Consider the following 56994-nt stretch of genomic DNA (forward strand, 5'->3'; position numbering starts at 1 on the left):
ATGCGATAGCAGGAAAATCGCGGATAGATGTCGACGCTCAGCCGCGAAATATCATTCAGCAGCTGTTGCTCGCCAGCAAAAAGCGCGCGGCGGGCAAAATCCAGCCGGTATTCTGCCGGTAACGCCAGTGTATGCAGCACTGAGCCCAGCAACAAGACCGGCAACAGCCAAAGGCCATACACCAGCACTGTGCCAGCAAATTTAGTGTCTTCATCCACCCATTCGACCGTCTGGTTATAAAAAAAATACCAGAGACAGCAACCGGTAAATACAGCGTAGCTCAGGTGGCTCAGGTAAAACTTTTTTATATCAAAACGATAATGCATCCGCTTCTCCTGTGCTTAACCGCTTATTGCAGCTTGGCCTGCACTAGCACACTATAAGCCTGACCGGCAGAGACAAGCCGCTCTGTACCCTCGGCAGTACGGTATTGCATCCGGTAAGAGAATTTGTACTGCAGCACATTGCCCTGCATTGTTTGTCCTGATGGCCGGCTAGCGGCAAAATTCAGTACCAGATTGCGCTCAGCTAAACTGACCACTTCATCGGTGGTACAAATGCCATCACTATTGCGGTCTTCCCATAAAAACAATGAAGGGTAGATCCGGTCCTCGGCATCCATATCACCATCTTCGTCATAGTCAAACAATTGCAACCCTTCTAAATCGGAGGCATTTTTATTGGTAGAAAACAAACCAAACATAAACTCGGAGCGGCTATCGAGGATGCCGGATTTATTCCAGTCGGCAAATAACACGGCATTGCCTTTGGTCGGCCAACTAACGGTATCCGCTAAGCCATCATTATTCACATCCAGTTGCACCTGACTGTCGTTGACCGGCACAAAAGCAATCCCATCACCATCCAGGTCAAGCACGATAGGCGGGATCATGCAATTGCCAGCTTGTCGCGCTGGAGTAAAAGCCTGTGGAGCGGATTTGAAATCAGAACCAGCTAAAGCAGCCTGCCAGGGATTGGCGAGCTCCGGTTGCTGAGTGACCAGTTGCGCATAATAAATGTGCTCAAAGCGCAGCGGACCTACAGACTTGTCAGTATTGCTGGCAAGATAAAGACTGTTGCAATCAGTTGGCAATGACTGCGGCGCGGCAACAGCAGCACTATGCCAAATCCAGCAGACCAGCAACCACCGGAACCGCTGGTGCCAATGCCATTTTTGTGTTTGACGCCTTCCCTGCATAACAACTGATGTCCATTGCATTTTTAGAGGCTGTTAATACAACATAAATGAGCATATAAAGCAAAAAAAAATGAATAAATTGTAACCAGCATAACCAATCCACGACTAACTCAACAGCTACAATTCCCGATACACCTGATAACTATTGCGACTTTGTTGCTTGACTCTGTACATCGCCTGATCGGCTTTTTCCAGCAGTTCCGCCAGTTGCTGGCCATGTTTTGGATGCAGGCTGATGCCAATGCTGGCACCGAGCTGATACTGTCGCTGCGCAATACTGACCGGCAACTGTAATTGTTTTAACAGTTTTTCCGCGATATCCACCACATACTGCTCGTTTTCCAATTGGGTGACGATCACCACAAATTCATCGCCGCCAACCCTGGCGCAAATATCAGTGCTGCGTAAGCTGACTTTTAATCGCCTGGCAATTTCTTTTAACACCAAATCACCGATTTGATGGCCAGCACTGTCATTGATCGGTTTAAATTTATCCAGATCGATATACAGCAACGCCAGACACTGATGGGGCCGATTCGCCAGTAATAACGCCTGCTCAAACAGGACATCGACATATCTTTTATTGCCAAGCCCGGTCAGTGGGTCCTGATAAGCCATTGCCAGCGCCTTGGCTTCCGAGTCCAGCAAACGTTTTTGAAACAACATAAATACAGCGCTCAGTAAGGCCAGATATTGCATCAGCACCAAGACAGTCCCAAGCACCATAGCCTGATCCTGCCAGACCGGATATACCAAAACGGCTATCGGTACAAACAAGCTCCAGTGCAGCGCCAGCAGCGCACAGCCGCTGATACAAATCAGCCGGATGCTGGTTGGCACTAGCAGTTGGCTCTGCCAGATAGTGCTGATCACAAACAGCAGTGCCAGGATGTTAAACACCGCCAAACCGCTGAGAAACAGCCAATAAGCAGGTTCTGCCAAAAATCTGAATAACACCCAACCCTGCGCCAGCCCTGCCAATACCCAGATCCAGTGCGGTGATAGCCGGCTACCAAAAAAACTGGCAGCGCCTAACATCAGGCCGAGTTTTTCCAGCACCAGAAAAAATGCATACACTGTCATGGCATGTTCAGCCACATCCTGGGTGGTAAAGGTCCAGAGTGCCAGCCGCGATAAACAAGCCGCCGCCATCGCCAGTGCCCACCAGCCTGCGCCCGGATTGGTACGCGGCACCCGACTGGCGCACAGAAACAGCAGGAAAAAAACAAAATACACTGAACAACCAATGGCCTGTACTATCTGAAACAGCATCATGACATCCGCCTGTGGTAGACCACTGCTGATGCCAGCACAGCTCGTGGTTGCTAACGGTAAGATTTGGCAGGCTTGCTTGCTAAGTCCACAATCCGAGCCATCGGCCAAACACTGTGATAGCAATAGCGGGGATCTGGCACTTTTTCAAGGCGACAGCGCAAAGTCCGTCACTTGATACTGCTGCTGTAACTGTTGTAACTCGCCAGATGCCACCAGTTGTTGCCAGGCCTGATGCAGTTGTTGCAACTGAGCTGCCGGGGTGATTTTTTTACTGAAGGCAAAATAAACACCATTGCGGTACAGGGTAAATAACGGCTGAAATTGAGCGGCGTCCATCTGCCCTGACTGGCGCAGTAATTGATAATTCAGCAGATCTTCAAACACCAACTGCACCCGTCCTGAATAAAGCAGTTGCAGTTTTTGCTGATTGGTACTGACATACACCAGCTTCGCTGCCAACACCGGCTCCTGACTGGCCAGCGCAAACTCAGGTCCATAATAAATGCCCTGCATCAGGCCGATACTGAGCGCGTGCTGACGCAAGCTGGCCAATGACGTCACCTGCTGCTGCAGTGCCTGCGGCCCGATTGCCACAATCTGTTCCAGTAAAAACGGCCCGATAAACTCAGCGTACTGCTGCCGCTCGGCGTTTAACGACATGTTGCTCATGGCCGCCAGCTCACCTTGTTGCAGTAACAATAACGAGCGGCCCCACGGCAGTTCCTGAAACACCGGCTGGCAACCAACTTTACTCACTAGTAAGCGAAATAAATCAACATTAAAACCGCGCCAGTGAGTCTGGCCGGCCAGCTCGGTTTTAATCATCCGGGGTGGAAAATGTTGCACCTGCATACTGAGCTGACAAGCGGCTGCAGCCGCTGGCTGAGCAGTGGCTGCCACAAGCGTTGTGCAGTAACTGACACAGAACAACAGCACCAAATAAAGCCAGCAGTTGGAGAGAAAATGACGCAACAACACCGCAATACCTAACTTGTAGCCATAGAGAAACCATAGTCTGGCAGATCGTCGCTAAATCCGTCCAATCTGTTGTGTCTGGACAAAGCCGGAATTCAATCAATAGAAGGTTGGCGTCCAACGCTTGGCGTCCAACCACTAAGATGTGCGACGGAGCGGATTGACTATTGCTCCATCGCTCCTATCGCACAAGCCACAACGGGCAGGTCTTGGTTAGAGTTGCGACTGCAGATAGTTCTGCAGACCAAATAACTGAATTTGTTTCAATTGTTGCTCCAGCCAATGGGCATGATCGTTTTCGGTATCATCCAGCAGCTGTTGCAGCATGGCACGAGTGACGTAATCCTGCTGCTGCTCACAAAGTGCCATGGTGCTTTTTAACAAAGCGCCCACCGCATACTCGACCGCCAGGTCGTTTTTCAGCATCGAAGGCACATCAGTGCCAATTTTCAAACCATCGCGGGTCACCATATCCGGTGTGCCTTCGAGGAAGAGTATCCGCTCGATAATCAGTGAGGCATGACCACGCTCGTCTTCAACTTCATGATCAATACGTGCAAATAACTTCTGCAGGCCCCAGTCTTTGTACATGCGGGAATGAATAAAATACTGATCCATCGCACTGAGTTCATTCGCCAATAAGGTGTTTAACGCGGCGATAATCTGTTGTTGACCTTGCATTAGTTATCTCCTACTTTCGATTGCAGATAATTGGCCAGCCCCATCACGCCAATCTGGTATTGCTGCGCATTAATCCAATCAATATGTTCTTCTTCGTGTTCCAGAATTTCCTGCAGAATTTCGCGGCTGACATAATCCTGCACCTGTTCACACAAGGCGATGGCCTGGCGTAGCAATGGCAGTTGCTCCAGCTCAAACTCCAGATCACATTGCAGCATTTCTTCGGTATTTTCGCCGATACGCAACCGGCCCAGCGCCTGCAGATTCGGTAAACCTTCTAAAAACAATACTCGCTCAATCAGTTCATCTGCCTGTTTCATATCGCGAATGGATTTTTTGTAGCAAATGTTGTTCAGCTCCGCCAGACCCCAGTTTTTGTAAATGCGGGCATGCAGGAAGTATTGATTAATTGAGGTCAGCTCTGAGGTCAGAACCTCGTTCAGGATACGGATCACATCTGGATGGCCTTGCATGGAAATCTCCTTTAAACCGGCGGCGTGCTAATGTTGAGCATTTTAGTCGGTCTTTGTGAAAAGTCGAGCATTAACGACAAAAAACATGAATAAAATCATACACATGCAATTGAGAACGCTTCGCTTTAATACCAGAGTTCCTGTTAGGTTTTGTATCTCGCTTAGCAACAGAAAAAAAGCGCTGCCAGATCAATCCGCTACAGTCATGCCACCGCGGATCGGGCTGGCAGCGCAGACTCTAGTCCGCTGCTGCCAGTTGCCACCAGCGGCGCAGATCCCGCACCATTTCATACAGCAGATACAAGGACGCCATCAGACAACCAATCCGCACCACCCGATCCAGCTCCGCCAGCGTCAGTAGCGCTGGCAATGGCTGCGTTGTGGCTGCCAGTAAAGCATCCTGCTGACTGAGTGCGGCAAAACTGAGCGCCAGCAGCAGGTTCAGCAGCACATTGAATCCCAGCGTAAAACGCGTCCAATAAGGCCGCCAGGCCCAGCCGACTGCCGCCAGCAGCGACAGCAACAACAGGCCACTGAGCCAGGGTCGCCACAGTTGCAGCTCGGTCGATAAGGTGATGCGCAAGCTTGCCAGGGCGTCAAACGACATCCAGAGCGGATGCCACAACAGCAACAGCAGAAAAGCAGCGCTGGCGATATCTGTGATGATGTCGCTGCCTGCTATCCTCTGCCAGGAACGACTGACCGGCGGCAAATCTTTGATTTGCCAGTGGCCGCCACTGCACCAGCGCAGCCATTGCGGCGAAAAGCTGGCGGCATAAAAAAACAGCGTCACCCCGACAAAAGCCAGCATGGCGTCGTCGGCAAAGCCGAACAATAACTGCAACAGAAACTGCACCAACTTAAAATAATCAGCTTCCAGCAAGGTCAGGCTGCTTTTCAGCACATGCAGTACAAATAAAGCGCCCAGCAGATATTTCAGACTTTGCCAGTACAGCGGCATCAATTCAGCGCTGACCAGAGGTTTTGGCGGCGCATATTGCATCGCCACCAAACGCGGATGCCCCCACTGCTGCAACAGTTGTTCAATCTCAATGCTGCTCAAAGGTCGGCCTTGCAGTTGCGCCTGATTGTCCAGGGCATCAAACAAATGGGCGCTAATTTCGCGACCCAGCTCTTGCTGCTGGGCAGCAGGCAAATAACTTTGCACTGCCTGTACATATCGGTTCACCAGTTCCATTATCCAAGCTCCAGTAAATTGCCCAAGGCAGTATTGAGTTGCTGCCATTCTTCAGACAGCTGACTCAGCAACTGCTGGCCCTGCGCCGACAGCTGATAATACCGCCGCTCGCGCCCTTCCGCCTGTTGCCACTCACTGTCCAGTAATCCTTGTTCCGCCAGCCGCCTGACCAGTGGATACAAGGTGCCTTCATCAATCTCAACGCCGGCATCCTGCAACTGCTTACGCAATGAATAACCGTACAAAGGTTGTTTCAGCGATGCCAGTACGGCCAGTACCAGCACACCGCGGCGCAACTCCAGCCGCATTTTGTCAAATCGGGGATCAGTCATAGCCCTGTGGTGGCTCCTTATCAGGCTTGTGCACGAGATGATTTATGCTGTGTGATACATACTATGCACGACACAGTAAAATACTATGCCACACACAGTATAAAAACAAGGGGGTTGCTGCATTTTTCTACATCTGCCGACCTGTAGACCAACTGACCACTGTTCTTTACAAAATTACACTAGAGCCTGATTTGTGCTTTGTGGTACAACAGCCATCTCAAAGAAGCGCCGGTCCTGGCGCGCGGCGGAATGATTGAGGCTTCTATGTCTGCAGCTACACCTACTGAACAAAAAAAATCCGGCGGTTTGCTCGGAAATTTGATTTTTAACATCGCCTTACCGGTGTTGATCCTGTCTAAATTCAGCACCAATGATTATCTGGGGCCGGTCTGGGGCTTGGTGATTGCCTTAGGTTTTCCGGTAGGTTTTGGTTTGTATGAACTGTATAAATCCGGCAAAGTAAATTTCTTTTCAGTGGTCGGTATTATCAGTGTGTTGTTGACCGGTGGTATGAGTCTGTTGCAGTTGGATCCAAAATACATTGCGATTAAAGAAGCTGCGGTGCCAGGGGTAATTGGCGTGCTGGTGTTGTTTAGTCAGCAAACCAAGTTTCATTTGATCAAAAGTATGTTACTGAACGCCCAATTGCTGAATTTTGACAAGCTCAATGCCGCCCTGGAGAAAAAACAAACCACTGCCCAATTCGAAGAAAAACTCAATACCACCAACCAGTTACTGGCTGGATCCTTTTTTCTGTCATCGGTACTTAATTATGTACTGGCCAAATGGGTATTGGTGAGCGCGCCAGGCACGGCCGCTTATAACGAAGAACTGGGCAGAATGACAGCACTCAGTTATCCGGTGATTGTGTTACCGATGATGGTGCTGATGATGGCAGCCATGTGGTATTTATTCAGTCAGATTGGCCGGCTGACTGGCGAAGATGTAGAACAGTTTTTGCAATAGTCAGAATGACGTGAACACAAATAGTCAGAATGACGTGAACGCAAATAGTCAGAATGAGGTGATAGCGGCAACCAGACTCAATAGCTGCCATAGCAGTTGCCGCTGATTTAAAACTCTTTTTCCGAATGAGCTATCTTTTTGTCAGGATTTTCTGCTTCACTGATGTTGTGCAATATTTGCACGACATTTGTTAAACAGAAGGAACTCAATGACGAATAAGTATGGCGCTGAATTTTTTGGTACTTTTTGGCTGGTGCTTGGTGGCTGTGGCAGTGCAGTATTGGCTGCGGCATTTCCGGAACTTGGCATTGGCTTGCTCGGGGTGTCGCTGGCCTTTGGTTTAACCGTGTTGACGATGGCTTATGCCATCGGTCATATTTCCGGTTGCCACCTCAATCCGGCGGTTTCAATCGGGTTATGGGCTGGCGGCCGTTTTCCGGCAACACAACTATTACCTTATATTCTGGCTCAGGTAACAGGGGCTATTGTTGCTGCCGTCGTGTTGTATCTGATTGCCAGTGGTAAAGCAGGCTTTGATGCCAGCGCCGGTTTTGCCGCCAATGGTTATGCCGAGCACTCACCCGGCGGATACAGCATGTTGTCGGCCTTGCTCACTGAAGTGGTTCTTAGCATGATGTTTCTATTGGTGATCCTCGGCGCAACAGCTCCAAAAGCACCACAGGGTATGGCACCACTGGCGATAGGCATGTGTTTAACCCTGATCCATCTCATCAGCATTCCAGTCACCAATACCTCAGTCAACCCAGCGCGCAGTACCGGCGTTGCGCTGTTTGCCGGCGACTGGGCGCTTCAGCAGTTGTGGTTATTCTGGCTGGCTCCTGTCGTTGGGGCTGTGCTGGGCGCACTGATCTGGCGACTGTTGAATAAATCTGACGAAATGCAAGCAACCGTTTAATGCTGCCGCTGTGTTGCCAACTGCAGCTGGATCGCCTGATCCAGCTTCGCCAGACAAGCCTGACTGACGGTGGCTTTACTCAGCATCAAATGGACATCGGCCTGATGCAGCACAAAAGGTAATTCCACTAACCACTGATAAGCCGGATGTTGCGCGATGAAAGTGCGATGCGCTGTCTGATCGACCACAGTAAAATCAGCGCGCTGGCTTAACACCAGATCCAGCCGCTGGGTTGGGTCAAAAATAGCTAAGGTGCGCTGCTGAACCTGCGGCTGTTGTTTCAGTTGTTCAAACAATTCGCCGTAATAGCCTTTTGGATTAAAAGCCCCAACCAACTTGCGGCTGGCCAGCGCAACAAACCCCTCAGCTGTAGCCAATTGCGGATATTTGCGCAGTAGGTCCGGATGCACCACTAACACGGTTTTTTCTTGTCGGTAACCCACAGTAAACCAGGCATATTGCGCCCGCTCCGGCGTATAAGAGGCGGCAAACAGCAAATCAACCTGACCGGCCGCCAGATATTGTAAAGCGCGCGATTCTGGCAGCGATTCCAGCTTCAGCTGGCTGCCAGCAGCGGTCACGACAGCGCGGATAAATTCAATGTCAGTGCCACTGACCTGAGCCGCCGCCACTTTGACATAAGGCAGCCAACTGCTGTTGTAAGGCATTCTGAACTCAGTCGGACAAGTGGCCAACACCGACTGAGGCAGCAACCACAGACAACTGCAAACCAGAAGCTGCTGGCCAAATTTTTTCATCCGCTTTTGTTCCACTGCTGTACGACAAATAACAACTATAGCAAGCAGCGTCTGGCCATGCTGAACCCAGCACTCAGCTTTTTTGCATCACCTGATCAAAACGGGCTAAGGCTAAAGCTAAATCCTCGATCAGATCGGCCGGATCTTCCAGCCCAATATGTAAACGGATCAAAGGCCCGCTGTAAGGCCAGTGCGTGGCCGTGCGCAATGCCTGCACCTGCAGATTGGCGGTGATCAGACTCTCATAGCCGCCCCAGGAAAAACCCATTTTAAAAAACTGCATACCTTCAATCAAAGCCGCAACGGCCTGTGCAGTGCCTTGTTTTAATACAAAAGAAAACAAACCATTGCTACCGGAAAAATCACGGCTAAAAGCGGCATGCCCCGGATGCTCAGGGAGCGCCGGATGGCGGATATGATGCACTTGCGGCTGTTGTTGTAACCACTCGACCACCGCCAGCGCATTGCGCTGATGTTGTTTCAGCCGCACATCCAGGGTGCGCAGACCACGGGCCGCCAGATAAACATCATCTGCCGATGCGCAATAACCGAGCAGATAACTGTGCTCACGCAATCTGGGCCAGTGTTTTTCATTGGCACTGGCGGTGCCGAGCATCACATCAGAATGACCGACAATATATTTAGTCGCGGCCTGAATCGATACATCTACGCCATGGCTAAAAGGCTGAAATAGCACAGGTGAAGCCCAGGTGTTATCCAGGATCACCACAATGTCATGCGCTTTTGCCACCTGACAAATGGCCGGCACATCCTGCACTTCCATCGTCAGGGAGCCTGGAGATTCTAAAAAAATCACTCTGGTATTGGGCCTAACCAAAGCCTGGATGCCAGCGCCAAGCATCGGATCATAATAAGTGGTTTCAATACCTAAATTTTTCAGCAGCTTGTCACACAGTGCCCGGGTTGGTTCATAAGCGGTATCGACCATCAGCAGATGATCGCCGGCCTGTAAAAACGCCAGTAAAGCACCACTGATGGCTGCAGCACCACAAGGGTACAAAGCACAACCAGCGCCGCCTTCCAGTTCACAAATGGCGTCACTAAAAGCAAAATGCGTGCTGGTGCCGCGCCGGCCATAATAAGGCACCTGATTGCCACGATTGAGGGTAGCATGTTTGAGCTCAGCCATGGTGTCAAACACCACAGTGGAGGCTCTGACCACAGGCACATTGACGCTATAACCTGTCCATTTTTTGTCACGTCCGGCGTGAATGATTTTACTGGCAATTTTCATCTTGACTCCCAGGGACTTCTAGATGTCCTTGATTGTACACCTTGTGTCGCGAATATGCTGCTGTCAATCGACCACTGCAACGCGCTTATTGTCGCAGCCGTTGCTGCAGTTGTCACAATACCTGCTGACAAGTCTGCCAAAGCCGACTAGATTAACAAAACTGCCGCTACCGGAGCTGGTTATGCTCAGACTCTTGCTGTTTTGCCTGACACTGTGCAACTGTTGCTCAACAGTTGCAAGCACCCGCACAAGCCCGCTCCAAGTGCTGATGATCAGCCCTTCTTATCAAGCCGATCCTTTTTTCAGTCAGGTTGATACTGTAGCCAGCTATGCCGCCGACAGCCTGGGTTTTGAACTGACTTTATTACATGGTGATGGGAATCGGCTGTTTCAAAAACAAATTCTGCAAAACTACCTGAAAGAGCGCAAACCGGATTATCTGATCCTGCAAGTTTACCCCGGCACAGGCCAGGACTTGTTTGAGTATTTACATCAACAGCAAATCCCCACCATCACGCTGGAACATATTTTGCTCGACAAAGAACAGCAACTGGTCGGCCGGCCCGGTGAAAAATACCCCTATTGGATTGGCGAGATTTATCATGACAATCAACAAGCTGGCCAATTACTGATGCAGCAGTTGTTGCGGCAGTGTCAGCCGGCCAGTGGCAGTGGCCTGAATGAAGTGGTAGGTATCAATGGCGCTTATGGTTTTGAATCGGACCAACGCGCCGCTGGCGCCAGCACCGCAGTCAAAGCCAGTCCGCAGTTTAAAATGCAGCAAATCGTCAATGCTAACTGGGTGCAGGATGTGGCTTATACCCAAACTTTACAGCTGCTCAGGCGATATCCACAGAGCCGGGTGATTTGGTCGGCTTCCGACTGGATGGCGCTTGGGGTCATTGATGCGCTACGCAGTCAACAGCTGCAGCCTGCTGATTTTTGTGTGGGTGGCTTTGACTGGATCCCGGCAGCGATTGAAAAAATTCGTGATGGTGAATTAACGGCCTCGGTTGGCGGCCATTTTCTGATGGCGGCCTGGGCCATGGTGGCGATTTACGATCATCAACAAGGTAAACTACCGGCAGGTTTGCTCAGTAACAAACCGGCTTTTGCACTGGAACTGCTGACCCGGGACAATCTGCGCCAGTATCAGCCGCTGCTGCAGCTCGATAGCTGGCAGCAACTGGATTTTCGTCAGTTCAGTTTCAGCGCCAATCCGACGCAACAGCAGTATCCGTTTTCACTCCAACGGGCATTGCAGATTAAAGCTGGCCGCAAAGTGGCCAGCTCAGCGCAGTGACAACAGTTCATCGGCGCCGACCAGATATTCCAGTTGCGGTTTGGCAAAATAATAGCCCTGGAAAAAACGGATACCTATACCTGCCAGATAATCCAATTCAGCTTTGCTTTCAATGCCTTCAGCCAGCACCTGGGTATTCAGTTCCAGGCAAAGCCCAAGCACTTCCGCCACCACTTGTTGTTTGGCCACTGACTGCTCAATATCCCGGATCAGCGCCATATCCAGCTTCAGTACCTGCGGTTTTAACGCTTCCAGCCAGGATAAATCAGCATAACCAGCACCAAAATCGTCAATGGCGGTAATAAAACCACGTTTGGCATAACTGTCAAAAATGCGGCTTAACTTAGCACGATCAACAATTTGCTCTGACTCAGTCACTTCAAACATAATTTTACTGATATCAAAACCAAACATATCCGCCGCTTCAATAGTGGCGCGAATACAAGTTTCCGGGTTATACACGGCATTGGGCAAAAAGTTGATGCTTAACATGCTTTTTAAACCGAGTCGGGCGGCAGTTTCAATGGCTTTAACCCGACAGGCCTGATCAAAATAATATTTATTCTGCTCATTAATACGTTCAAATACCCAACCAGCACCCTGGCCTTCAGGTCCGCGCACTAAAGCTTCATAACCAACAATTTGCCGGCTTTGCCAGTTCACAATCGGCTGAAATGCCATTCTGATCTCAAAGCCAAGTGACTGACCACTAAGACAATCCAGGCATGTTTGTTGTTTGATCCGGTCTGGGAAATCCATCATGCACCTCTGAAGCTGAGTCCCGATAGTGTGCGCAAAAATTGCTGACTTTGCCAGTTGCTTGCCAGCAAAGTGACGGGATTTGGTCGCAACAGGGCACAATTCAGGCGGTCATACGCTAAAGATCGGGCAACGGACGGCAGAAAAAACCCCGGTCCATCGCTGGTACCGGGGTGGCATGTCTCAAACAGGCAGGAAGCGAGACATTAAACTCAGTTTAAAACGCCAGCGCCAGGCCCAGCCAGTAACGCCGGCCGTCTTCGATATAACCGTATTCGTCCAGTGTCACCTTTTTATCCAGCAGGTTATACACCCCGGCATTCAGCGTCAGCGCAGCTGACCATTGATAAGCGCCACCGACATCGACAAAGGTATAAGCTGGCGCCCGGAAGGCACTGCTGGACGGTCCGGTCACCGGCTGGCTTTCTTTGCCACGGTAATTCAGCCGGCTCCAGCCGCTCAGCGCGTCGGTCGGTTGCCATTTCAGCGAGGTTTGCAATAAATGTTGCGGTAACTGGTTCAGCGGACTGCCTTGATTAATACCACTTTTTTGCTCGGAATCGGTATAGGTGTAATTACCGGTCAGTGCCAGACTCTGACTCAGTTGCTGTTTAAATAACAACTCCACGCCTTGGGTCACAGCTTCATCGACGTTGACATAAGTGGTGGGGGCCGCACCAAACTGGTTCGGACCATCTTTACACTGGGTAGCCGGACAGGCAACTCTGGTAATTTTGTCATTAAACTCATTGTAAAACAGTGTGATACCAGCTTCAGTTCCTTTAGCAGGGCTATAAATCAGCGCGGTTTCATAGTTGACCGAAGTTTCTGCAGCTAAATCCGGGTTGCCATACATATTACCGCCACGGCTGATTTGACCCCAGCCTGGCACCGTCTGGCGCAGACTTGGCGCCCTAAAACCAGTCGACACCCCACCCTTGAGGGTCAACACATCTGTCACTTGCAGGACGCCATATAACCTTGGGCTGAAATGATTGCCAAAGTTTTCGTCTTTATCCAGCCGCAATCCGGTGGTCAGTGCAAAGCCTTCTGTCAGTTGCCAGCTGTCTTCTGAAAACAGCGCCCATTGGTAACGTTCAACCTCAGTGATACCAGTTTTCAGCTGATTACCGGTCAGGTCGGTTAAATCCTGCAGATAATAAGCGGCACCAAGTGACAGGTTGTGGCTATCTCCCACCGGTAGCCACCAGGTGCTTTGCAGATCGGTATTGCGAATGGTCATTTTGCGACTCAGGTTGTCAAATTCTTCGCGCTTGATAAAACTATCCGACACGCCAAAATCCCAACGGCCGGTATGTGACAACGAGACTTTACTGGTTTCATATTCAGTGACGCTGCTTTGCGGGCAGCCACCGCGTGGACAGGGTTTACCCGGTTCGGCTGGCTGCACGGTTTTGCCCACGGTGCTGTCGAAAGTCTGATTGGCAAGGCCGGTTTCCAGCAAAATATCGTGGTTTTCGTTGGGCGTGTAAGCAAAACGGGCGGTCAGATTGTCGGCTTTACGACCGCGGTAACCGCTGATGATACGGTCTTCATCGCGTTTGCTGTACTGACCATACAACTGCAGACCCAGCTGTTTCTCGAGCATCGGGCCGGTCAGGAAAAAGTTACCCTGGCTTTGATCACCAGACTGACTGTCTTGCTGCAAGGTACTGTCCAGCCGCACTTCGCCCTGCCAGTTCAGCGGCACTTTACGGGTGATAATGTTAATCACGCCACCAATGGCATCTGAACCATACAAGGATGACATAGGCCCGCGCACCACTTCAATCCGTTCAATAGCGCCAACCGGTGGTGTCCAGGCAGCTTCTACACCTGAACTGTCACTATTGGTACGGGTTTCACGCGAAGATTGGCGTTTGCCGTCAATCAGCATCAGGGTATAAGCGCTGCCCATACCACGCAGACTGATATCCTGCCGATCACCACCGCCGGTGATAATGACCCCAGGCGCATCCAGCATGGCATCCAGTGCATCGCGGTAAAAACGTTTCGACAACTCTTCCCGGCTAATCACACTGATACTGGCAGGTGCTTGTTTCAGTTGTTGTTCGTAACCTGCGGCAGTGACCACCATCACTTCAACCGCAGGCTCTGTGGTCGCGGGTGTGACAGCAGCAGAAACAGCAAAACTGGTGGTGATGGCAACAGCCAATACAGTGGCAGACGTTTTTAACATTAGGACTACTCCGGTCAACAAAACAGACTAAGATGCAAATAATTCTCAATACCGATATAATACCTGCGCCGGATTGGCCCCAACAGCGGCAATTGCTTAACGCTGAATGAAGAGAGACTTAACAATGGATGCCTTGTTCCGCAGCATGACTGTATTTGCTGTGACCGTTGAAGCGGGTTCGATGGCTGCTGCCGCCCGTACCCTGGATCTGAGTGCTTCTGCCATTAGCCAGCACATCAATAAACTAGAAAATCAATTAAAAATCAGTCTTTTGCACCGAAGCACCCGCCAACTGACGGTAACTGAAGCGGGTCAGTTGTTTTATCAAAGCTGTAAACAGACCATTCAACAGCTGCAAAACACCCAGCAACAGCTGAATGATTTACGCCAGCAGCCACAAGGAGAATTGCGTATTTCGGCACCTGTTGGTTTTGCCGCCTGTGGCCTGCTCAGCCAACCGTTACAACAGTTACTGCACAGTCACCCGCAGCTGAATATCCGCTTGTTTGTGCAGGATGATGAATTTGATTTGATTAGTAACAGAGTGGATTTAGCACTTTGTATCCGGCAGGGTGCCATGCCGGACTCGCGTTTAGTGGCGCGCCATCTGGCAGACTGGGATTTGATTCTGGCGGCAGCGCCGGAGTATCTGGCCAGTAAAGGCATCCGCCAGCCACAAGCCTTGACCGAACCTGCACAGCTCAGTCAACTGGACTGGTTACAGCATCAGAACAACAAAGCTGAACATTTAGTACTACGCCAGGCTGCACAGCAACTGACCACGCAGATTGCGGCCCCGGTGAAGTTACGGCTGAATAATATGCAGGCGCTGATCCAGTTCAGCCGCGATGGACTGGGTTTTGCGGCGTTGCCAAAACCCGAAATCAGCCGTGAATTAGCGGATGGCAGGCTGGTGCAATTGTTACCTGACTGGCAGCTACCGCCACTGAGTATCTATGCCGTCACTAGCGCCCGCGATCCACTACCAGGCAAAGTCAAAACGGCCATCCGCTTGTTAAGCAAAAGGTTGTTGCAGTATCACCAGAGCTCACCCAGCTAGCTGGTGCGCTAGGCAGCAGGACATGGCGTAGCCTGAGCAATTCAAGGTCGGACTGCCCCAGCGCGTAGCGCCGGGTCAAGTCTGACCTTGTGAATGACAATACCGCCGCCCAATCAGAACCGATAAGTCGCCGACAGGCCTAAAGTCCGTGGGTTCACCATAGCAACATAGCCGAATGGATAGGTTGTGCTGGCTGGATCCCGCGCCGTCAGGCCATACTCGTCAAAGGCGTTGTTGACAAAAGCACTGAGTGACCACTGTTCGCTCGTGTAATTAACAGAGGCGCGCGTGAGCAGGTAATCACCAGCAACACGCTCAGCGGTGTTGTTTAAATCACCATAAAACTCACCCACATAGTTACTGCTGACATCCAGTTTCCATTGTTCAGTCAACCAGTAACTGACCCCCAGGCTGGCAGTAAATGAAGGTGCTGAGTTCAGCTCATTGCCAAGTACTTTTTCAAAGCCAGCACCGGCCCGATCAATCTTGGATTGCAACAAGCCAACACTGCTATGCAACTGCCAGGACTGGCCCAGCATGGTATAAGCTTCCAGCTCCAGCCCGATACTGTGGGCTTTGTCGATATTGGTGATGGAACGGCTGCTGTTAATGGCTTGATAGTCATTAAAATCGTTGTAGAACAAGGTGGCACTGATACTGGTATCACCACCTTGCAGCACAGAACGGGAGCCTGTTTCAAAGGTGTTGACACTTTCTGCATCATAGTAGTAATAGCTGTTATTGACACTGTTAAAAGCGCCGCCACCGGCATTATAACCCTGGCGGGCACTGGCAAATAAGTTGGTGTGATCGGCCAGTTTGTACTGCAGTACCAGTTTGGGCAGCGTAAAGGTTTTGCCGTTATCTAAGGTCGAACCGCCCCATTTGCCACGGCTGAACAAGTTAAAATCACGGCGCTGCTGCTCGCGTTCCACCCGCAAACCAGCGGTCAGGCTCCAGTCCTGATCCAGCTGCAGGGTGTTTTCGCCATAGACAGCCTTGGAATCACTGCCATCATCGCCGAAGTACTTGGTGGCACCTTGACTGTTAAAATCCTGTTCACGTTTAAAATAAGCCACGCCGATAAAACCACTGTACTGATCTTTGGCCGAGCCATAACTCAGTTTACTGTCAAAGGTCCAGTCTTGTTGCAACATCAACACATCAGATTCTGCCGCTGGAGTCGCTTCATAGCCGGCCATCAGTAACTGGAAATCCATATAAGCGACCAGCGTTTCCAGAGACAATTGCTCAGATAACTGATAATTCAGCTTCAGACTGCTGGTGTCTGCCTCGGTGCCCATATCACGCTGAGACAACGGCTGATAAGCACGTGGCTCTTTGCCATTAAAAAACAAGCGACCGGCATTACCTTGCTCTTCATAATGCTGGAACGAAAATAATAGCTTCAGCTCAGTGAGGTCTTTGGGTGTCCACAGCAGTTTGGCTCTGGTGTTGTTGGTATCCAGCGCATTAAATTTGATGTTGGTTGGATTGCTGGCAAAAACTTGCGGCTTGGAATAGGTTTCGCCATTGATCCATTGACTGGACAGACGAAACGCCAGCTCATCCTCGACAATAGGACCAGACAACACGGCGGCGCTGTCAAAAAAACTGTCCTGGCTACGATAGCCTAAGCGGACGGCACCTTCAAAATCCATGGTTGGATTTTTGCTGTTCACAAACACAGCACCACCAATACTGTTGCGGCCATTGCTGGTTGACTGCGGACCACGAAACACTTCGACCCGCTCGATATCCCACAATCCGGTATCGCCGGTTAAATCCGCCACAAAAGGCTGCGCCACACCATCGACCAGACTACTGACCCTGGCTCTGGCACCGCCGGTGAACGAGTTAAAGCCAGTCGCTGAACCATTACCCGACACGCCACGGATATCTGGCACTGCACCGGTTAGCACCACCACGTTTGAGATATCACCAAGCGCATCCGACATCGATACAGCCTGACCATTGTCGAACAACGCCTGATTAATCACCGCCACTGAAGCGGCCGTCTCCTTCAGCGAGCGCTCAGTTTTTTCACCGCTGACCACAATCACTTCTATCGATTTGCGCGCGCTTTCATCTTTGTCTTCTTCTGCCACGACCGGCAGGGATGCCGCAGCTAAAGCCGCCAGCAACAACTGTGCTGTCAGCGTTTTTTTCATTGTGACCTTATCCATGTTGGTATCCCGTTTCATTGCTGACGGACCTGAAGTCGCCAGCTTTATACTGAAGTTGTGTTGACAGTCCGGTTGCGCCAGACCGGCCCTGATGGCGGTTTTTGTTGTTTCTGCTTGTCAGACCAGGCAGTGGCCGCTCATCAAGCGGCGCAGAAACTACCACAAATAAATAACATTCTCAATTGATAATCATTCTTACTTGCATTATTATGCGCAAGCCTTAATCAGGAACAAATTTTATGTGGTTATTTTTGTCATTGTTGCTACTAAGCGCAGCCAGCGCGCTTTGGTATGCCAGTACCCGCCATCAACGCTTAGTGCGCCAACCCTTACATCACCACTGGCGCTGGCTGGCCGCCGCGCTGTTATTACTGGCGATTGGCTGCGCTGGCGCCCAGCTCAGTCTGTCCGCCACGGTATTTTTTTGCCTGCTGATGCTGATGCTGGCCGCGATGCTGCTGCCGCTGGCAACACTATTGAGCAACAAGGAGCGCAAGCAGCATGAGCACTGAAACCCGCCGTGAGCACTTTCAAACCGACTGGCTGGCTAAAACGGTGGCCGGAGCTGTGCTGGGTCTGGCACTGGCTTTTGTGCTGATCGGCTTTTTTGCCTGGTATGGCCCGGGTGGCATCGCAGCAAGCGATAAAAGCCAATTTAATATGTGGCTGCTGATCCCGTTGTGGCTGACCTTGTTCAGTACAGTGTACTTATTCCAGACTGGCCGCCAGGCCTGGCTGGTGCTTGGCAGTAGTACAGTGTTGTTGTATGGCCTGTTCTTTTTATTACGGAGTGTCGGATGAAAGTCAGACCCACTATATTGCGTACTTACCAGAGTCTGCATACCTGGACCGGCATTTGCGCCGGTTTATTGCTGTTTATTGGCTTTTACGCTGGTAGTCTGACCATGTTTAAACACCAGTTGCAGCAATGGATAGCGCCAGCGCCGGTGCAACATCTGACTGGTGTTAACCCGGATCTGCAGCGCTGGCAACAGTTGCTGGATCAGACACTCAGCGCTCATCCAACCGAACTGATGACAGCTTTTGAACTGGATCTGACCAGAACTGAACCTGCCATCAGTTGGTACCGTCAAGGCAGCGCCCGCGAATTAGCGATGGATAACCGGCTGGTGACAGCAACCCTGGACACTCAAGGTCAATTGCAACTGACCGAGCAGACCGAAAACCAGTTTGCCGATCTGATTGATTATCTGCATCGCAGCGCCGGTATTGCCGGCGAAATTGGGCACGATCAAGCCGGTGTTTATCTGCTGGGCATTGCATCCGTGTTGTATTTACTGGCGCTGGTGTCTGGCGTGGTGGTGTTGCTGCCGACGCTGGTGAAAACCCTGTTTGCACTGCGCATTGAGAAAGGCGCCAGCAGATTCTGGCTCGATAGTCACAATCTGGTCGGCATCAGCAGTTTACCTTTTCACTTTATCATCGCCTGGACTGTGATAGGTTTTGCTTTTCATGATTTGATTTACGACGGTCTGGCGCTGTTTTATGGTGATCAACCGGTCTTTCAGCGCCCAGCGCCTGGCCTTCAAACCTTTGACCTGAGTAGCTTGCCAAAACTTACTGAGCAGGTGGCAGCGGCCCAGGCTTATAGCCCTGAACATCAGCCACAAAAGCTGACGTTTATGCGGCTCAATACCCCGGCACCGATGCTGACGGTGGAAATGCACCATGCCAATGGTATGGTGCGAGGCCCGGCCGCCGATTATCTGATGCTGCAACCTTTCACCTTACAGGTGCAACCTTTTAGTTTCTCTACTGCCGACGGTGCCAGTTACGGCAAGTTTGTGCTGGGATTGTTTTCGCTCCATTTTGGTACTTATGCTGGTGATTTCGGTCGCTGGGGGTATTTTCTGCTCGGTCTGCTGGGTGCCTTTTTGTTTTACAGCGGCAATTTATTGTGGCTGGACAAAAGAATGAAAAAATCCGCTGGCGCCGATCGCAATTGCCGCTGGTTAGCCGCCCTCACCATCGGGGTTTGTCTCGGTTCTATGCTGGCCGTGGCACTAACCCTGCTGACCGGTAAACTGCTGGGGCCTTGGCTTGCGAACATCAATCATGCTTATCTGTGGTGTTATTACCTGAGTTTTATCGGTTTTGTCGCTTACAGCTGTTGGCGTGGCGCCGCACTGGCGGCTTATCAGGGGTTAGTGGCACTCAGCCTGAGCTGCGCCCTGTTGCCAGTGGTGACTTTATATTTGCAATGGCGCCAGCCCGAACTGTACCAGCTTAGTCTGACCATAGGTGTAGATCTGATGGCGCTGCTCTTTGCCGCCAGCTTTGCTTATGCCGCCAGCAAAACCAGGCAACGCTTACGCCAGGCGATCCCCGGCAGTGTCTGGACGCTGCCACAGCAGCACAACACTGTAAACAAAGCGGTTCACTCTTGAACTTTGTGTAAATAAGCCAGTCAGTAACAGCATCTTTGCTCCTTACCTGAGGTTTAACATGCGGTTTTGGCTGGCGCTGCTGTTTTCTTTACTCGCGCACGGCGTGCTTTATAGCTGGCTGTTGCAACAACAAGCCAAGCCTGTCCGCGCTGCAGTTGCCAGACCAGCGCCATTACAGGTGAGGTTGCTAAAGCGGCCGATCAACAATACCGCACCGCCCGCCACTGCAACCGCCGCCAAACCGGTTCCCATAGCGGCAACGGCAGCGGCAGTTGCAGCAGCAACCAAGCCGCAGGTCCGCCGCCAACAGTCAAAAGCCCCAACGCAGATAGACCGCCTCCAGCCAAGCCACAAAACCGCTCAGGTTGCGGCCTCTGCCAACATGGCAACAGCAGTGGCGACATCGACAGCTGCAGCAGCAATCACAGCACCAGACTTCGCCACCATCCTGGAGCAAGCCAGAAACCGCGCACAACAACGACCACTCAGTTCAGCAGAACTACAAGCAATGACCAGAAACAACCGCGGCCACCCCGACCCAACAACCGCTAAAACTCAGCAAGCACTGAATCCCGCTCACCTAAGTAAAGATGTGCTGATAGCTTTTGATAATGGCAGTCAATTAGTGAAAGTGGGCAAGGATCGTTGCGTCATTACCGCAAGTGGTGCTGATTTACAAAAAGATGTCCAAGGCATGAAACTCGCGCCCTGCGGTAAGGATAAAAATATTGCTTTATTTGAACGGATCATGGCGGATATAGGCCGGAACCGTTTGGAAAAAGGGGGCGGAGCTAATTAACATCGCCTCTGGCTTCAGGGTCTGTTCGGTATGCATTTTTTGCAACCAGTGCAGACTATTGGGTGTTTATTAGCTTCGCCTCTTTTCCTGTTAAACGCTTTGTGATAACAGCGTTTTACACGTCATCTTCTGTCAAAATTTGACGACAATGACGCACAGTGAGCAGCCTAATTTCGTGGCTTAAGCTGTATATCAGGCGATAATGGCCAAAAATGATTTCGCGATAATGGGTATGCGGCATTTCAGGTACGAAGCGACCCATTTCTGGCATACTTCCAAGTAACTCTGCTTTATCGAACACCGCATGCACCCACTTTTCAGCAGCAGATGGATTGTCTAAAGAAATAAAGTCCGCCACATCACCGAGCTTTTGCAGCGCTAATGGCGACCAAACGACGTTCATTTTTGAATGCGCCCTAGCAGCTGGGCCCGCGCATCTTCATTAGAGATACCAAGACCTGAAGCCAATTGAGCTTCTGCTGTACGCATTTCCTCCAGCAGCTCGATTTTCTCTTGCATGGCTTCGTACACTGCGACGTCAAGAACAACAGCAACGCCTTTACCATGTTGCGTAATAACCAATGGGCGACGAGTCTCATTAATTTGTTTGATGAACGACGCGACACCAGCGCGAAATTCAGATAACGGCTGAATATCTTGATCGAAATGAATACGGCTCATATCAAACCCCAATTAGTACAAATTAACGTACAAATAATAGTTCAAACAACCGCTAGGAGCAAGGCGACGATGCTGAAACAGGGGTTGGAAAAAGGGGTTTAGACCAGACACAGTTTTAAAGGTGCTTTCTGGTGCAAAAAGCCGGTTCGAATGGAGTTAATCAACACTATAAGAGCACTATTGGCCAACGCACCCAATCCAGTTCCACTAATACCTGCATCACCATCTCATATCACGCCGCAAATTCACGCACTCTGCCGGCCGAATAAGTACTTACGCATATAGAAATTTATATAAACAATCAATTTTTGGAGGCTATCATTTATGGACTTTTTAACTTTGCCAACACCGCAGGAAAAACAACCACCTCGTCACAATCCAAACTTTACCCGGTCAGACTTGGAACTGTTATTGAGCGTGATCCGGTTCGCAATAAATTTTTATAAGAGAATGAATTTAATCGATGCTTTAATCCCGGTTATCAGTGAAATCTTGAGCAGTTGCCCATGGTTCGACTACATTTCCTTGTTGATTAACAGCTAATACCAGGAAGCTTTGTTTTACTAATCCACGGTACCTTTGACTTATCTATTACGACATTCCGATAGCTTTCACACACCACAGCTCACTCAAACAAAACCATCAGACCAGCACATGCGGCCTCAAACTGCACTCGGCTGTGACACTGCTTGACGGGCCAGCATGTAACTACTGACGATGCAAACCTGGTGGCGCAACTCTGGTGATGAGTTGTGGCTGCTGTTTTCGAGTCGGCTGATGAGATCTATACAGGCGAGTCTGGCGGGCAAACTGAAGCGTGGGATTGGTTTGAAGTACATTCGAATACTCGCTTGATAAGCGCAACCTAAATGTAACCTAAAAGTGAATTAATCAAATATTTCTGCAATATAAAAACTGTCATAACAGCAAAAAACACGCACTCACAGGCTATTAATTGCGACATGTAAACCATTGTTTAATTTAGTGTAAACTAAACAAGTTTGCATATATACTTGTCGGGCGGAGCAGAAGCAATTTAACGCGTTTCAAACTCGAGGCAAATGCTATGAAATTATCACAAGATTGTTTGCGTTCTCTAAGAAGATGGTTATGTGGAGAGTGGCACACTAACCATCCTACTGATATGGAGATGTTCTATAAATTTGTTAATGGCTATATTGATGATCATGGATATAGCCTTAACGAAAGCGAGTTACTCCAGCTAATCTCAGAGCAAGCTAAATGTGGTTATGCTTCGGAACTGATGAAACTGATATCAGAAAAGATTAGGTTGATGTCAGATATTATTGATTATGCAAAAGCAACTGGACGATAAAACATTAACAGCACAAAGCCCAGCAGATTATGGGCTTTGATTTGCACCCACTTTGTTCCACATGTAAAACACGCCCGCTTATCACCGGGGCTTAAATAGCTAATAAAGTTAAGTGAAAAGCAATTATTCAGATCTAATTGCTCAAAAAACCAGCATGTAAATAATTTAAAATCTTGCCATAAAAAAGCTTGATTCTGCTGCGGATTTTTTGGTTGCGCGGCTCTCAAGTTAGTATGCACTAACATAAGCATATTTCAGCTTTTTTAATGATATTTTTGGGTGTTGCAAATAAAAATTAACCACTCTATCTTGTTGTTTGAAAGGGATTTCAGCACTAGATATATGGATTTACAACGGGAGATAACCCACCGGCTCGGTCGCCAAACTTTCACCGGCGGGGAATCTGAAGTACAACATAACTGGAGTATTTAAACATGAGTAATGACTCATGGTTAAATCGCCTTGTTGAAGCAGTTAACGGAAGCTTTGGTACATTCCTAATAAGGACATGTTTCATAGCAGACCTTTTACTGCAGCTAGCAGGCAGATTTACCACTTAAGCTGTAAAGTGAGGCACAGCTAAACTGTGCCTCACTTGCTGTGCAATGTATTAAAATTTATCGTCTAGCGCAACAGTTTAGTTAAAAAACTCATGGCAAAAATAGAACGAAAAGCCTTCAATTAATTTGATTTTTACCCCACCATCGCATCCAATAAATCCCGCGCACAACGCCCCGCATTCCCAGCATGCCGGTGCAACTCATCAACCACCCCCATGTAATCATCATAATGCCGCTTGACCCAATCCTGCTTGCTTAGCGGTTTAGCCAGGTGCTGATTGATCGATTTCAACAGCCGGGTTTTAGTCGGGATGATCCGCCCCACTCCGGCACAGCTGTTACACTCAAACACTTTGTTGAACTTGAGGCTAAACACCTGGCCAGTGCCGTGGCACTTGCCGCAAACGCACGTATCAACAACCTCATGCACTGCAGCCTCGGCCATTGCATGCGCTAAATCATCCGACTCACCGGCATGGGCCAACGTTGCCTGCAAAGCACCAACAAGCCGCGCTCTTGCTGTGACATTCTGAGCAATCTGGGCATCAAGTATCAGGGCGCCAATAGGCTCCCGGTGCTGAATTTGCCCGAGTAAACCCAACACATCCTTGCCGGTCATTGGATTGGTAAATGCTGAAACGATTTCTTGCACGCAAGACGAAGATCAAAAAATTCATCGGGAATGCGTGACATTCATTCAATCTTTATAGACAGCCAGCGGCGAGCTAACTAAAAACCCGTCGCGATGACGACCAAAATGTCCGACTGCTCCGTAGTTGCGCTGCAGGTCGAGTCAGACCTACGGATGAATGAACCCCGTCGTAGTGACGACAAAAATGTCCGACTGCCCCGCAGCTACGCTGCAGGTCGAGTCAGACCTACGGATGAATGAACGAAACCTTCATTTGCACGAGACAGAAGGCTTTCTGCCTGCGAGATGCGCTGCGAGTTTTTAACCCCGTAAAGTGAGCCGTAATAAAATCAATGGTTTGAGGTTTTAAAACGCCGAGTGTTTGAGCGGGCTGACGCTAGCAGCCCGCGAGTTGCGGCGTTGCCTCAAACCATTGATTTTATTGCGGGCTTTCGAACGATCCGGGGTCGCCTTTTCTTTGGTATCTTTCTTTTGGCGAAGCAAAAGAAAGATACTCGCCAACGGCGAAAGCTGTTAAAAGCCAGCCAGCGGCAAGTTAAATAAAAACCCGTCGTCGTGACGACAAAATTGTCCGACTGCCCCACTGCTACGCTGCAGGTCGAGTCAGACCTACGGCTGCGGCGCACGAAACCGTCGTAGTGACGACCAACAACCACAGTTACCACGCTAAAAAAACCAATCATTGGTGGTCTCAAATAGCAACAGCATCGTAATCAGAACGCCAATAAACACCAGGCGTCAGGTCATCGCGCCATAACACGGCTGGAACACAATGCCCAAAGCCGAGCGCATCAGCATCACAGGCGCCAGGCATGGCAAGCCGGGCCTAGCCATGTATAATGCATCCCATCAACTGCAGGCAGCAGCTTTGCCGCCAGAACTCGCTGGATAGCTATGAAATATAAAGACTTACGTGATTTTATCGCGCAGCTGGAACAACGGGGTTTATTAAAACGGATCCAGATGGAAATTGATCCTGTGCTGGAAATGACCGAAATTGCTGACCGCACGCTGCGCGCCGGGGGGCCGGCTTTGTTATTTGAAAATCCAAAAGGTTATCACATTCCGGTGCTGGCCAATTTATTTGGCACGCCAGAGCGGGTGGCGCTTGGTATGGGACAACCAGATGTCGGCGCTTTGCGTGAAGTCGGCAAATTGCTGGCGTTTTTAAAAGAACCCGAACCGCCAAAAGGCTTAAAAGATGCCTGGGATAAGCTGCCGATTTTTAAGCAAGTGCTGAATATGGCGGCTAAAGTGGTGAAAAAAGCGCCTTGTCAGCAAGTGGTGCTAACTGGTGAGCAGGTTGATCTAACCAAACTGCCAGTGATGACCTGCTGGCCCGGCGATGCAGCCCCTTTAATCACCTGGGGTCTCACTGTCACCCGCGGACCGCATAAAGAGCGGCAGAATCTGGGCATTTACCGCCAGCAAGTGCTGGGCAAAAACAAAGTCATTATGCGTTGGCTGTCGCATCGCGGCGGCGCGCTGGACTTCCTGGAATGGCAAAAAGCCCATCCGGGCCAGCGTTTTCCGGTCGCAGTTGCCTTGGGCGCAGACCCAGCCACTATTTTAGGCGCCGTCACACCAGTACCGGATACCTTATCTGAATATGCTTTTGCCGGCTTATTGCGTGGCGACAACACCGAAGTGGTGAAATGCATCAGCAACGATTTACAAGTGCCGGCCAGTGCTGAATTTGTGCTGGAAGGGTATCTGGAGCCAGGTGAAATGGCGCCGGAAGGCCCTTATGGCGACCACACCGGCTATTACAACGAAGTGGATTCTTTTCCGGTGTTCACCGTCACTCATATCACCCATCGCGAAGATCCGATTTACCACAGCACTTATACCGGCCGACCGCCCGATGAACCGGCGATTTTAGGTGTGGCGCTGAACGAAGTGTTTGTGCCGATTTTGCAAAAGCAATTTCCGGAAATCGTCGATTTTTATCTGCCACCTGAAGGCTGCTCGTACCGGCTGGCGGTGGTGACAATGAAAAAACAATATCCGGGCCATGCCAAACGGGTGATGATGGGCGTCTGGTCTTTCCTGCGGCAGTTTATGTACACCAAATTTGTCATTGTCTGTGATGATGATGTCAATGCCCGCGACTGGCAGGATGTGATCTGGGCTATCACCACCCGGATGGATCCGGCGCGTGATACCACCCTGATTGAAAACACGCCGATTGATTATCTCGATTTTGCTTCGCCAGTGTCTGGCTTAGGCTCAAAAATGGGCATGGATGCCACCAATAAATGGCCGGGCGAAACCACGCGGGAATGGGGCGTCCCGATTGAAATGACGCCGGCGGTTAAACAGAAAATCGACCAGATCTGGGCTGAACTTGGCATCGACTTACCGCCAAGCAACAAAGGTTTATTGCGGTGAATCGCCTAAGCCAATCCGCATGGCCACGCGCGTGGCAAGCATGAGCTGGCAGGTCACCATTCAGCCTGCTGGCCTGAGCTTTGCGGTTGCAGCCGATGAAACCATTCTGACGGCCGCGCTGCGCCAAGGCATCGATTTTCCGCATCGCTGCCGCCAGGGCGTTTGCACGGCCTGTGTTTGTCGGTTAAAAAGTGGTGCTGTGCATTATTTACCGCCAGAGCCACTGACTGAGGTCGACAAAAGCCAACAATTTACTTACTGTTGTCTGGCATATCCGGACAGCGATCTGATCCTGCATCATCCATTTATCAGCGGTTAAGCCGCTGAATTGAAAGAACAGAGCCATGACTGAATCACAATTAAAAGCTGCGTCAAATAAAGTTCTCGCCACAGTGCATAGCATCAGCGCCCTGACCCCGACGGTGCAGCGGGTGTTGCTGATCCCCAAAGCAGCGGTTGAATTTAAAGCCGGGCAATATTTGCAGATTTTTTTATCTGACAGCGATAAAAGACCTTTTTCCATTGCCTGCGCGCCAGGTTTTACCGTCGACGGCCAGCCAGCGCTGGAACTGCAGATTGGCGGCGCTGTCACCGACAACTATGCCAGTCAGGCGCTCAGTCATTTACGCGATAACGCGGAAGTGCTGATCCAGGTCGGCCTGGGTGAAGCCTATTGGCGTCAGGACAGTGAGCGGCCCATTATCCTGCTGGCTGGTGGTACTGGTTTTTCTTATGTGCATAGCATTGCCAGTGCTATTGCGCAAAGTGGCCTGGACCGGCCAGTGCAGTTGTACTGGGGCTTACGCAATCAGCAAGCGCTGTATGCCGAGGCCGAGCTGACCCAGTGGCAAGCTGCCAATCCATGGTATCAACTGCAATTAGTGGTGCAGGAGCCGGATGACAACTGGCAAGGCCGCAGCGGTTTGGTGCATCAGGCGGTGCTGGCTGATCATGCCGATTTAAGCGCTTTTGATATTTATATCGCCGGGCCTTTCCCGATGGTGGGCGCTGTGCGTGACGCCTTTTTAGCCCAGGGTGCTGTACAGCAACAAATGTATGCGGATGCTTTTGCCTGGTTATAAAGCCTGCAGCTGGCGGTTTTTCAGTTTCAGTCTTGCTGTACTGGGGTTGCTGGTTGCTTGTTCACCGCCAACAGCGGTGCAACCAGTACAAGCTATCCAAGCAGAGCCCAGGCAGTTGTCACAACAGCTGTATATCTGGCAGCGGCAATGGACAGCACAACATCCAACCGCGCTGGCGCAAAGCCGGGCCGACTTTAGTCAGTTGCGGCTGCTGGCACTGCAATACCATGTCAGCAGCCAAGGCCCGGTCTGGTTTGAAACCAGGCTGCCGTTATCGTTATTGCAACAAGACGGCCGGCCGCTGTGGCTGGTGATCCGGCTGGATGGCCAGTTACCGCAATTGCCAGTGCAGGCACTACAACAAAGGTTGCGCCAACTGCTGCAACAATGGCAACAAGCCGGTCTGACACCAGCGGTAATTGAAATTGATTACGACAGCGCCCGCAGTCAGTTACCGGCTTATCAACGCTGGTTACAACAACTGCGGCCGCAATTGCCTGCCGGTACTCAACTGGCAATCACGGCCCTGCCTGACTGGCTACAGAGCGCGGATTTTAACGCCTTGTTGCAACAGATTGATATCTTGACGCTGCAACTACATTCAGTGTTATCACCAGCACAAGGCTTGTTTGAGCCGCGCCTTGCCAAACAGTGGACCAGTCAACTGGCGGCCCTCAGTGACAAGCCTTTTTATCTGGCGTTACCGGCCTATCATTCCGCTCTGGTGCGCAAAGCCGCCAGCTCAACTGACTGGCTGGTCGAAAGTGAAGTGCCACAACTATATGCCGGCGAGCGCCAGGAACTGTGGCTGGATCCACTGCAATTACAACAATGGCAGGCCTGGTTACAACAACAACCCTGGCCGCTGCTGCAAGGACTGGTCTGGTTCCGTTTGCCATTACCGCAGGATCAGCGCAGCCTGTCGCTCAGTACCTTACAGGCCATAGTGCGGCAACAGCCATTACAACAACGACTGCAACTGCAATTGACCGGCACAGCCCCTGTGCTGGAACTTTGGGCGCATAACCGCGGTCAGACGCCGCAGCAGTTACCGGCATTGCTGCAATTACACAGCAGTCAATGCTTGCAAGCCGAAGCCATAACGGGCAGCCACCTGCAGGCCGAGCCCGGCGGTTATCAGTTACAGCTGCCCAACCGCAAATTGGCCGCGGGCCAGCGGCAATTACTGGCCTGGTTTCACTGCCAGCAGTTACAATTGATCGACACAGCGCCAGCCAACAGCCCTGGCGCTGCGCCCTAACCTTTTCAACCATGATGGACCTCAAAATGCACATGCCAAGGACACCACGCCAGCCACTGACCAAGGTCAGTGTATTGACCACCCTGCTTATCACTATGCCGGTGCTGGCTTGCGGGCCTGATTTTCCACTGCAATTATTATCCGACCGTGGCCAGCATTTGCAGCAATTGCCTGAACCTTTATTTGCCACTGAAGTTTTAGCGCTGGCAACGAAAGTAGCCACCTTCCCGCTGCCAGCCAAAAGTTTCGCCAGTCAGTATGACTGGCAACTGGAAAGAACAATTAGCGCAGCCGAACAAGCCGAGCAACAGCTGTTGCCCGCCGAGCAAGCTTCCTTAGTGGCACTGATGCGTCAGCAAAGCGATGCTGCCACAGCCTTACAAATCGGTGCTGCACTGCCGCTGGAATTAAAACTCTACACCGCTGGCGCCGTGGCTTTTGCCAGCCAGGATCATGTCAATGCAGCCAGTTTATGGCGACAGTTATTAGCTTTACCCGCTGCGCAACAAACGCAACGTCGCAGCTGGGCCATGTATTCACTGGCGCGCTTACTGCTGCAACAAGCAGAGCCGACCGCCACTCTGGAAGCGCAACAATTACTGCAAAACTTACAGCAGGAAGTAAGCGCCGGCCTGGCCGATCCGTTACAACTGGCGGTGGCCAGTTTGGGCGAACAAGCCCGCTTGCGGCTGGCCGCCAATGACTGGCAACAAGCTATAGGCCTGTACGCCGCACAGGCTGGTTATGACGAATCAGGCCGCGCCTCTTTATTACAACTCAGTAAACAACTGCTGGCGCTGCCGGATGCTGAACTGACGCCGTTATTGGCGCAGCCGAAAGTGGCGCAGTTACTGAGTCGTTATCTGCTGACGCAACAACAAATGCTGAGCTATCAGGCACCGGAGCAACTCACCAGGCTGAGCCAACTGTTATTACAACAACCACAAGTGCGGCTTGACAACGCACTGCAACTGGCTGCTTTGAGTTATCAACAAGGCCAGTTTGAACTGGTTGAGCTGTTATTGGCTCAGGCTGACAACAGCCCGCTGCGCTGGTGGTTAACCGCGAAAATGGCATTGCGACACAATGATTTAACCGCTGCTGCTGCGGCTTATGCCAAAGCGGCGAAAGCCTTTCCAGCAGAACTACCACCTCCTGCATTGCAACCAGACCGCTATGCCGAAGTCCCCAGACCGCAGATGCTGCAACAACTGCAACTGGATAGCCAATGCCGGTTACAAGCCGAAGCCGGCGTGTTGCAACTGCAAAGGGGCGATTATCTGGCGGCCATGCAACTGCTATATCAAAGTGGCAGCCAGTACTGGCAAGACACCGCTTATATTGCCGAGCGCGTATTGACCTTGTCCGAGCTGCAACAGTTTGTCGACCAACAAGTACCGGCCGGTCAGCCAAAAGCGCCGTCAGAATGGCAGTATTTTGGTGATACTGAGCCCAACACGCTGTTGCGGCAGCTGTTGGCGCGCCGCTTGCTGCGCGCTGGTGAGTTGGCCCAGGCAGAGCGCTATTTTGTCGAACCGGCGTTACAACAACTGGCCGCCCGCTACAGTGATGCCATAGCACAAAGTCAGCCCAACTGGCTGAGCCCTATCCGGCAGCAACTGGGCCTGCCGGATGTGGCACGGGCGGCGGCATTATTCCAGGCCGCCAGCCTGACACGGCAGCATGGTCTGGAACTGCTGGGTTTTGAACTGGCGCCGGATTATCAGGTGTTTTACGGCCAGTTTGAGTTTTATCAACCGCCTGAAGCGCCGCCGCAGCAGTGGCAAATTCCGGCAGCTGAACAACAGCGCAGCAGTGACAGCAGTGCGGTGCCGGACAAAAGATTCCATTATCGTTACCTGGCGGCAGAACTGGCGGCGCAAAGTGCCGACTGGCTACCGCACAATAGTCAGGCCTTTGCCGCCAGTCTGTGCCACGCCACAACCTGGTTGATCAACCGCGATCCGGCGCTGGCACAACAATATTACCAGCGTTATCTGGCGCAAGGGCCATATGTCAGTTGGGGCGCCGATATCGGTATTCGCTGCCCGGCGCCAGATTTTAGCAGCGCCGCCAGCCGCGCCAGCCAAAACTTGCAACAACAGCTGCAGCAGGGGCTGCGCCAGCAACGCGGGCCAATCCTGGCCGCAGCGCTGTTTGGCTTGACGCTGTGCGCTGGCCTTTGGTGGCGACGCCGTCGGCGGTAAAGCAGTAGTTGGCTTTAGTCAAGGCTGGGCTGCACCAAGGCCGCTACTGTTTTTAACGCAGTGCGGCTGACCGGGATTTGGCTACCATCGGCCAGGCATAAACTGCCTTGCCGACCATCACGGCGCAGTTGTTGCACTGCGCTGAGGTTGACCCAATAAGAACGGTGCGGCTGGATACCGCGCAGGCCCGGGACTTGTTCCAGCACGGCAATCGCATCGCGTAAACTGGATAAAATCAAACAACTGCCGTTGGCTGTCACCACTTGTAAATAATGCAATTCAGCTTTCAGGTAATAGAGTTCCGCTCTTTTTGCCAACGGCACTGCAGCAAAAATCGGCAAGGCAAAAATATCTGTGATCACACCAACCGGCGGTGTCGCGACTGAGCCCTGCGGCACTGCTGTTGCTGTCAGCTCAGTTGCCACTTGCATCCGCTGCGCGCGCACTAAACGCCAACCCAAAACCCAAGGTGCATTCAAAGCCAGCCAGGCTAAAGTGACCACAGGGGTCACACCCAGTACTTCCTGGCCAAGCGCCTGTAACCATAATTGCGCTGTGGCATACCAGGGTTCCAGCCCAATCACCACATCTAACACTAACGCGGGTCCGCAGAACAGCACGCTACCACTGACACCAGCCAGCGTTAATTGCAACCAGGGTGACAACCGCTGAGTCCAGGCCTGATGCTGCCAAAATTGCTGGCTTTTAATCAACATTGCCACAGGTAACAACGTTTGCCCCAGCCATAACAGCAATAAAAAGGGCAATGACAGGGTGGAAACCGTACTGCTACTGAAGGCAAACAACAGCCCCAGCACTGTCGCCCCACCATAAAAATAAGGCGCAGGCCGCAGATCGGTGCTGTCCAGCAAAGGTTGCATAAAACTCCTGTGGCTTGATAACAGTTTGTAATATTGATGGTATTGCACAACACCTTCAGTCTGATGACAACAGCATAAAGCACTGCTGCAATACAAGACAAATAATTGATCCGCATAGCTTTTGTCTGACAACACTGTCCTCCCCCCGGGTGTACTGTCCATTGGTGCAAAATCTTGCCCTTTGGTGCAATTTCACTCGCGCCGCCTCCACAGTCAGGCAATGCTGTGGTTACTCAGACACTGATGCTTTGGTGATGCTGCACGCACAGCAAACAACAGCACCACAGTTTGAGTGACCACTCAGTCGCTTGTTTTTAGTGCGCACCACGGAGGATCCATGCCACAGCAGTTGTTCAGTTTTGCCCTGTTATATCCACTGACGTTTAGCGCCGCCATCAGCGCCGCCACAACACAAAACGAACCAGTGCCACCAAAATTAACCACTCAGGTATCCGCTAACACAGCGCCAGGCTCGCAAGCGGACTCATTAGAAGTGATGCAAATTCTCGGCCGCACGCCACAGGGCCTGCAACTGAGTACCAGCAAAATTTTAAAACTGGCTGGCACCGGCAGTGATCCACTGCGGGCGCTGGAAGCCTTACCCGGCGTGACGCTGGCCACCCCATCCAGCGGTGGTCCGGTGGCGCGGCCGGCCGTGCGTGGCAGTTCCCCGCTGGATAACGACTATCAGACCGATTTTTTGCCGGTCGGTTATGTGTTCCACAATGATGGGCTCAGCACTTTTAATCCTTTGCTGATCAATAGCTTCAGCCTGCAAAGCAGCAGTTGGGGGCCGCAATACCGCGATGCAACCGGGGCCGTGATCCTGACCAGCCTGAAAGATCCGGATCCAGACCAAAGTCAAACCCTGTTGGATCTGGGTGCCATCCGCTCAGCGCTGTTGTATGAAGGGCCACTCAATGAACAGGCCGCTTTTTATGTCTCAGTACGGCAAAGTTTTATTCATCTGTATGTCGATAATTTTATTGAAGATGAAGAGTTTGATTTTGCGATACCACCACGCAACAACGATTTTCAAAGCAAACTGCGCTGGGAATTAAGCCAGGACGAAGCACTGATACTGACGGCCACCGGCGCCAGCGATAAAGTGCGACGCCGGTTTGACGCCGGTAGTCGCGATGTTGGCAAAAACCCTGATTTAGCCAGCGGCGAAGGTTTTCAGAGTGAGTATCAGCAACTGGGCGCAGTCTGGCAGCTCAGCCACAGTGTTGGCGCCAGCCAACTGGCACTGAATTATCTGACCCGCAGTGAAGACATTACCCAAGGCATCAGCTTTACCCAACAGAGTCAGCTCGATGAATGGCTGTTCAAAGCAGCCACCGACACAGACTTCGATGCTGGCGTGCTGCAATGGGGTGGTGAACTGAAACAGCAACAACTGGATTTACAGTTCAGTGGCCGCAGCCAGCCTTGTAACCTAGAAACTGCCAGTTGCCCGCCAGCTTTGTATGCGCCTTTATTGCAAGATCAGTTGGCAAAGAGTGTCCGTTTTAGCGGGGCTTTTGCCAACTGGCAGCAACAGCTTGACAGCAACTGGCAGTATCAGGCCGGCTTGGCATTGGATCAGAATAACTTTACGGAGCAAAGTTTTGTCGAACCCAGACTGGAACTGAGTTATCAAGCTGATGCGCTCAACTCAGCCAACTCGCCAGAGGCTGGCGCAGCATGGCAACACTGGCAGCTCAAACTGGCTTATGGTCAGCACCATCAATGGTTTCGCCGACCTGAGCTGCTCTCTGCGGTGTTTGGCAATCCACAGCTTGAGCTGGAAGAGGCCGAGCAGATTGGCCTGGCATTTTCGCAACCACTCAGCCCGGGCTGGAGCTGGCAACTAGAGCTTTATCAGAAAAAGTTATCCGGCTTATTTGTCGCCAATCCGGCCCGGCAACACAGCGGGGCCAGCAACCAGCCCAGTCTGGTCGCGACAGTGCCGGCTTTTGTCAATGGCGGCAGCGGTACTGTCCGTGGTGCTGAGCTGCTGCTAAACCGGGATCTGAGTGATGGCTGGTACGGCTGGTTTAGCCTTAGCTACAGTCATAACCAACGCCATAACGACTTGCTGGCGCAGGATTTTAACTACGAGTGGGATATTCCGCTGCAGCTCAATGCCGTGCTGCAGTATCAATGGCATGAACAATGGCAACTGGGCCTGAAATGGCGTTATCAGAGTGGTCGCCGTTTTACCGAAATTTATGGCAGCCGGCCGGTCTTTCCAACCCGGCAGGGGCGGCCAGATCCCAGCCTGCCAGCGCTGTTTTATCATCCGATTGAAGGCGAATTTAATGGTGCCCGCCGTGACGCCATGCATCGACTGGACCTGCGGCTGGATTATCAGACGCAGTGGGGGCCTTACCCTGTCTCCCTCTATGCCGAAGTATTAAATATCTACGCCAACAAAACTGTCCAGGAACAAGAGTGGAACGCCGATTACAGTCACTATGAACTCGATTACGAGTTTCCGGATTTTCCATTTCCTGGTCTGGGCCTGACCATCAGATTTTAACCAGCCGGGGGCAGCTTGCCCCGGCAATTCAATTTATCCCCAAACAACTTGAAGATGCTTTTTTGCGGCTGATAAAAGTGTTTGCGACAAGGCCGCAGTTGGAAGCTTTGGTCATTCCAAAGCGACAAGCGCTAACGCGGTATCAGACGCTTTGAGCCCCGTCCGAAGGCAGCATTTTCGATTCGGTGAATGGTTTTTTAGCAGAGCTCAAAACGAGTAGCTGCAGGTTGTTTGGGTATATACTAACGGCCTGGATCGCAATCAGATGAGTTGCTATTGATGTCGTTGTTGCAATTGGGTTGTTTAGTGTTTGGTCTGGCGGTGATTGCCGCCAGTTATCCGGCCGAATTCTGGCCCAAACTGCGGCAAGAGCGGGTTTATCAGCATCTGGTTTTTGCCAGCCTGGCGGCGTTGTCGGTGTTATGGAGCATCCAGGCCGGCATCAAAACTGGCTTAGAACTGCATTTTCTGCTGCTGACCACCCTGGTGCTGTGCCATGGTTATCGGATTGCGCTCTGGCTTGGCTTAGTGCCTTTACTGGCCTTGCTGCTGCAAGGCAAACTGGCCTGGCAGGACAGTGGCATTATTTTCCTCAGCCAGGTTCTGCTACCGGTGCTTGGCAGTTATGCGCTCTTTCTGTGGAGTTATCACCGGCTGAGCCGACAGCTGTTTATCTATATTTTTGTCGCCGGTTTTATCGGTGCCGCGCTTACCATCGTGCTGCAGATCTGCACCACTGCGGGTCTGCTCTGGCTCGATGGCCGTTATGACTGGGACACTATTTACGACAATTATCTGTTATTTAGCTTGCTGATTTGGTTTCCGGAGGCATTATTAAACGGTGCAGCTTTGACCTTATTGGCGGTGTATAAACCAGAATGGCTGCGCACCTTTTATCAGCGGGACTATTTATCGCCCGAGCGCTGAGTCTGACCTGAGCATGCTGACCAGCGCTCAGATTGCCCAACCTGCAACCGGAGACAATAAATGAAACTTGTGACCTTCTGCTGTTTGCTCATGAGCCTCGCCAACCTACCGCTGCTGGCTGAAACCATCTGGATTGATGTCCGTTCGGCGGCGGAATTTCAGCAAGGTCATTTGCCAGGCGCTATCCATATTCCGCATACCGACATCGCCAACCGTATCCAGCAACTGACCCTCGATAAAAATGCCGAGATCCAACTGTATTGCCGTTCTGGTCGTCGCAGCGGGCTGGCCGAGGCCGAGTTAAAAAAACTGGGTTACCAGCGGGTCGTCAATGCTGGTGCTTATCAACAGTTATTGCCACAAAACACGGCTGACAATCAGGCCAGACCGCAGCAATAATACTGTCCGGCCGCTGCTGTGATGCCGGTCAGCGGGCGGCATCAGGCCAATTCAGACACAACAGACACAACAGACACAACAGACACATCATATTTACAAAAAGTTACTTTGCTGCTATGTTCATTTTCCGATGATTGAAAAGGAATTTCTGATGCGTAGCTTACTCCCGCTGTTACTAACCGCTAGTTTATCCTGTCAGGCTGATATGCTGCAGGCCCTGCAAGCCTACCAACAACAAGATTTTGGTACTGCTGCGAGCAAATTTACCGAATTACTGCCGCTTGGCAATGAAGTTGCCAGTTTTAATCTGGCCGCGATGGCGCTGAATGGTGAAGGCCAACCGAAAAACACCAGTAAAGCGCTGACTTATCTGATGTTGGCGGCAGAGTTAAAGCATCCGCAAGCCGCAGCCTTATTGCAAAAACTGTCAACTGAGGCGTCCGCTGCTGAGCTGCAGCAAGCAGAGCAACAATTCCAGCAGTTACAACAGCAAGTCAAAATCAATATCTTTACCGGTGAGGAAGAAGATGACAAGTTATTGCCACTGCCGATCAAACGGATGGAGCCCCGCTATCCGGTGGAAGCGGCCAGAAAAGGCCTGTTTGGCTATGTCACACTGCGCTTACTGGTCGATGAAGAAGGCAAAGTGGCCGCTGTTGATACGCTGGACTCTTATCCAAAAAATGTATTCGAAAAAAACTCTATCACCGCGCTGAAACAGTGGCGTTATCAAGCTGATGGTCAAAAACATATCCGGAAAATTAATCTCAGTTTTGCACTTGAAGGCGGCGTGAATCTGACCAAAGTGGATAAAACCATCGCTGACTATAAACTGTGGGATGCTGCAGTTGCCGGGGTGCCACAGCATCAATTGGTGTTAGGCACTTTATTGGAAATGGTGGCGATCCAAAGTGGCAACAGACCTGAATTCGATGCCAGCCAACCACTGAGCGCACAACTGGATTTATCTTTATTTAAGCCGACGCCTGCGCCAAAAGCGGCGATCAAAGGTTTTTATGGTTATGCCAAGGTCAGCACAGATGAGAAAGGAACCATCAGCAAAGTGCATCATTTCCAGCCGGACGTCGAGAATGAGCAGCCTGAACTGGTAGGACAACAACTGACAGGCAAAGTCAGAGCCGGCGACTACAGTCTGTACCGGCATAAATTTAGCCGTCAGCCCAAAATCAGCGTGCGGCATTTACAGCAGGCGCCGCTGACGTTATCCAGCAAATATTGGTGGTCAGAAGCTGCCAAAAATGGCGATCCTGATGCCCAACGTATCATGGCGGCCTACCACGACGACTGGGAACAATATTTGCTGAGTCAGCAACATGCTGAAGTCATGGCCTGGGCCGGTACCAGGCTGTTGCTGCAAGGGCAACGCGAGCAAGGTTTGCAGTTGCTGGACCAGGCGATTGCAAAAAATTACCCATTGGCGACTGAGCTGAAAAAACAATTTTTATAAATAATTGCCCCTGTTGGTGGCTGTGCCGCCAACAGGGTTTACAGAGCTTGCAATGAAAAAAAATGGATTTTAACCTTGATTGGGTTCAGTGGCGCTGCGCTGACAGCGTTTTATTTACTGCCAAAACTGCCATTTGCTGCCGCTTTGCCGGCAGTTCTGACCGCAGCTGGCACGCCAGCTCAGGGCAGTCATCAGCCGGCCAATGCTGTTGCCGGCCCTGAACAAAACACGGCGTCTGCCGTCGATTTTTTACTGCTGAAATATTCTGCCTCACTAAATCCTAAGCGCAGCCCGCTGAGCAAGCAGAAAATTGATGCCATGCTGGCGGAGACGGCTGCACTGCAACAAGAAGTGTATGCACTTGCAGATTTTTTGCCTCTGCTGGAAGAAGCCAGAAAAAACGGTGACTGGCAAGCACTGATTGATTATCTCAGCACGCATCGCAGCAGCACCACATTTCGCAGCGCGGCTGACTACTCCATTACCGATGTATTAGTCACGGTGGATGCACCTGTCGCTGTGATTGAATCGGCACTGCAGTCCTATCCGCCAACCCTGAATAGCCTCTTTACCCTGGTCAATACGCAAAGCTTGCGCTCGAGCCCGGCCTTGTTACACAACCTGCTGAGTTACTTTGCGGTCACTGAGCTGCGTGCAGCCACTGTGGCGGGGGTGAACAGCCTCGATTTACTGGCACTGGCGCAACAAAACCAGCGGCAAGACATCGTTAGTTTTTATGCAGTGACCGACATTACAGCCACAGAGATGGCGGCTGCGGTAGCCAAGCTCAGCAATAAGCCTGCAGCCGTTCAAAGCCCAGCCCAGCCACAACCTCAGGCCCTCACCAACGAGATGGCGCCAGCGGGTTATCATTTTGATATCAGCAAAGCTATTGATTCTGACTATTGCCGGCAATTAAATCAGACCCTGTCCATGGGCATTTACCCGGCAGCGAATAGCCAGTTTCAGCCAGCGCCAGCCATGCTGCTGGCTGCACAAGCCCATCAACTGAATAAAACCAGCTATCAGCAATTGGCAGCAAAACAACAAAGCCGGACTGATTTACCAGCCACTTTTCAGCAAGCACCGGACAGCTATCAGCACTCGCTGGTGCTGTTTGCCTTGTTGCAACAACAACCTTTGCCTGACAACAATACAGATTATCTGCCGGATTCTTATGCCATTGGTTGGGTCAGTATGGACAATTATCAGCATTACCAGGCTGATATTATTCAACGTTTGCTCAAGCAAGTCACCGCAGCGGATGATCGGCTTGCCATTGCTGGTTATCTGTATGGCGGCCCCCCGTTGTTGCAACAACTGGTGGCCGCAGGGGCACAGCTGCAACCTTCAGCAGCAGAAGATGTGTTACATATCAGCATCAGAAATATGGATCTGACGGAAAACCTGGCCTTACAGCAATATCTGACACAACAACAGTTCCGGTTTAAACAGTCGCATCAACAAATGCTGGCCTTTAAACAACATTGTTTAGTTGATGAAACCCAATAGCGCGGTGCCCCGCAACGGAGCAAACCCATGAAGCTTTTCTGGCAAACCAATGGTTTAAAATTACTCAGCTGGCCGCTGGCTGGCCTGATATTTACCTTTCTGTTACGCGCTTATGCCGGTGACGCTGCCACCGGCATACTGAACCAAGCGGTGCTGGCGTTATACTTTCTCGGCGCTATTGGTTGGGCAGTATTTTGTTTGCTGGCAGCTCTGGTCATTTTGCTACGTTTGTCGGGACAACCTGCCCTTGTACTGCTCAGTTGGCTCAGCGCTGTGGCCATCAGCGCCGGCCTGCCCTGGCTGATTGGCCCGCAATAAAGTGCTGCCGGTTTAACCGGCAAAACTACAAGCCGGATACTGCTGTAAAGTGGCGGACGCCCATTGCCGTAACTGTTGCTGCACAGCGGCCGAAATGTTCAGTGCCGGAATGGTGGGCAGTTGATCGGCCGGATCGCCGCTCAGCACCTGATACAACATAAAGGCGGTAAAAGCCGCGCCCGTTTTATTGGCGTGGTTGCCATCGGGCTCATGTAACCGCAAACCTGTTTGTTGCATCAGTTGATACCAGCCGAGCGGAATAGGCGCCACACAAGCAGCTTCCTGCCTGGCAATGCGCTGATGCAGCAGATAAACCCGCTCACCTTCTTCATTGTTCCCTGCTCTGGCATGTTCCGGAAATAATACCGGGGTGATCTGCAATTGCTTGGCAAGCGCAATCCAGTGCAGGCTGGCATCGATGGGATAACTATACAGGCCTGTGGTGGAATACTTTTGTCCCTGCAGCACCAGATGCGTCCAGGGCTGGCTTTGTAACAAAGGCCAGCTGCGGCCATCGGTCATTCGTTCATCGAGAAAAGCCCAATCATCCGCCAGTTGCACCCTGCTGGTCGCTTGCGGCCGGCCCTGTTGCAACATCAGTTGCAACATCACTGCTAAATCATGGCTTTGGACATGGCTGTTACCAAATAACAACACTTCAAAGCGAGCGCCGGCTCTGTTATCCGGCACCGCCAGGCCAGGCGTAATCACAGGTAAAGGTGGCTGCTGCACCGGTGGCCGTGGCTTCGGCGGGTTGCTGCTGCTGGCAGGATCTGAACCGCAGCCTGCCAGCAGACTTAAACTCAGGATCATCAGTGACTTTGGGAAAGATGGCATCATAGCCTCCGTCAGAAATTGCGAATGATAGTCAGACTAAGTGCTGCCGACTGGCAACACCAGCCGTTTACCCTGAGCAATTCCTGATGAAAAGCTGAGCCAGCCGCTCAGCCACAGAACTATTGCCGACCAGCGCCCGATCAGCGACAATTCAGCAACAGGTCTAACCAGAGAAAATTGTATGCCGCATCAAACCCTGATCAAAGTTCGTGGTTATCATTTAGATATTTATCAACACGTCAACAATGCCCGTTATCTGGAGTTTCTGGAAGAAGCGCGCTGGAGCTATCTGGAAGACAGTGGTGACGTGGCGTTTTTTGAACAGCTAAATCTGGCCTGGGTGATTGTGAACATCAATATCAATTACCGGCAAGCTGCCACCAATGGCCAAGTTCTGGCCATCTCCAGTCAGTTCAGCAAAATTGGCAGCAAAAGTGCTGTCATCCATCAACAGATCCATATTCAGGACAGTGCGGTGCTGGTGGCTGATGCCGATATTACTTTTGTCTGTCTGGATCGGAAAACTGGTAAAGCGTTACCGATTGAAGGCGCGTTAAAACAACGGCTGGAACAACATCTGACGGAATAATCCAGCTTAAGCAGTGGACGGCTGTTGCGGTGTTGGTTGCCATAGCAGCAGTTTGTCAGCAAAACTGACACTGGCATGGGCCGGACTGGTCGAAGGCAAAGTTCGGATCCTGATACCGGCACCAGGCCAGTCGCCCGCAGCCAGCCAGCGCTGATACTGGCGAAAACTTTGCGCGGCTTTGCCACCATTGAGCCAAATCTGCCGGATTTCAGGATACTGCCGGCACAAAGCGGCAACATCATTAAAAGTTATACTGTCGCTGACAATAGCACTGTCCAGACTACCAGGTCGCTGACACTGGCCTATCACATCCCACAGGGCGACGCCGGCATCCAGCAAGGCCTGACAACGTGTGGCATAAGGCAAAGCAGGCTCGACGCCAAATAACGCCTGCATCAGTTGCCAGAACTGATTCCGTGGATGACCGTAGTAACATTGTTGGGTTAAAGAGACCTGTCCCGGCATGCTGCCCAGGATCAGCACTTGCACCCCAGGCTGCACCAAAGGCGGCAAACCTGTTAACAGCGGCAATGCGGTCACAGTGCTCAGACCGCCGGCTGCGGCTGCAGTGCTGTGGTTACCGCCTGAGTTGCCGCCTGACAAGCGAGTTCCGGCTGATATTGCAGGGCTTTTTGCCAGGCATGGCTGGCCTGCTCGGCTTCCCCTTCCTGCGCCGCACAATAACTCAACACGGCATACAGATAACCATTATTACTGTGATCACGTAACCAGTGCTGGGCTTGCTTGCGCAGCTGCAACACAGAGCGGCCCAGTTGGATCTGTTGCAACACAGGCCAGGCCAGCGTCAGATCGGCCAGCGCCAGACTGTCCAGTAACAATTTTTCTGCTTGCTCCGGCTGACCAGCCACAGCTTTGGCCCAGACTTTACCTAAGGTTGCAGCGATAGATTTGCGCTCTTTAGCAGGTAATTGCTGCCAATAAGCGGCATTTTCGTCAAACTGGCCTTGCGCCGCCAATCCCTGAATGGCCACCGGATATAACTGATAACGCAGCTGCTGCCATTGCGCCTTGCTGTACCATTGCTGCTTCAGTGCCAGCGGTACCTGCTCCAGCAGTGTTTGCCATTGGCCAGCTGCAGTCAGGGCTTGTAACCACAACCGACCCAGCTTGCTGTCTTTGGGCTGGGCGACAATTTTGTCACTGAGGAAACTGACGGCGCGGGCTGGCTGCTGTTGTTGCAGATACAGATCCGCTACCACCAGCCAGTTATCCGGATCATCGGTTTCTAATGCGGCAGCCAATTGATTGGCTTTGGCCAGATCACCGTGTTTTTGCGCACTGTAACAGGCCATAATTTGTTTCATTTTTTGCCATTCCGGCTCAGCCTTGGCGATGGAGAAATACTGATCCGCGCTTTGCCAGTCCTGCCGGACAAAAGCCAGCATGCCTTGCTGCAGCGCCTGCCGGGCACGGCGTTCTTTGCGCGAACGTAAGAAGCTGAAACTCAGTCTGGGTAAATCAAATAATCTTTTGCACAGCACCCAACTTAACCAACAGGCCAGCCCTGTCAACAACAGCACCAGCATCAAACCGACAAAAGTGGCTTCGATAGTGACACCGGCCACCACCAGCATGACGTAACCAGGATGATTCGCCAGCACAGGCCCCAATAACATCGCCAGTCCGAGGATAGCGATCAGCAATGCCAGCCGGATCATAACGCCGACTCCGCATTGGTTTGTCCCTGCCGGTAGGCATCAAATAATTGTGGGCTTTTCAGCGGCGCCAGCAATGGCAAACTGACCTGCAACGCCGACAACAGCACTAATTCATCTGCCATTTGCTGCACTGTCGGTTCAGTGGCAGCAAAATAACGTTGTAAGCTGTCAGCACTTTGTTGGATCGCAGCCGCATAGACTGCCTGGTTATGCTGCATTGCCGCCAGCTCCGCCAGCAACAGCTGCTGGGTTAAGGTGTTGCGGACACTGATTTGTTGCTCCGCCGTCAAACTAACCCCATCTTCCGGCAGACTGGCGCGCACCTGGATCAGCCCACGCCAGAAATTACGCCAGTACAACGCCAGATTGGCCTGCCAGTCGGCAGCATCTTCGGTAATCTCTTGTTCGGTCTGGTGATCCATCGCCCGCTCAGACTGGCGCAGGGGCAAGATCAGACTTTGCTGACGCAAATTCGATAAGGTCAGATGCAGTTGATGCATATCGGGCGTATTTAATTCGGCCAGCATCCGTTTGTCCTGACCTATGGCTTCGCGCACGGCCACCAGACTGGCATCCTGCATTTGTTTCAGCCGCTGCTCAGCCAACTCCAGCACTTGCACCACGGCGGCTACGTTCTGTTCCAGAAACAGCTTTTGTTCAGCCAGTCGCAGGAAATAATCCACTTCCAGCAATTGCCAACCTTTGACGTTACCGCTCTGTTGATCTAACTGTAATTGCAGCTTAGCCAGTTCTTGTTGGTTCTTATCACTTTGCTCCTGCGCTTTGGCTTGTAAATCCGCCACCACATTCACCAGTTGTTGCTGCATATCCTGCTGCAATTGCTGTTGCTGACGTTCAAATACACTCTGCTGCTGTTGTTGCTGTTGCGACAGCGCACCTTGTTGCTGTTGTAACGCCACTAACTGCGGTTGCCAGCTGTAAAAAAACCAGCCAACCAGGCCAGCTGAGCCCAGCGAGATCGCCAGTGCCATAGTGCCAAGCACAGCACCAAACGGGCTGCGGCGTGACATTGCCGGCACCACAGAGGCCGGACCGTTCGTTGGCGCTGCTTCGTTATTCAGCACTGGACTGAGCTCGCTCATGAAATTTCCTTCTTAACTGACCAATTGTCTGCAACAACGCCTGATCATTGGCGTTGGCAGCCAGAGTAATATTCGACGCCGGGATCCCCAGCGTAACAGCAGTTTCTGCCATCCGCGCGCTGACCATAATCCACTGCCGCTGCTGTAACCAGGGCTGGGCTGATGCCGGCAAAGATTGCACCAGCAGGGATAAAATTTCGTTGCTGGTGACTACGATACATTGAATTTGCTGCTGACGCCACTGGTCAGACAAGCGCTGACCATCTAGCGGCAACGGTACTCTTTTATAACTTTGCACATAACTGACGTGGGCACCACGTGCCAGCAACGCCTGTTTAATCAGCTCGCGACCACCATTACCGCGCACTATCACAATTTGCCGTTGCTGCACCTGTTGTAATTCCGGCAATGTCAGAATACCTTCACTGCGCTGATCCAGCGGAGCTTGCACTGGCCGGCCACAGCTGCGTTGTAAGGCTGAAGCCGTGGTGGCACCGACTGCCAGTAAGGGCTGCTGCAACCGGGTTAAATCAAATTGCTGTTCCAGACAGGTCACCGCCGACACACTGACAAAAATAATCAGTTCGGCTTGCTGTAAATGCTGCAGATCACGGCTTTTCAGCGCGACCTGCTGGGTGGTGATCAGCGGCTGATAGCTGTATGGAATGCCCTGTTCATCCAGACCGGCCAACAGATTATCGGCTTTGCCGGCTGGCCTGGTGATCAGCACCGCAAACTCAGGCCCTGGTAACATGGTTATTCAGCCGCCAGATAAACTGCGCTCAGGATCTCACCAGCACCTTGCGCCAGTAATTGTTCTGCCAGCGTCAGTCCAAGCTGTTCTGCCGCAGTAGCCGGGCCACGGACTTCTGCCTGAATAATCTGCTGACCATCTAACTGACCGACTAAGCCGCGCAGCCACAGCTCATCGCCCTGATGAATGGCATAAGCGCCAATCGGCACCTGACAACCGCCCTGTAACCGGCGATTCATCGCACGTTCGGCCAGCACCGCCTGCCGGGTCGGCAAATGTTCCAGTGGCGCCAGTAATTGTTGCACCCTGACATCATCAGTGCGGCATTCAATACCAACTGCACCCTGACCATTGGCTGGCAAACTTTGTTCCACTGACAGATAAGTGCGGATGCGATCGGCAAACCCCAACCGGATCAAACCGGCCGCAGCCAGAATAATGGCGTCATATTCGCCTTGATCTAATTTGGCCAGCCGGGTATTGACATTACCCCGTAAATCGCGGATTTGCAGATCAGGCCGGATGGCTTTCAGCTGGCACTGCCGGCGCAAACTGGAAGTTCCCACCACAGCGCCTGCAGGTAAATCACTGAAATCACTATATTGATTCGAAACAAAGGCGTCGCGCGCATCTTCACGCGGACAAATCGTCTGCAACTGTAACCCAGCCGGAAATTCGACCGGTACATCTTTCATACTGTGCACGGCGATATCGGCACGACCGTCCAGCATGGCCGTTTCTAACTCTTTGACAAACAGGCCTTTACCACCAATTTTGGCCAGTGGTGTATCCAGAATTTTGTCGCCCTGCGTCGACATGGGCACCAGCTCAACCTGTAAGCCGGGATGAAAATGCTCTAACCGGGCTTTCACATATTCAGCCTGCCATAACGCCAGGGCACTTTTTCGGGTGGCAATTCGGATTAGTTGAGTCATGCAAGAAACCTGTATCTGAAGGCTGCAACGCACACAGCAAAGGCCTGTGGCGCTGCATCGGCGAAAAACTGGCGCTATTATAGCCGCTATTGATATTGAAAGTCGTGCTGGTACAACACATTTTGCGCCTGATCAAGAATTTGCACGCGCCAGGCCCCGAGTTGATCCGGCAACAACCACTTTTCACTGTAAGTGCGCCACGGCGAATCTTCGATGGTCAGCACGGCTTCGGTTTGTAATTGCTGTTGATAATACCAGCGATGTCTGAGCTGCTGGCCAGCATAACCGCGTAATTCAGTAAACAGATAAAGCCGCTGCACCTTTGCTTGCAACACGGGTGACTGCTGCGGCAAATCTGGTTCTAACCGCTCCATCCGTGCCGTCAACACAATCCGGCTAAAACCAGCCGGCAAACCGGACTGAGACCTGGTCGTGACGGCCTGGCTGCTGGTGTCTCTGTCCGCTGCCGCAGTCACCTTACCGTCAGCGACTTTGGCCAGCTCAGCAGCGACAGGTGCAGAACCTGGTTCAGGCCGCGTTGGCTCAAGTGTCGCGCCGGACTGCGGCGGCTGATTTGGCGACACACGACTGCTGGCCGCCGGATCCGTCAGCGAACTGGCTGGACTGGTCAATCCTGCCAGCCCCCACCAGCTGAAAGCCAGTAACACGAGCAACAGCAACAAGGCCAGGCTCAGCCGCGGCACCGACCAAACCACTGTGGGCCTGGCCTGCGGCAATTCAGCCGGCAAAGGCGCCGGATGCAATTTGACTTTCACCGTCAGTTTGGCTGATTCAGACACTGGTTCAGGCACTGGCACTCTCTTTTGCGATGACTCTGGCTGGCACTGTTGTTACAGCTTACTCTGCCAATAATTGTTGCTGAATAAACCGACTCAGATCATCGACTTCCTGGGCACAGACACTGTGCTCCATCCGATAATCCTGCCAGCGCACATTAAAACCGGCATATTTTAAGTTGTTAAATGCTGCCTGACCAGCCTGTAACGGCACCACAGGATCCGACACCCCGTGCGCCACCAGCACTGGCGTGGATTTATTCTGCGTATTCATTTCGGCTTTCAGTTGATCCGGCACCGCCATATAAGTCGACAACGCCATCACACCAGCAATTTTGTATGGCAATCTCGGCAGCAAATGCAGGGCTATCACCCCACCCTGGCTAAAACCAGCCAACAGAATTTTTTCCGGCGCTATGCCCGTGGCGATGACTTTATCCAGCAACTGACTGACCAGCTCCGCCGATTGGCGGACGCCGGTTTCATCGGCGCGGTTTTGCAAATCCATCGTTTTGATGTCGTACCAGGCGCGCATCCGCATACCACCGTTGATGGTGACCGGCCGTTCCGGCGCATGCGGAAATAAGAACCTGATGCTATGACCGGCTGGCAAACGTAATTCCGGCACTATTGGCGCAAAACCATGGCCGGAATCCCCCAAGCCATGCAGCCAGATCACGGCGGCAGTGGCAGGCACGGCCGGTTTGACATCGACAAAAGCTAACTGTGTCATATTAATGTGCCAACTCCACTGTTACCCCAGCCTGTTTCGAGGCGGCGTCATTCAGTAACTGCCAGAACTCACTGCCACTGCGGTTATCAATCCAGCGCCCATCACGATATTCAAAATGATGGCCATTAAATTTGGTTGCCACCCACAGTTGGTGTAACGGCGGTTGTTTATTGATGATGATTTTACTGTGATCAGGAAAGCTGATACTCAATAAACCACCATGGTTTTCATAATCGAGATCCAGATCCAGTTTTTCAATCGCCTCTTCTACGGCCAATAAAACACTGTCGGTCAACTCATCATATTCTACGTCATTCATTGCCTTTCACCTGTTTGCTTTTGCTGCTAAGGATGCGATTATAGAGCCCTTGGAAATTAATGAAACAGAAACGATGAAAGCACTGTGTCGTCCTCTGGCTGTTATGGCCTGTTTTTGCCTGTTCGTGCTGACAGCTTGTGGTCAGCGTGGCGACTTAACTTTGCCCAAAGCTGAGGTGAATCAACCGGCAGCGACAGTGCCTGTCCATGACAGCACCGAACCAGTCCAGCAGGCTGCGCCAACCACAATACGGCCGCAAGCGACAACCGATCATCACAGTTCAACCAACAGGTAATTGCAGTGGATTATTTTAATTATCATGGTGCCGATTTGCTGGCAGAGCAGGTTCGGCTGGCCGATATAGCGCAGCAATACGGCACCCCGACTTATGTCTATTCCCGCGCCACCCTGGAGCGGCATTATCGTGCTTTTACCGATGCAGCTGGCAGCCAGCCACATCTGGTCTGTTATGCCGTCAAGGCCAACAGCAACATCGCCTTACTGAACTTACTGGCCAGATTAGGCAGTGGTTTTGATATTGTGTCCGAAGGCGAATTACGTCGCGTACTGCAGGCTGGCGGCAATCCGGCCAAAGTGGTTTTTTCTGGCGTGGGTAAAGCGGAAAGCGAAATCGAATTTGCCTTAAACACCGGCATCAAATGTTTTAATGTTGAATCTGAAGCCGAATTACACCGGATCGCCCGGGTGGCCGCGCGCCTTGGCAAAACGGCGCCGATTTCACTGCGGGTCAACCCGGATATTGATGCCAAAACCCATCCATATATTTCCACCGGTCTGAAGGCCAATAAATTTGGTATTGATATCACCGACGCACCGCGTATTTATCAGCTGGCCGCCGCTTACCCGCAGTTAAAAGTCTGTGGTGTTGATTGCCATATCGGTTCACAGCTGACGGAAACCCAGCCATTTTTAGATGCGCTGGACAAAGTGCTGGCGCTGGTGGATAAACTAACCACGCTTGGTATTGTGCTGTCGCATCTGGATATCGGTGGTGGTCTTGGCGTCACTTATCTGGATGAAACGCCGCCGCATCCGGCCGACTATGCTGCGCAAGTGGTGAAACGACTGACAGCCTATCCACACCTGACGCTGGTATTTGAGCCTGGCCGTGCCATTATGGCCAATGCCGGTGTGTTGCTGACCAAAGTGGAATATCTGAAACCTGGGCAGGAAAAACATTTTGCCATTGTCGATGCCGCGATGAACGACTTGATCCGGCCGGCATTATACAGCGCCTGGATGAATATAGTGCCGGTCAAGCTGCAACCAGAATTGCCACTGCACAGATATGATGTGGTCGGTCCGGTCTGTGAAACCGGCGACTTTCTGGGCAAAGACCGCGATTTAGCCATTGCCGAAGGTGACTTACTGGCAGTGCGCTCGGCCGGCGCTTATGGCTTTACCATGAGTTCCAATTACAACAGCCGGCCACGAGCCGCTGAGGTACTGGTCGACGGCAATCAACTGCATCTGGTGCGGCAGCGTGAACAATGGCAGGATTTATGGCAAGGTGAGCAACTGCTCCCAGCTTGAGCCTCAGCAAATAAATAAGGTTGGCATGTTATTACAGTTTTCTAAAATGCACGGGCTCGGCAACGACTTTATGATGGTTGATGCCGTCAGCCAGAATGTGTTTCTGACCAAAGAGCAGATTAAAGCGCTGGCTGATCGCAACTTTGGCGTCGGTTTTGATCAACTGTTGATGGTTGAGCCGCCTTATGATCCGGATTTGGATTTCCATTACCGTATTTTTAATGCTGATGGCTCAGAAGTGGAACAGTGTGGCAATGGCGCGCGCTGTTTTGCTAAATTTGTCCGCAATAAAGGCCTGACCAACAAACACAAAATTCATGTCAGTACCAAATCTGGCAAAATTTTGCTTTATGTTGAACAAGATGGTCAGGTCACAGTGAATATGGGAGTGCCGCAGTTTGAACCGGCCAGGGTGCCATTTAAAGCGCAGAAACAGGAAATTAACTACATCCTGCATGCTGAAAATGCCACTACTTTATGTGGTGTGGTGTCGATGGGTAATCCGCACGCCGTAATCACGGTGGATGACGTGCAAACCGCGCCTGTCCATAGCTGGGGCCCGGCCTTTGAGTTGCATGAACGCTTTCCGGAGCGCGCCAATATTGGTTTTATGCAAGTTTTAAATCCTGGCCATATCAAGTTAAGAGTATGGGAACGTGGTGTCGGCGAAACGCTGGCCTGTGGGACCGGCGCTTGTGCGGCTGCCGTGATAGGTCAGATGCAAAAAACGCTCGGCAGCAGTGTCAGAGTTGATTTACCTGGCGGAAGTCTGCATATTCGCTGGAACGGTCCGGGCCAACCGGTCAAAATGACCGGACCGGCCGAACACGTATTTGACGGCCAGTTGGTGCTTTAAATAAGCATGGCATTCAGGATGAGAGCCAGATGACGGATAAAGTGCCGAACCAAGATGCTGTGACAGAGGGGTGTATGACCGAAAGTACCAGGACTGAACAGAATAACAGCCAGCCAGCAGATCCGCAGTCACAGGCCGATCAACTGGTGGTGCAGTATTTACTGCAACATCCGGCATTTTTTCAGCTTCACCCGGAATTACTCAACAGGTTGCGGCTGCCGCATGCCCAGCGTGGCGCCGTGTCGCTGGTCGAACGGCAACTGGAAATGCAACGCGAGCGCATTCGCGGCCTGGAAGAAGATATCAACCGGTTGCTGACTGTAGCCCGCCAGAACGAACATATCTTTTTTGCCCTGAACCAGCTGCATCTGGATTTGTTATCGGCTCGCCAGCGCACCGATATCACGCTGGCGCTGAGCGCTTTTGCCAACAAAATGCCGCAGGTGCATGCCTGCACCTTGCTGGACTTTAACCATGAAGCGATGGGGCAACATTTCAGCGCGCTGCAAGGGTTGCTGCAACACAGGTTACAGCATCGCAGCCATTATTTTGGCCGGCTGAACAAAGATGAAATGGCCACCTTGTTTCCAGCGGACATTCATTCGGTCGCCTTGCTGCTGATTAGTCAGGCCGATAAGCCACTGGCGCTACTGGCGTTTGGCAGTCAGCTAGACGACCATTTCCAGCCCAGCATGGACTCGTTATTCCTCGACCATATCACCCGCCTGCTGGCCGTGGTACTACCGCGTTATCATCAGTACTAATCAGTTGCATAGCAGTAACGGTAACCCACGATGCGCCTGAATAAAGCTTTACAACCTTTCTCGGTTTTATCCTTTGATTTGGATGACACTTTATATCCGAATGCGGCAGTGATTGCCGGCGCCGAGCTTGCCATGCAACAACAACTGCAACGCCTGTTGGGAGATGTTAGTTACAACCAGCCTGAGTACTGGTGGCAACAACGTCAACTGCTGGCCGCGCAACAACCGCAGGTAAGGCATGATGTCAGCCGCTGGCGTTTACTGGCGCTGGAGCAAGGGTTAGTGGCGCAGGGCCACAGCCGCTGTAGTGCCGGCGATATCGCCGAAGTCGCGATGCTGGCATTTTTGCAGGCCCGCAGTCAGATCCAGCTTGCTCCAACAGTCCGGCCTTTATTGAGCAGGCTGGCCAGGCACTTTCGCCTGGTCGCCATTACCAACGGCAATGCCGACTTAGCACGCATGGGGATTGCTGATTTATTTCAGTTTGCGCTGCGCGCCGGCCCGGATGGCCGGATGAAACCTGAGGCGGATTTATTTTTGCAGGCCGCCAAAAAACTGCAACTGCCCCCAGGCCAAATCCTGCATATCGGTGATCATCCCAGCTCAGACGTGCAAGGGGCGCTTAACGCCGGTTGTCAGGCGTGCTGGCTGAATTTAGCGCCAGACAGTCCAAGCCGGTTACAAACCCTGCCGCACCTGGAGATCTGGCAACTCACTGAATTAGCAGCGCTGCTGCCGGACTGAGTTGCGGCGCAACCTGATAAAAACTAAGTCAGGCGCAGTTTTTTAAACGTCATCAAAACATCATTCAATTGCCGCATTTTTTTCATCCTGTCCGCTTAAATTCTGCCGGCCGCGGCGAACTGAATTGCGAATATTGTCCACAGAATCAACCATTTTTCTTGCACATTCGCCGCTGAACGCTGATTTCCCTTGCCGGAGTGGCCACAGTTTTTACTGTGCGCGCAGCCCAGGCTGGTGACCAGCTCCCGTTCCTTTGCAGTCAATGAGTTTTGCATGAAACAACTGAATCGTCGTGATTTTCTGAAAATTTCCGCTGTGGTGGCAGGTTCAGCCTGGCTGACCACCGTCAGTGGTTGTGCCGGCAGCAACGACAGCTTGCCTGACAATATGACCCCTATCCGCTTTGATCATGGTGTCGCCAGTGGCGATCCATTGCAGGATCGGGTGATCCTCTGGACCAGGGTCACACCAACCGAAGCGGTTCCAACGGTACAGTTATTACTGGAACTGGCCAGCGATGCTGAGTTTAGCCAGCAACTACAAAGGATCCGCCTGCAAGCCAGGGCCGAAGCAGATTATTGCTGCAAAGTGGATGTGACAGGTTTATTGCCGGGCCAGAGTTATTATTATCGTTTTGCCGACAGTCAAACGACTTCAGTCAGCGGTCACACCCGCACTTTACCAGCCGGCAGTCTGAGCGAACTGAAACTGGCAGCCGTCAGTTGCAGCAATTATCCAGCCGGTTACTTCCATGTTTATCAGGCGCTGGCCGCGCGCAAAGAGTTAGCCGCAGTGCTGCATCTGGGTGATTATATTTACGAATACGGGACTGGCGGTTATGCCGACGAAAATGCCGTTCGGCTTGGCCGCAGCCTGGCTGCTGACAACAATCAGGAAATTATCAGCCTGACTGACTATCGCCGCCGTTATGCCAAATACCGCACTGACAAGGCGCTGCAAGCCGCTCATCAGCAGCACGCCTTTTTGCTGGTGTGGGATGACCACGAAGTCTGTAACGATGCCTGGCTGGATGGTGCCGAGAACCACCAGAGCAACGAAGGCAGCTATCAGGCGCGCAAGCTGGCTGCGCTGCAGGCCTATTTCGAGTGGATGCCAATCCGGCCACAAGTCGATGCCGGTAAACCTTTGTACCGCCATTTCCGTTTTGGCGATCTGGCCAGCTTTTATCTGCTGGATACCCGCTTGGTGGCACGCAGCCAGCCGCTGGATTATGCCAACTATTTCAGTGCCGCCGGTTTTGACAGCAGCCGCTATAGTCAGGATCTATTGGCCTCTGGCCGGGCTTTACTGGGCCAGGAACAACTGCAGTGGCTGGGCGCAGAAATGCTGACCGCCGATACCCGCTGGCAAGTATTGGCGCAACAAGTACTGATGGCGCGGATGACGTTGCCGGCGGAACTGATCAGCGGTCTGGCCAATCCGGGCCCGGCCTTGTTGTCACAAATGCAAAGTTTTGCCATGCTGAAAAGCCGGCAACTGCAGCAAGATCCTACACTGACTAACGCCGAACTGGCGCGGTTAAATCAGCCGCGTTTACCTTATAACCTTGATGCCTGGGATGGTTACCCGGCAGAACGGGAGCAGTTGTATGCCATGTTCCGGCAACTGCAGAAGAAACTGGTGGTGCTGGCCGGCGATACCCACAATGCCTGGACTTCAGCGTTAACAGATATCAAAGGCCAAAGCGTCGGTGTGGAATTTGCTACCCCTTCGGTGTCATCACCGGGGCTGGAATCCTATCTGCAGCTGAATGAAAACCAAAGCAAGCAGTTGGCGCAGTTATTACCCTTACTGATTGATGAACTGGAGCAATGTGATGTCCGCCAGCGCGGTTTTATCGAGCTGACTTTTACACCACAACAGGTCAACTGCCAGTGGTATTTTGTCAGCAGCATTGTGCAGCCTGAGTTTGCGCTGCAAACCGGTTTTAGCCGCAGTTATCAGGCTTGATGGCCTGGTAACTGGTGAATCTCACTCAGATGCTGCCGGATATGTAACCAATGCGCGGCCTGGTAGTCTGTCTGGGTTAACACCCCGTAAGCAAAATGCTCAGCCAGCTGTTGGCTGAGTAAAAATTGCCGTAGGGCATCCAGCAATAGATCCAGCGCTTGCGGCAACGGCAGCGCTGGATCCAGTGCCGGCATCCCGGCGATTGGCTCGGTCAGCGGATGTTGCATCCTGCCTATCGATTTAAAGCTATGCAGCGCCAGCGGGCCAATGCTGTGGCGAAACCAGGCCGGTTTTGCCTCCGGATAGCCCTGATAAGACCCCGCCACACTTTGCGCCAGATGCTGAAAAATCTGACTGGCATTCCAACTGCCCTGACTGTGCAACTGAAAGCCAGCTTGAGTCAGTTGCCATTGCCAGTGCTGCAACTGCTGCAACAGAGTGGTTAAATCCGGCTGAAACCGGGCACTGCGCCAACCCATAGTTGCCAGACTGCAGGCAGCCAGCGCCAGACCGGAAAGTAAAAAAGTTCTGCGTTGCATCATGACTCCGTGCAGGCAGCCAGCAGATCCGGCGCCAGCTTGCTGATCAGGCAATCAGTCTGTCAGCTTAGCGCGCCTTAGTCTGTCAACTGACTGACAATCGGTCACAACAGCAATGACGAACCATAAATACGCTATTGATATCTGCCTGGTAGTCGGCAAAAGGTGCGCATTCGACAAAGCCAAAACGCTGATATAACGCCCGGGCCGGGGCAAAAAATGCCATGCTGCCGGTTTCCAGATATAACTGCTGATAACCCCGTGCTTGCGCGACATCGAACAAATGCTGCAACAGCAAGGCCGCAACACCCTGACGGCGAAATGGATCCGCCGTGCGCATCGATTTGATCTCAGCCTGCTTCAGAGTTAGTTGCTTTAATGCCGCACAACCGGCAAGCTGTTGCTGCTGCCAGATAGTCCAAAACGTGATGTCAGGCTGGCGTAATGCCGCTAAATCTAGGGCATGGACACTTTCCGCTGGCGAAGTACTGTGCATATCCGCCAGATGTTGTTGTAACAACGCCTGAATCGCTGACCCGGTTAAATCGTCGATAACAATCTGCATGCTCACCTCGCCCGCTGCTGGATCAATGCAGCATTTTTGCTGCAACCTGATGAATTTTCGCCAAAAATAACAGATAGATGCAATTTTCGCAGTTGAATTATTTTGCATTATTACCCTTTGTTCATCCTGCAGTCGTCGCTGGGCTTTTCGCCAGCTTTGCTGGAAACGGGTTTAGCCCGGCGGCAAGCCCTGATATACTGCCGTTCACTGTAAAATGCTGTACATATATCCATAGGCTGACCGGAATGGACGTTTCATTATTACTCGATGGTTTAAATGACAAACAACGGGATGCGGTGGCGGCACCGAGTCAGCATATGCTGATTTTAGCTGGCGCCGGCTCCGGTAAAACCCGGGTGCTGGTCCATCGGCTGGCCTGGCTGATGCAAGTTGAACGGGTGGCACCTTACAGCTTACTGGCGGTGACTTTTACCAACAAAGCGGCGCAGGAAATGCGCGCCCGCATCGAGCACACTGTGGGTGTCAGCCTGAATAATCTGTGGATGGGGACTTTCCATGGTTTGTCGCACCGGATGCTGCGGGCGCATTTTGCCGAAGCCAATTTGCCACAAGGATTTCAGATCATCGACTCCGACGACCAGTACCGGCTGGTGCGGCGGGTGCTCAAAGCACTGAATCTGGATGAAAAACACTGGCCGCCAAAACAAATTCAGTGGTTTATTAATGGTCGCAAAGATGAAGGTGAGCGGCCGGGCACTATGTCGCATGGCGGCGATTTTAATTTAGAAACCATGATTAAAATTTATGCCGCTTATCAGGATATGTGCGACCGTGCTGGCCTGGTCGATTTTGCCGAAATTCTGCTGAAAAGTTTTGAGCTGCTGAAAAATAACAGCGAAATCCGCAGCCATTATCAGCAACGCTTCCGGCAAATCCTGGTCGACGAGTTTCAGGACACCAACGCCATTCAGTATCAGTGGCTGCGGTTACTGGCGGGTAACCACGCCCGTGTGATGATTGTCGGCGACGACGACCAGTCGATTTATGGCTGGCGCGGCGCCAAAGTGGAAAATATCCAGACCTTCCTGCACGATTTCCCACAGCCGGTCACCATCCGGCTGGAACAGAATTACCGTTCTACCGGCACTATTTTAAAAGCCGCCAACGCCGTGATCGCCAATAACAGCGGCCGGCTGGGCAAAGATTTATGGACCGACGGTGCGGACGGCGAAGCCATTTCACTGTACAGCGCTTTTAATGAACTGGATGAAGCCCGCTTTATTGTCAGCCGCATTCGTGAATGGCGCCGTCAGGGCGGCAAATTGACCGAAGCGGCCATTTTATACCGCAATAACGCCCAGTCCCGGGTCCTGGAAGAAGCACTGATCCAGGATGGTATTCATTACCGGATTTATGGCGGACTGCGCTTTTATGAACGGCAGGAAATTAAAGACGCGCTGGCCTATTTACGGTTGATCAATAACCGCCAGGACGATGCGGCGCTGGAGCGGATAATCAATACGCCGACCCGCGGTATTGGTGACTCCAGCATGGACAAGGTGCGGGAATTTGCCCGCCGTGAACAACAAACATTGTGGCAAAGTTTGCAACAAATGGTGTTCCAGCAAGAGCTGACCGGTCGCGCCGCCAAGGCGGTGAATGCTTTTATGGAGCTCGTCAACAGACTGGATGATGAGATCCGCGATTTAGCGCTGGATGAACAGGCCGATCATGTGATCCATCAGTCCGGCTTGCATGCCATGTATCAGGCGGAAAAAGGCGAAAAAGCCCAAACCCGGATTGAGAACTTAAACGAACTGGTGAACGCCTGCGCCAACCAGAATTTTGCCGGCAATGAAGAGATGAGCCCGCTGTCGGCATTTTTGTCACAAGCGGCACTGGAAGCTGGCGAGTATCAGGCCGAAGAGCATTCAGATGCGGTGCAACTGATGACACTGCACACGGCCAAGGGACTGGAGTTTCCGCTGGTGTTTATCTGCGGTCTGGAAGAAGGCATGTTCCCCAGCCAGCAATCCGGCGATGATCCAACCCGGCAGGAAGAAGAACGCCGGCTCTGTTATGTCGGCATGACCCGCGCCATGCAAAAACTCTATCTGTGCCACGCCGAAAGCCGTCGTTTGTATGGCCAGGAACAATACAATAAACCATCGCGGTTTTTACGGGAAATTCCGGCTGAGTATGTGGAAGAAATTCGCCTGACCACCTCGGTCAGCAAGCCGACCCAGTTTAACCGCTTTGGCAGTGCCGCCAGTCACAGTGCTTTTGAAAATACCGGCTTTAAGCTGGGACAACGGGTGCTGCACGAAAAATTTGGTGAAGGGGTGGTGCTGAACTATGAAGGCACCGGCAGTCAGTCCAGAGTCCAGGTGAACTTTGATGAGCTGGGCAGCAAATGGCTGGTCACCGCTTATGCCAAATTAACACCGGTTTGAGCCTGCCAGCGCTATGACTGCCACAACAAACTGGACCGCTTTGTTGCTCGAATTACAACAGGCGCGCCACCAAGCCAGCCAGGCTAGCTGGCGACTGCCGGTGTGGTTAGCGCTGCCACAGCAACAAGCAGAGCAAGCCATGTTGGCTTTATTGGCTGCGACTGGCGCTGCGCAACAGCTGTACTGGTTGGGTTCGGCTATGCCTGGCCTGGCAGATGAGCCAGCGACGACTGCAGGCCCGGCCTTGCAAGCCGTGCGGCATAAATCGCAGTTGCTTGGCAGCGAGTGTGATGTGCTGATCATCAATGCTTTCGATGGCCTGGATTGGGATTTGCTGGCAGCCAGCGCGGGCACGGTCAGAGCCGGTGGCCTTTGGCTATTACTCACCCCACCCGTCAACGACTGGGCCAACTGGCCAAACCCGGCGGCACGGCGTTGGTTATCTTATCCACACCAGCAAGCGCCGACTTTTAGTCACTTTTTAACCTTTTGGCACAGCCAGCCGCAACCCAACTGGCTGCACTGGGATCAGCATGGGCTGCAACGCGGCTGGCAATTACCGGCAACAGCCGCAGTGCCAGAGCTGGCAACTGCGCCCTGGCCTTATCGCACTTCATGCCAGCAACAAGCCGTCAGCGCCATTCATCAGGTGCTGACTGGCCATCGCCGCCGGCCATTATTGCTGACCGCGCACCGGGGCCGGGGCAAATCTGCTGCTTTGGGTCTGGCTGCCGCTCAGTTACAACAACAAGGCAAAACCAGGCTGGTGATTACCGCAACCCGGCCGGAGGGGGCAGCCATCGCGCTGGCACAGGCCCGGCAGTTGTGGTCAGTGTTGGCGCAGCAATCAGACCCGGTGCCTGAGCTGGCGCTGCAGTTCTGGCCTTTAGATCGGCTGCT

General features: G+C 52.0%; 57 protein-coding genes (2 of these 57 only partly in view). 29 read left to right on the forward strand and 28 right to left on the reverse strand.

Translation table 11 applies throughout. From position 1 onward, the window contains the following. From AC53GJ_RS19640 to AC53GJ_RS19675, 8 genes are all read right to left on the reverse strand, one after another. On the reverse strand, positions 1 to 326 hold the 5' portion of the coding sequence (locus tag AC53GJ_RS19640; RefSeq protein ID WP_496730087.1) for a hypothetical protein. It extends 145 nt beyond the left edge of the window; only the first 326 of its 471 coding nucleotides appear in the window; its start codon is at positions 324 to 326; its stop codon lies off the left edge, out of view. A gap of 23 nt (positions 327 to 349) precedes the next feature. Then, positions 350 to 892 (reverse strand): SPM autocatalytic domain-containing protein, encoded by a 543-nt coding sequence (locus tag AC53GJ_RS19645; RefSeq protein WP_496730088.1) that lies wholly within the window; start codon positions 890 to 892, stop codon positions 350 to 352. Between the two features lie 423 nt (positions 893 to 1315). After that, complete coding sequence (locus AC53GJ_RS19650; protein ID WP_496730089.1) at positions 1316 to 2473, reverse strand: diguanylate cyclase domain-containing protein; 1158 nt, start codon at positions 2471 to 2473, stop codon at positions 1316 to 1318. Between the two features lie 144 nt (positions 2474 to 2617). Continuing rightward, entirely contained in the window at positions 2618 to 3373 is a 756-nt protein-coding gene (locus tag AC53GJ_RS19655; protein ID WP_496730090.1) for a substrate-binding periplasmic protein, read from the reverse strand. Positions 3374 to 3661: 288 nt separating this feature from the next. Further along, on the reverse strand, positions 3662 to 4129 hold the full coding sequence (gene bfr / locus AC53GJ_RS19660; protein ID WP_496730091.1) for a bacterioferritin: 468 nt from the start codon (positions 4127 to 4129) through the stop codon (positions 3662 to 3664). Next, on the reverse strand, positions 4129 to 4602 hold the full coding sequence (gene bfr / locus AC53GJ_RS19665; RefSeq protein ID WP_496730092.1) for a bacterioferritin: 474 nt from the start codon (positions 4600 to 4602) through the stop codon (positions 4129 to 4131). The genes bfr (AC53GJ_RS19660) and bfr (AC53GJ_RS19665) overlap by 1 nt, the downstream gene beginning before the upstream one ends. A gap of 238 nt (positions 4603 to 4840) precedes the next feature. Next, positions 4841 to 5800 carry a hypothetical protein gene (locus AC53GJ_RS19670; RefSeq protein WP_496730093.1) on the reverse strand — a complete coding sequence of 320 codons (960 nt, stop codon included), beginning with the start codon at positions 5798 to 5800 and terminating at the stop codon, positions 4841 to 4843. Continuing rightward, positions 5800 to 6132, reverse strand: a complete 333-nt coding sequence (locus AC53GJ_RS19675) for a PadR family transcriptional regulator (protein ID WP_496730094.1) — start codon at positions 6130 to 6132, stop codon at positions 5800 to 5802. The genes AC53GJ_RS19670 and AC53GJ_RS19675 overlap by 1 nt, the downstream gene beginning before the upstream one ends. Positions 6133 to 6396: 264 nt before the next feature. Here AC53GJ_RS19675 and AC53GJ_RS19680 point away from each other — a divergent pair, with 264 nt between their 5' ends. Both AC53GJ_RS19680 and aqpZ read left to right on the forward strand, forming a co-directional pair. Next, on the forward strand, positions 6397 to 7098 hold the full coding sequence (locus tag AC53GJ_RS19680) for a VC0807 family protein (RefSeq protein ID WP_496730095.1): 702 nt from the start codon (positions 6397 to 6399) through the stop codon (positions 7096 to 7098). A 208-nt stretch (positions 7099 to 7306) separates the two neighbouring features. Then, positions 7307 to 8014, forward strand: coding sequence for an aquaporin Z (aqpZ, locus tag AC53GJ_RS19685; RefSeq protein WP_496730096.1), 708 nt, complete (start codon positions 7307 to 7309; stop codon positions 8012 to 8014). Here the strand turns inward: aqpZ and AC53GJ_RS19690 are convergent. After that, entirely contained in the window at positions 8011 to 8772 is a 762-nt protein-coding gene (locus tag AC53GJ_RS19690) for a substrate-binding periplasmic protein (RefSeq protein ID WP_496730097.1), read from the reverse strand. The two genes, aqpZ and AC53GJ_RS19690, sit on opposite strands and share 4 nt — an antisense overlap. A gap of 73 nt (positions 8773 to 8845) precedes the next feature. Continuing rightward, positions 8846 to 10027, reverse strand: coding sequence for a cystathionine beta-lyase (locus AC53GJ_RS19695; RefSeq protein WP_496730098.1), 1182 nt, complete (start codon positions 10025 to 10027; stop codon positions 8846 to 8848). Between the two features lie 268 nt (positions 10028 to 10295). Here AC53GJ_RS19695 and AC53GJ_RS19700 point away from each other — a divergent pair, with 268 nt between their 5' ends. Next, positions 10296 to 11330, forward strand: coding sequence for an ABC transporter substrate-binding protein (locus AC53GJ_RS19700; protein WP_496730099.1), 1035 nt, complete (start codon positions 10296 to 10298; stop codon positions 11328 to 11330). On the opposite strand, the gene AC53GJ_RS19705 is transcribed toward AC53GJ_RS19700, so the two are convergent. Continuing rightward, entirely contained in the window at positions 11319 to 12092 is a 774-nt protein-coding gene (locus AC53GJ_RS19705; RefSeq protein ID WP_496730100.1) for an EAL domain-containing protein, read from the reverse strand. The two genes, AC53GJ_RS19700 and AC53GJ_RS19705, sit on opposite strands and share 12 nt — an antisense overlap. A 214-nt stretch (positions 12093 to 12306) precedes the next feature. Beyond that, complete coding sequence (locus AC53GJ_RS19710; RefSeq protein WP_496730101.1) at positions 12307 to 14289, reverse strand: ligand-gated channel protein; 1983 nt, start codon at positions 14287 to 14289, stop codon at positions 12307 to 12309. A 124-nt stretch (positions 14290 to 14413) separates the two neighbouring features. Here AC53GJ_RS19710 and AC53GJ_RS19715 point away from each other — a divergent pair, with 124 nt between their 5' ends. Further along, positions 14414 to 15349: a LysR family transcriptional regulator gene (locus AC53GJ_RS19715; RefSeq protein WP_496730102.1), complete on the forward strand. Its 936-nt coding sequence runs from the start codon at positions 14414 to 14416 to the stop codon at positions 15347 to 15349. A gap of 113 nt (positions 15350 to 15462) precedes the next feature. Here AC53GJ_RS19715 and AC53GJ_RS19720 read toward each other — a convergent pair whose 3' ends face one another. Next, positions 15463 to 17535: a TonB-dependent receptor gene (locus AC53GJ_RS19720; RefSeq protein WP_496730103.1), complete on the reverse strand. Its 2073-nt coding sequence runs from the start codon at positions 17533 to 17535 to the stop codon at positions 15463 to 15465. 239 nt (positions 17536 to 17774) lie between these two features. Here AC53GJ_RS19720 and AC53GJ_RS19725 point away from each other — a divergent pair, with 239 nt between their 5' ends. The 4 genes from AC53GJ_RS19725 to AC53GJ_RS19740 all read left to right on the forward strand — a co-directional run bounded on the left by AC53GJ_RS19725 (position 17775) and on the right by AC53GJ_RS19740 (position 20742). Next, positions 17775 to 18047 carry a hypothetical protein gene (locus AC53GJ_RS19725; RefSeq protein WP_496730104.1) on the forward strand — a complete coding sequence of 91 codons (273 nt, stop codon included), beginning with the start codon at positions 17775 to 17777 and terminating at the stop codon, positions 18045 to 18047. Beyond that, on the forward strand, positions 18037 to 18336 hold the full coding sequence (locus AC53GJ_RS19730) for a hypothetical protein (protein WP_496730105.1): 300 nt from the start codon (positions 18037 to 18039) through the stop codon (positions 18334 to 18336). The genes AC53GJ_RS19725 and AC53GJ_RS19730 overlap by 11 nt, the downstream gene beginning before the upstream one ends. Continuing rightward, positions 18333 to 19943 (forward strand): PepSY-associated TM helix domain-containing protein, encoded by a 1611-nt coding sequence (locus tag AC53GJ_RS19735; RefSeq protein ID WP_496730106.1) that lies wholly within the window; start codon positions 18333 to 18335, stop codon positions 19941 to 19943. Before AC53GJ_RS19730 ends, AC53GJ_RS19735 begins: the two co-directional genes overlap by 4 nt. A 382-nt stretch (positions 19944 to 20325) precedes the next feature. Beyond that, complete coding sequence (locus tag AC53GJ_RS19740; protein WP_496730107.1) at positions 20326 to 20742, forward strand: hypothetical protein; 417 nt, start codon at positions 20326 to 20328, stop codon at positions 20740 to 20742. Between the two features lie 115 nt (positions 20743 to 20857). Here the strand turns inward: AC53GJ_RS19740 and AC53GJ_RS19745 are convergent, their stop codons facing one another. Beyond that, complete coding sequence (locus tag AC53GJ_RS19745; protein ID WP_496730108.1) at positions 20858 to 21145, reverse strand: type II toxin-antitoxin system RelE/ParE family toxin; 288 nt, start codon at positions 21143 to 21145, stop codon at positions 20858 to 20860. Further along, positions 21142 to 21423, reverse strand: coding sequence for a type II toxin-antitoxin system Phd/YefM family antitoxin (locus AC53GJ_RS19750; RefSeq protein WP_496730109.1), 282 nt, complete (start codon positions 21421 to 21423; stop codon positions 21142 to 21144). Before AC53GJ_RS19750 ends, AC53GJ_RS19745 begins: the two co-directional genes overlap by 4 nt. A gap of 1066 nt (positions 21424 to 22489) precedes the next feature. On the opposite strand from AC53GJ_RS19750, the gene AC53GJ_RS19755 reads away from it, so the two are divergent. Then, positions 22490 to 22759 (forward strand): hypothetical protein, encoded by a 270-nt coding sequence (locus AC53GJ_RS19755; protein WP_496730110.1) that lies wholly within the window; start codon positions 22490 to 22492, stop codon positions 22757 to 22759. A 693-nt stretch (positions 22760 to 23452) separates the two neighbouring features. Here AC53GJ_RS19755 and AC53GJ_RS19760 read toward each other — a convergent pair. Further along, positions 23453 to 23938 carry a hypothetical protein gene (locus AC53GJ_RS19760; protein ID WP_496730111.1) on the reverse strand — a complete coding sequence of 162 codons (486 nt, stop codon included), beginning with the start codon at positions 23936 to 23938 and terminating at the stop codon, positions 23453 to 23455. A 927-nt stretch (positions 23939 to 24865) separates the two neighbouring features. On the opposite strand from AC53GJ_RS19760, the gene ubiD reads away from it, so the two are divergent. The 5 genes from ubiD to AC53GJ_RS19785 are packed head-to-tail and all read left to right on the forward strand — an operon-like array spanning position 24866 to position 30912. Next, positions 24866 to 26362, forward strand: coding sequence for a 4-hydroxy-3-polyprenylbenzoate decarboxylase (ubiD, locus tag AC53GJ_RS19765; protein WP_496730112.1), 1497 nt, complete (start codon positions 24866 to 24868; stop codon positions 26360 to 26362). 19 nt (positions 26363 to 26381) lie between these two features. Next, entirely contained in the window at positions 26382 to 26681 is a 300-nt protein-coding gene (locus tag AC53GJ_RS19770) for a 2Fe-2S iron-sulfur cluster-binding protein (RefSeq protein WP_496730113.1), read from the forward strand. A gap of 25 nt (positions 26682 to 26706) precedes the next feature. Beyond that, positions 26707 to 27444 carry an NAD(P)H-flavin reductase gene (fre, locus tag AC53GJ_RS19775; protein WP_496730114.1) on the forward strand — a complete coding sequence of 246 codons (738 nt, stop codon included), beginning with the start codon at positions 26707 to 26709 and terminating at the stop codon, positions 27442 to 27444. Then, positions 27419 to 28705 (forward strand): DUF3142 domain-containing protein, encoded by a 1287-nt coding sequence (locus tag AC53GJ_RS19780; RefSeq protein ID WP_496730115.1) that lies wholly within the window; start codon positions 27419 to 27421, stop codon positions 28703 to 28705. Before fre ends, AC53GJ_RS19780 begins: the two co-directional genes overlap by 26 nt. 26 nt (positions 28706 to 28731) lie before the next feature. Next, a complete protein-coding gene (locus AC53GJ_RS19785) occupies positions 28732 to 30912 on the forward strand; it encodes a hypothetical protein (protein WP_496730116.1) in 2181 nt (726 codons plus the stop codon). A 14-nt stretch (positions 30913 to 30926) separates the two neighbouring features. Here AC53GJ_RS19785 and AC53GJ_RS19790 read toward each other — a convergent pair whose 3' ends face one another. Continuing rightward, positions 30927 to 31793, reverse strand: a complete 867-nt coding sequence (locus tag AC53GJ_RS19790; RefSeq protein WP_496730117.1) for a LytTR family DNA-binding domain-containing protein — start codon at positions 31791 to 31793, stop codon at positions 30927 to 30929. 337 nt (positions 31794 to 32130) lie between these two features. Here AC53GJ_RS19790 and AC53GJ_RS19795 point away from each other — a divergent pair, with 337 nt between their 5' ends. The 6 genes from AC53GJ_RS19795 to AC53GJ_RS19820 all read left to right on the forward strand — a co-directional run bounded on the left by AC53GJ_RS19795 (position 32131) and on the right by AC53GJ_RS19820 (position 38941). Beyond that, entirely contained in the window at positions 32131 to 34317 is a 2187-nt protein-coding gene (locus tag AC53GJ_RS19795; RefSeq protein WP_496730118.1) for a TonB-dependent receptor, read from the forward strand. 279 nt (positions 34318 to 34596) lie between these two features. Continuing rightward, entirely contained in the window at positions 34597 to 35244 is a 648-nt protein-coding gene (locus tag AC53GJ_RS19800) for an energy-coupling factor ABC transporter permease (RefSeq protein WP_496730119.1), read from the forward strand. 60 nt (positions 35245 to 35304) lie between these two features. Next, complete coding sequence (locus tag AC53GJ_RS19805) at positions 35305 to 35643, forward strand: rhodanese-like domain-containing protein (RefSeq protein ID WP_496730120.1); 339 nt, start codon at positions 35305 to 35307, stop codon at positions 35641 to 35643. A 151-nt stretch (positions 35644 to 35794) separates the two neighbouring features. Continuing rightward, positions 35795 to 37111: an energy transducer TonB gene (locus AC53GJ_RS19810; protein WP_496730121.1), complete on the forward strand. Its 1317-nt coding sequence runs from the start codon at positions 35795 to 35797 to the stop codon at positions 37109 to 37111. A 75-nt stretch (positions 37112 to 37186) separates the two neighbouring features. Continuing rightward, a complete protein-coding gene (locus AC53GJ_RS19815; protein WP_496730122.1) occupies positions 37187 to 38623 on the forward strand; it encodes a hypothetical protein in 1437 nt (478 codons plus the stop codon). 27 nt (positions 38624 to 38650) lie between these two features. Then, a complete protein-coding gene (locus tag AC53GJ_RS19820; protein WP_496730123.1) occupies positions 38651 to 38941 on the forward strand; it encodes a hypothetical protein in 291 nt (96 codons plus the stop codon). A 12-nt stretch (positions 38942 to 38953) separates the two neighbouring features. Here AC53GJ_RS19820 and AC53GJ_RS19825 read toward each other — a convergent pair whose 3' ends face one another. Next, complete coding sequence (locus AC53GJ_RS19825) at positions 38954 to 39781, reverse strand: hypothetical protein (protein WP_496730124.1); 828 nt, start codon at positions 39779 to 39781, stop codon at positions 38954 to 38956. A gap of 178 nt (positions 39782 to 39959) precedes the next feature. On the opposite strand from AC53GJ_RS19825, the gene AC53GJ_RS19830 reads away from it, so the two are divergent. Next, positions 39960 to 40367 (forward strand): acyl-CoA thioesterase, encoded by a 408-nt coding sequence (locus tag AC53GJ_RS19830; protein WP_496730125.1) that lies wholly within the window; start codon positions 39960 to 39962, stop codon positions 40365 to 40367. A 6-nt stretch (positions 40368 to 40373) separates the two neighbouring features. Here AC53GJ_RS19830 and AC53GJ_RS19835 read toward each other — a convergent pair whose 3' ends face one another. The 8 genes from AC53GJ_RS19835 to cyaY all read right to left on the reverse strand — a co-directional run bounded on the left by AC53GJ_RS19835 (position 40374) and on the right by cyaY (position 46687). Continuing rightward, positions 40374 to 40970 (reverse strand): DNA-deoxyinosine glycosylase, encoded by a 597-nt coding sequence (locus tag AC53GJ_RS19835; protein ID WP_496730126.1) that lies wholly within the window; start codon positions 40968 to 40970, stop codon positions 40374 to 40376. Then, positions 40913 to 42046, reverse strand: a complete 1134-nt coding sequence (locus tag AC53GJ_RS19840; RefSeq protein WP_496730127.1) for a heme biosynthesis HemY N-terminal domain-containing protein — start codon at positions 42044 to 42046, stop codon at positions 40913 to 40915. Before AC53GJ_RS19840 ends, AC53GJ_RS19835 begins: the two co-directional genes overlap by 58 nt. Further along, complete coding sequence (locus tag AC53GJ_RS19845) at positions 42043 to 43149, reverse strand: uroporphyrinogen-III C-methyltransferase (protein ID WP_496730128.1); 1107 nt, start codon at positions 43147 to 43149, stop codon at positions 42043 to 42045. Before AC53GJ_RS19845 ends, AC53GJ_RS19840 begins: the two co-directional genes overlap by 4 nt. Beyond that, complete coding sequence (locus AC53GJ_RS19850; RefSeq protein WP_496730129.1) at positions 43121 to 43903, reverse strand: uroporphyrinogen-III synthase; 783 nt, start codon at positions 43901 to 43903, stop codon at positions 43121 to 43123. Before AC53GJ_RS19850 ends, AC53GJ_RS19845 begins: the two co-directional genes overlap by 29 nt. Before the next feature lie 2 nt (positions 43904 to 43905). Continuing rightward, entirely contained in the window at positions 43906 to 44838 is a 933-nt protein-coding gene (gene hemC / locus AC53GJ_RS19855; RefSeq protein ID WP_496730130.1) for a hydroxymethylbilane synthase, read from the reverse strand. A gap of 86 nt (positions 44839 to 44924) precedes the next feature. Continuing rightward, positions 44925 to 45650: a DUF2914 domain-containing protein gene (locus AC53GJ_RS19860; protein ID WP_496730131.1), complete on the reverse strand. Its 726-nt coding sequence runs from the start codon at positions 45648 to 45650 to the stop codon at positions 44925 to 44927. Between the two features lie 46 nt (positions 45651 to 45696). Beyond that, positions 45697 to 46368 (reverse strand): alpha/beta hydrolase, encoded by a 672-nt coding sequence (locus tag AC53GJ_RS19865; RefSeq protein WP_496730132.1) that lies wholly within the window; start codon positions 46366 to 46368, stop codon positions 45697 to 45699. A gap of 1 nt (position 46369) precedes the next feature. Next, positions 46370 to 46687: an iron donor protein CyaY gene (gene cyaY, locus AC53GJ_RS19870; protein ID WP_496730133.1), complete on the reverse strand. Its 318-nt coding sequence runs from the start codon at positions 46685 to 46687 to the stop codon at positions 46370 to 46372. Positions 46688 to 46790: 103 nt separating this feature from the next. Between cyaY and lptM the strand changes: the two genes are divergently transcribed. The 6 genes from lptM to AC53GJ_RS19900 all read left to right on the forward strand — a co-directional run bounded on the left by lptM (position 46791) and on the right by AC53GJ_RS19900 (position 52576). Further along, complete coding sequence (lptM, locus tag AC53GJ_RS19875; RefSeq protein ID WP_496732827.1) at positions 46791 to 46982, forward strand: LPS translocon maturation chaperone LptM; 192 nt, start codon at positions 46791 to 46793, stop codon at positions 46980 to 46982. Between the two features lie 5 nt (positions 46983 to 46987). Then, entirely contained in the window at positions 46988 to 48241 is a 1254-nt protein-coding gene (gene lysA / locus AC53GJ_RS19880) for a diaminopimelate decarboxylase (RefSeq protein WP_496730134.1), read from the forward strand. 25 nt (positions 48242 to 48266) lie between these two features. Then, complete coding sequence (gene dapF / locus AC53GJ_RS19885) at positions 48267 to 49097, forward strand: diaminopimelate epimerase (RefSeq protein WP_496730135.1); 831 nt, start codon at positions 48267 to 48269, stop codon at positions 49095 to 49097. A 29-nt stretch (positions 49098 to 49126) separates the two neighbouring features. Next, entirely contained in the window at positions 49127 to 49861 is a 735-nt protein-coding gene (locus AC53GJ_RS19890) for a DUF484 family protein (RefSeq protein WP_496730136.1), read from the forward strand. A 30-nt stretch (positions 49862 to 49891) separates the two neighbouring features. Next, entirely contained in the window at positions 49892 to 50605 is a 714-nt protein-coding gene (locus AC53GJ_RS19895; protein WP_496730137.1) for an HAD-IA family hydrolase, read from the forward strand. A 273-nt stretch (positions 50606 to 50878) separates the two neighbouring features. Next, positions 50879 to 52576 (forward strand): alkaline phosphatase D family protein, encoded by a 1698-nt coding sequence (locus tag AC53GJ_RS19900; RefSeq protein WP_496730138.1) that lies wholly within the window; start codon positions 50879 to 50881, stop codon positions 52574 to 52576. Here AC53GJ_RS19900 and AC53GJ_RS19905 read toward each other — a convergent pair. Both AC53GJ_RS19905 and AC53GJ_RS19910 read right to left on the reverse strand, forming a co-directional pair. Continuing rightward, positions 52567 to 53118: a DUF1569 domain-containing protein gene (locus AC53GJ_RS19905; RefSeq protein WP_496730139.1), complete on the reverse strand. Its 552-nt coding sequence runs from the start codon at positions 53116 to 53118 to the stop codon at positions 52567 to 52569. The genes AC53GJ_RS19900 and AC53GJ_RS19905 overlap by 10 nt on opposite strands. A gap of 82 nt (positions 53119 to 53200) precedes the next feature. Beyond that, positions 53201 to 53680, reverse strand: a complete 480-nt coding sequence (locus AC53GJ_RS19910; protein WP_496730140.1) for a GNAT family N-acetyltransferase — start codon at positions 53678 to 53680, stop codon at positions 53201 to 53203. A gap of 245 nt (positions 53681 to 53925) precedes the next feature. On the opposite strand from AC53GJ_RS19910, the gene uvrD reads away from it, so the two are divergent. Then, a complete protein-coding gene (gene uvrD / locus AC53GJ_RS19915; RefSeq protein ID WP_496730141.1) occupies positions 53926 to 56094 on the forward strand; it encodes a DNA helicase II in 2169 nt (722 codons plus the stop codon). A gap of 13 nt (positions 56095 to 56107) precedes the next feature. Further along, on the forward strand, positions 56108 to 56994 hold the 5' end (the start) of the coding sequence (locus AC53GJ_RS19920) for a GNAT family N-acetyltransferase (protein ID WP_496730142.1). The gene runs 1306 nt beyond the window's last position; 887 of the gene's 2193 nt are visible here — the first part of the coding sequence; it begins with the start codon at positions 56108 to 56110; its stop codon lies beyond the right edge, outside the window.

This window comes from Rheinheimera sp. B2H12 (assembly GCF_059620065.1).

Bases quoted from the DNA above. Each gene is read 5' to 3' on its own strand.
- AC53GJ_RS19645 (WP_496730088.1), bottom strand. From the start codon at position 892: ATGATCCCGCCTATCGTGCTTGACCTGGATGGTGATGGGATTGCTTTT.
- AC53GJ_RS19650 (WP_496730089.1), bottom strand. From the start codon at position 2,473: ATGATGCTGTTTCAGATAGTACAGGCCATTGGTTGTTCAGTGTATTTT.
- bfr (WP_496730091.1), bottom strand. From the start codon at position 4,129: ATGCAAGGTCAACAACAGATTATCGCCGCGTTAAACACCTTATTGGCG.
- bfr (WP_496730092.1), bottom strand. From the start codon at position 4,602: ATGCAAGGCCATCCAGATGTGATCCGTATCCTGAACGAGGTTCTGACC.
- AC53GJ_RS19670 (WP_496730093.1), bottom strand. From the start codon at position 5,800: ATGGAACTGGTGAACCGATATGTACAGGCAGTGCAAAGTTATTTGCCT.
- AC53GJ_RS19675 (WP_496730094.1), bottom strand. From the start codon at position 6,132: ATGACTGATCCCCGATTTGACAAAATGCGGCTGGAGTTGCGCCGCGGT.
- AC53GJ_RS19680 (WP_496730095.1), top strand. From the start codon at position 6,397: ATGTCTGCAGCTACACCTACTGAACAAAAAAAATCCGGCGGTTTGCTC.
- aqpZ (WP_496730096.1), top strand. From the start codon at position 7,307: ATGACGAATAAGTATGGCGCTGAATTTTTTGGTACTTTTTGGCTGGTG.
- AC53GJ_RS19690 (WP_496730097.1), bottom strand. From the start codon at position 8,772: ATGAAAAAATTTGGCCAGCAGCTTCTGGTTTGCAGTTGTCTGTGGTTG.
- AC53GJ_RS19695 (WP_496730098.1), bottom strand. From the start codon at position 10,027: ATGAAAATTGCCAGTAAAATCATTCACGCCGGACGTGACAAAAAATGG.
- AC53GJ_RS19700 (WP_496730099.1), top strand. From the start codon at position 10,296: ATGATCAGCCCTTCTTATCAAGCCGATCCTTTTTTCAGTCAGGTTGAT.
- AC53GJ_RS19705 (WP_496730100.1), bottom strand. From the start codon at position 12,092: ATGATGGATTTCCCAGACCGGATCAAACAACAAACATGCCTGGATTGT.
- AC53GJ_RS19710 (WP_496730101.1), bottom strand. From the start codon at position 14,289: ATGTTAAAAACGTCTGCCACTGTATTGGCTGTTGCCATCACCACCAGT.
- AC53GJ_RS19715 (WP_496730102.1), top strand. From the start codon at position 14,414: ATGGATGCCTTGTTCCGCAGCATGACTGTATTTGCTGTGACCGTTGAA.
- AC53GJ_RS19720 (WP_496730103.1), bottom strand. From the start codon at position 17,535: ATGGATAAGGTCACAATGAAAAAAACGCTGACAGCACAGTTGTTGCTG.
- AC53GJ_RS19725 (WP_496730104.1), top strand. From the start codon at position 17,775: ATGTGGTTATTTTTGTCATTGTTGCTACTAAGCGCAGCCAGCGCGCTT.
- AC53GJ_RS19730 (WP_496730105.1), top strand. From the start codon at position 18,037: ATGAGCACTGAAACCCGCCGTGAGCACTTTCAAACCGACTGGCTGGCT.
- AC53GJ_RS19735 (WP_496730106.1), top strand. From the start codon at position 18,333: ATGAAAGTCAGACCCACTATATTGCGTACTTACCAGAGTCTGCATACC.
- AC53GJ_RS19740 (WP_496730107.1), top strand. From the start codon at position 20,326: ATGGCAACAGCAGTGGCGACATCGACAGCTGCAGCAGCAATCACAGCA.
- AC53GJ_RS19745 (WP_496730108.1), bottom strand. From the start codon at position 21,145: ATGAACGTCGTTTGGTCGCCATTAGCGCTGCAAAAGCTCGGTGATGTG.
- AC53GJ_RS19750 (WP_496730109.1), bottom strand. From the start codon at position 21,423: ATGAGCCGTATTCATTTCGATCAAGATATTCAGCCGTTATCTGAATTT.
- AC53GJ_RS19755 (WP_496730110.1), top strand. From the start codon at position 22,490: ATGAAATTATCACAAGATTGTTTGCGTTCTCTAAGAAGATGGTTATGT.
- AC53GJ_RS19760 (WP_496730111.1), bottom strand. From the start codon at position 23,938: ATGACCGGCAAGGATGTGTTGGGTTTACTCGGGCAAATTCAGCACCGG.
- ubiD (WP_496730112.1), top strand. From the start codon at position 24,866: ATGAAATATAAAGACTTACGTGATTTTATCGCGCAGCTGGAACAACGG.
- AC53GJ_RS19770 (WP_496730113.1), top strand. From the start codon at position 26,382: ATGGCCACGCGCGTGGCAAGCATGAGCTGGCAGGTCACCATTCAGCCT.
- fre (WP_496730114.1), top strand. From the start codon at position 26,707: ATGACTGAATCACAATTAAAAGCTGCGTCAAATAAAGTTCTCGCCACA.
- AC53GJ_RS19780 (WP_496730115.1), top strand. From the start codon at position 27,419: ATGCGGATGCTTTTGCCTGGTTATAAAGCCTGCAGCTGGCGGTTTTTC.
- AC53GJ_RS19785 (WP_496730116.1), top strand. From the start codon at position 28,732: ATGCACATGCCAAGGACACCACGCCAGCCACTGACCAAGGTCAGTGTA.
- AC53GJ_RS19790 (WP_496730117.1), bottom strand. From the start codon at position 31,793: ATGCAACCTTTGCTGGACAGCACCGATCTGCGGCCTGCGCCTTATTTT.
- AC53GJ_RS19795 (WP_496730118.1), top strand. From the start codon at position 32,131: ATGCCACAGCAGTTGTTCAGTTTTGCCCTGTTATATCCACTGACGTTT.
- AC53GJ_RS19800 (WP_496730119.1), top strand. From the start codon at position 34,597: ATGTCGTTGTTGCAATTGGGTTGTTTAGTGTTTGGTCTGGCGGTGATT.
- AC53GJ_RS19805 (WP_496730120.1), top strand. From the start codon at position 35,305: ATGAAACTTGTGACCTTCTGCTGTTTGCTCATGAGCCTCGCCAACCTA.
- AC53GJ_RS19810 (WP_496730121.1), top strand. From the start codon at position 35,795: ATGCGTAGCTTACTCCCGCTGTTACTAACCGCTAGTTTATCCTGTCAG.
- AC53GJ_RS19820 (WP_496730123.1), top strand. From the start codon at position 38,651: ATGAAGCTTTTCTGGCAAACCAATGGTTTAAAATTACTCAGCTGGCCG.
- AC53GJ_RS19825 (WP_496730124.1), bottom strand. From the start codon at position 39,781: ATGATGCCATCTTTCCCAAAGTCACTGATGATCCTGAGTTTAAGTCTG.
- AC53GJ_RS19830 (WP_496730125.1), top strand. From the start codon at position 39,960: ATGCCGCATCAAACCCTGATCAAAGTTCGTGGTTATCATTTAGATATT.
- AC53GJ_RS19840 (WP_496730127.1), bottom strand. From the start codon at position 42,046: ATGATCCGGCTGGCATTGCTGATCGCTATCCTCGGACTGGCGATGTTA.
- AC53GJ_RS19845 (WP_496730128.1), bottom strand. From the start codon at position 43,149: ATGAGCGAGCTCAGTCCAGTGCTGAATAACGAAGCAGCGCCAACGAAC.
- AC53GJ_RS19850 (WP_496730129.1), bottom strand. From the start codon at position 43,903: ATGTTACCAGGGCCTGAGTTTGCGGTGCTGATCACCAGGCCAGCCGGC.
- hemC (WP_496730130.1), bottom strand. From the start codon at position 44,838: ATGACTCAACTAATCCGAATTGCCACCCGAAAAAGTGCCCTGGCGTTA.
- AC53GJ_RS19865 (WP_496730132.1), bottom strand. From the start codon at position 46,368: ATGACACAGTTAGCTTTTGTCGATGTCAAACCGGCCGTGCCTGCCACT.
- cyaY (WP_496730133.1), bottom strand. From the start codon at position 46,687: ATGAATGACGTAGAATATGATGAGTTGACCGACAGTGTTTTATTGGCC.
- lptM (WP_496732827.1), top strand. From the start codon at position 46,791: ATGGCCTGTTTTTGCCTGTTCGTGCTGACAGCTTGTGGTCAGCGTGGC.
- dapF (WP_496730135.1), top strand. From the start codon at position 48,267: ATGTTATTACAGTTTTCTAAAATGCACGGGCTCGGCAACGACTTTATG.
- AC53GJ_RS19890 (WP_496730136.1), top strand. From the start codon at position 49,127: ATGACGGATAAAGTGCCGAACCAAGATGCTGTGACAGAGGGGTGTATG.
- AC53GJ_RS19895 (WP_496730137.1), top strand. From the start codon at position 49,892: ATGCGCCTGAATAAAGCTTTACAACCTTTCTCGGTTTTATCCTTTGAT.
- AC53GJ_RS19900 (WP_496730138.1), top strand. From the start codon at position 50,879: ATGAAACAACTGAATCGTCGTGATTTTCTGAAAATTTCCGCTGTGGTG.
- AC53GJ_RS19905 (WP_496730139.1), bottom strand. From the start codon at position 53,118: ATGATGCAACGCAGAACTTTTTTACTTTCCGGTCTGGCGCTGGCTGCC.
- AC53GJ_RS19910 (WP_496730140.1), bottom strand. From the start codon at position 53,680: ATGCAGATTGTTATCGACGATTTAACCGGGTCAGCGATTCAGGCGTTG.
- uvrD (WP_496730141.1), top strand. From the start codon at position 53,926: ATGGACGTTTCATTATTACTCGATGGTTTAAATGACAAACAACGGGAT.